This is a genomic window from Streptomyces roseicoloratus (genome assembly GCF_004117935.1).
GTDB classification, from domain to species: Bacteria; Actinomycetota; Actinomycetes; order Streptomycetales; family Streptomycetaceae; genus Streptomyces; species Streptomyces roseicoloratus.
The window spans coordinates 1-56,365 of record NZ_SDOY01000111.1 but is presented as its reverse complement, the minus strand read 5'-3'; the positions used below and the strand labels follow the sequence as shown (position 1 = coordinate 56,365).

Sequence of the window (56,365 nt, the reverse complement as noted above, 5' to 3'; positions counted from 1 at the left end):
CGCTCCCGCGCTGCGCCGGTCCCGCGTACCCCGCCCGCCCGGGCCTCACCGGCATGGACCCGGGCGAGCCGGACGCACGCTAGGGGTGCCTCGGCGCAGCGGCAGCACCTCGGCCAGGCGGGCGCCGACGTCGGCGCGGGGTACCGGTGCACAGCCTCGCCGACGGACCCGTGGACGGCCTCGGGGGTGGAACCCGGCGTGCCTCACGCTCGGGTCACCAGATGGCCTCGACCCACTCCGGGTGGTCGATGAACGGATTGCGGTTGCCCTGGTACGTGTGGAAGATGACGTCGTTGCGCCGCTGTTCGAAGGCGCTCGGCGGGTCCTGCTCGTTCCACTGCTTCAGGATCGAGAGCCTGCCGTGGAAGGGCACGCTGCCGTTGGACGACGAGTCGTTGGGCTCCAGGTCCGCGAAGGCGTCGTCGCCCTCGTAGCGCACGGCCATGTAGAGGATCATGCGGGCCACGTCGCCCTTGTCCGCGTCGCGCGGCTCGAAGGAGTTGCTGTCCGTGTAGCTGCCGGCGGCGCCGCTGACCGCGCTGCCGCCGAGGTCCCAGTCCTTGTTGCCGCGGATGCTGTTCACCTTGACGTCGCAGGCGCGCAGGTGGTGCAGGTCGGTGCCGGGACCGGCCGAGGTGCCGAAGTCGCCGTGCGACTGCGCCCAGACGTGCTCGCGGTTCCAGTCGCCGACGTCCCCGCCGTTGAGGTTCTTGCTGCGCGAGACGCCGCTGTAGAGGAGGAGCACGTTGGCGGTGTTCACCGGGTCCTGGTCGGTGACCTTCAGCGCGTCCCAGACGGCGCTGTAGGAGATCTTCCGCTGGTCGCTGATGATGGTGTGCAGCGAGGCCTTGAGGCTCGTGCCCGTCTTGCCGACCGCGTCCTCGTAGTACGTGCTGTCGTAGGCGGTGGTCGTGGCGCCGGCCGGTGTCGCGGCGACCGTGGGCAGGGCGAGGCCTGCGAGGACGGCGGATATCGCGGCCCAGGTCTTCCAGCCGGTCCGCTTCGCGAGGGACGGAGACAAGGACATGGGGGGTCCTTTCTGACGTGGGGGACTGCCCCGCGCCGCACGGTGGGTGCGGTGTGGAGGAGGGAGTTCGGGGATGTGTGGCAGCAACTCTGCGCGCGTAGAACGTCGGGAAACAGTCGTCCTGCGCACGCGCGGTTGAACCGTACATGACCAAATAGCGTCGACGGAACGCCTTCCTCCGTGTGAAAGTTCCGGGGTGACGGGGGCTCAGCGGTCGACCGGGAGGCCGCGCGGCTCCTTCACGCGCTTCATGATGATCTGCGAGTTGACCTCCGTGACCCCGGTGAGGGTCGTGAGCCGCTCGATCCACAGCCGCTCGTACGCCGAGAGGTCGGCGACCGCGATGCGCAGCAGGCACCCGGGGCTGCCGAAGAGGCGGTACGCCTCGATCACGTCCGGGATGTCCTGAAGGGCCTCCTCGAACGCCTCCACCGTCTCCCGGTCCCGCTTCACCTCGACCGACACCAGCACCTCGAAGCCGCGCCCCACCGCCTCCGGGTCGATGATCGCGCGGTAGCCCCGGATCACCCCGTCCTGCTCCAGCTGCCGGACCCGCCGCAGGCACGGTGACGGGCTCAGGCCCACCCGCTGGGCGAGCTCCTGGTTGCTCAGCCGGCCGTCGGCCTGCAGCTCACGCAAGATATGAAGATCGATACGGTCCATGGCGCAATTATTCACCACGCCAACGCGATACGTCGGGCTGGATTCGCAATCGCATTGCGTGACGATTGGCCTATCGTTGCGGCGCACCCCAGGGAAGGACGGCATCATCATGAAGTGGACGCGCGACGCCCGGCCGCGCCGCATCGTGGTCATCAGCACCGGCGGCACCATCGCCAGCCGCTGGACCGGCAGCGGATACGCCGCCGACGCCTCGGGCGACGACGTCGTGGCCACCGCCGCCGTCCCCGACCACGTCGACGTCGAGGTCCTCGACCTCTTCAACGTCAACAGCTCCCGGATGACCACCGACCGCCAGCTCCGACTGCTGGCCGCCGTCCACGAGACCCTCGCCGACCCGGGCGTCGACGGCATCGTCGTCACCCACGGCACCGACACCCTCGAGGAGTCGGCCTTCTTCCTGGACCTGCACCACTCCGACCCCCGCCCGGTCGTCTTCACCGGCGCGCAGCGGCCCTTCGGCACCGGGGACGGCGACGGGCCCGGCAACCTCTACGACGCCCTCCAGGTCGCCGCCACCGTGCACGGCCTCGGCGTCCTCGTCGTCTTCGACGGCCTCGTCCACGCCGCCCGCGGCACCGTCAAGACCAGGACGCTCGACTCCGATCCGTTCGCCGATCCGTCCGGCCGGCGCGTCGGCCGGCTCGGCTTCGGACAGGTCGACGTCGAGCGCGAGCCGGAGCGGCCGGCGCCGCTCCCGCTGCCGGAGGCGGCCATCGCCGCGATCACCTCCACGGCCGGTGCGGCCGACGCGAGGCGGGTCCTGCCGCGCGTCGACATCGTCATGCACCACTCCGACAACGACCCGGTCCTGTTCGAGGCGGCCGTCGCGGCCGGCGCCCGTGGCATCGTCCTCGTCGGCACCGGCGCCGGCAACGCCACCCCGGAGATAGCCGACGCCGTCGCCCGGGCCGTCCGGGACGGCGTCCACGTCGTCCTCTCCACCCGGGTGGCCTCCGGGCCCGTGGCCGAGGTCTACACGGGCGGCGGAGCCGTCGACCTGGCGGCGGCCGGTGCGGTGCTGGCCGGGACGCTGCGGCCGGGGCAGGCACGGATGGCGCTGCTGGCCGGCCTGCTCGCCGAAAGCACCTCGCCGGAGCGCCGCAACCAGCTGCTGCGCACCCTGCTCGAGGGCCCGGTGCGCGCCGAGTCCGTGCTCGCCGTCGCACACTAGGCGTGTGCCGGAGGTCCCGTCCGCCCGGCGGCGTCCGGCACGCACGCTCGCCGCGTTGCCCGGGTCGCCCCGGTGCATCCGGTATCGGGGCGACCCTCCGCCTTGCGATCGCACGCACCGGACACCGCCGGGCCTGCCCTCCGGGCAGACGACGCTCCTTTCGGCACACGCCCGAGGTCTTCTGTCCCGGAGCGTGGCCGGACAGGCCCTGAGGCCGTTCCGGACGCCGTCGGTGTTCCGGCGGGTCCTCGGCTTCCCCTGAGACCGGTCCGCCCCTTTCCTTCGTGTCCTCTCCCTCCCCTCCCCACGCCTAAGGCACCGTCACCGTGATCCCCGCACAGCAGAACCACGTCCGTCGCGAGCACGACCTGCTCGGCGACCGCGACGTTCCCGCCGAGGCCTACTGGGGTGTCCACACCCTGCGCGCCACGGAGAACTTCGCCATCACCGGCACCCCCATCTCCGTCTACCCGAAGCTCGTCGAGGCGCTCGCGGCCGTCAAGGAGGCCGCCGCACTCGCCAACGAGGAGCTCGGCCTGCTGCCCGCCGCGAAGGCCGGAGCGATCGTCGCCGCCTGCCGCGAGATCCGCGGCGGCGCGCTGCACGGCGAGTTCGTCGTGGACGTCGTCCAGGGCGGTGCCGGCACGTCCACGAACATGAACGCCAACGAGGTCGTCGCCAACCGGGCCCTCGAACTCCTCGGCCACGCCAAGGGCGAGTACCACCTGCTGCACCCCAACGAGGACGTCAACCTCGGGCAGTCCACCAACGACGTCTACCCGACGGCCATCCGCATCGCCGCCATCGGCGCCGCCCGCGAGCTGCTGCGTGCCATGGCCGTGCTCCAGGACGCCTTCGCGGAGAAGGCCGTCGAGTTCGGCGGTGTGGTCAAGATGGGCCGCACCCAGCTGCAGGACGCCGTGCCCATGACGCTGGGCCAGGAGTTCTCCACGTACGCCGTGATGCTGGAGGAGGACCGCGGCCGCCTCGCCGAGGCGATCGAGCTGATCCACGAGATCAACCTCGGCGCCACCGCCATCGGCACCGGCCTCAACGCCGCGCCCGGCTACGCCGAGACCGCGCGCCGGCACCTCGCCGGCATCACCGGGCTGCCGCTGGTCACCTCCGCCAACCTGGTCGAGGCCACCCAGGACTGCGGCGCGTTCGTCCAGCTGTCCGGCGTTCTCAAGCGGATCGCCGTCAAGCTCTCCAAGACCTGTAACGACCTGCGGCTGCTGTCCTCCGGGCCGCGGGCCGGTTTCGGCGAGATCAACCTGCCGCCCGTGCAGGCCGGTTCGAGCATCATGCCCGGCAAGGTCAACCCGGTCATCCCCGAGGTCGTCAACCAGGTGGCCTTCGAGGTCATCGGCAACGACATGACCATCACCATGGCCGCCGAGGGCGGTCAGCTCCAGCTCAACGCCTTCGAACCGGTCATCTTCCACGCCCTGTCGAAGAGCATCACCTCGCTCCGGGCGGCCTGCGTCACGCTCGCCGAGCGCTGCGTCACCGGCATCACCGCGAACACCGAGACCCTGCGCGCGAGCGTGGAGAACTCCATCGGGCTCGCCACCGCCCTCAACCCGCACCTCGGGTACACGGCCGCCACCGCCATCGCGCAGGAGGCGCTCGCCACCGGCCGCTCGGTCGCCGAGCTCACCCTGGAGAAGGGCCTCCTGCCTCCCGAGCAGCTCGCCGAGCTGCTCACTCCCGCCCGCCTGACGGGCACGGCGGGAGGGCCGCTGAGCGCCGTCTGACGGCGGCGGCGGCTCAAGCCGGGGCGCGACAAAGCCGACATTCCTACCGAAGTGGGAATCTCTTTGCCGTGGAGCCGCCCGTATGACCACCGCCGCCACCACCCCCGACGACCTCGACCGCGAGGCCGCCGCTCTGCTCGACACCGCCGCCTGGCAGGAGATCGTCGCCCGGTGGAGCGAGGCGCCGCCGGCACGGGAGGAGGCGGCCGACTGGCGGCTGCTGCTGTCCGTGCCGGTGGAGCGGCTCGTCGCGGACGCCCTCGACGCCGTCGACCGGGCGGCGGCCGCCCGTCCCGCCGAGCGGCCGCTGCCCGGACGCCTCGGCGCGGTCCTGCCCGACCGGCTGCACGTCTGGCGCCGACTCGGCCGCCCCGACGTCCGCCCCTCCGTCCACCTGGCCCACGCCCGGCGCGTCCTCACCGAGTGGGGCTGGCAGAACACCCCGTACCGCCTGCGCGACGCCCGCGGCGCCCGCTGCGTGTGCGGCGCGATGCTCGCCGCGCACCGGCTCGGTCACGGCAGCGCCGCCACCATGAACGAGGCCGGAGCCTGGATGCTCGAAGAGCTCCGCTCCCGCGGCTGGCACGACCTCATCGGCCCCTGGAACCGCGCCCCGGGCCGCACCGCCGCCGACGCCCTCGCCCTTGTGGACGCCACCATCCACCGCGCCGCCCGCGCCGGACGCTAGCACCGGTCCGGCGGTCACGGCCGGGGCCGCGACGCCTGGCGGCCGCTCGCCGCGTCGCGTCTCCCACGGATCATGGCCGGTCCGAGGAGAACGGCCCCGGCCACCACCACGGGACTACCCTGGGTGTGGGGGCCGCGGCCCGACCGGACGACCACGTCCGGGGCCGTCCCCGCCCCGTCGCTCCCGAGCGCCCCTCGTACGGGCAGGAAGGCGAGCGGGCATGTACTTCACCGACCGTGCCGACGCGGGCAGACAGCTCGCCGCGCTGCTGGGGGACCTCGACGCCCAGGACCCGGTGGTGCTCGGGCTGCCGCGCGGCGGGGTGCCCGTCGCCGCCCAGGTCGCCGACACGCTCGGCGCGCCCCTCGACATCTGCCTGGTCCGGAAGCTGGGCGTGCCGTACCAGCCCGAGCTCGCCATGGGCGCGATCGGCGAGGACGGCGTACGGGTCCTCAACGAGGAGGTCATCGCCCGCAGCGGGGTCACGCAGCACGACCTCGCCGAGGTCGAGCGGCGCGAGCGGGTCGTCCTGGAGGAGCGGGCCCGCCGCTACCGGGGCGCCCGCGAGCCGGCCGACACCGCGGGCCGCACCGCGGTCGTCGTCGACGACGGCTTCGCGACCGGGGCGACCGCGTTGGCCGCGTGCCAGGTGGTACGGGCCCGGGGCGCCGGCCGGATCGTGCTCGCGGTGCCGGTCGCGCCGCGCGGCTGGCGGACCCGCGTCGGCGACGCGGCCGAGCAGACGTACTGCGTGCGCGAACCCCTCGGCTTCTCCGCGATCGGGCAGTTCTACCAGGACTTCGCCCAGACCCCGGACGAGGAGGTCGTCGCCGCCCTGCGGCTGCGGCGCGGAGAGGCCGGCGTGGACACCGATGTCCGCGTCCCGCTCGGCGGGACCGAGGCCGGCGGGCGGCTGACCGTGCCCGACGGCGCCACCGGCGTGGTGCTCTTCGCCCACGGCAGCGGCAGCAGCCGGCACAGCCCGCGCAACCGCGCGGTCGCCGAGACCCTCAACCGCGCCGGGCTCGGCACGCTCCTCTTCGACCTGCTGACCGAAGCCGAGGCCGCCGACCGCGCCAACGTCTTCGACACGCCGCTGCTCGCCGAGCGCCTGGCCCGGGCCACCGACTGGCTCGCCGGCCGGCCCGGCACCAGGGAACTGCGCCCCGGCTACTTCGGCGCCTCCACGGGTGCGGCGGCAGCACTGTGGGCCGCGGCCGGGCCCGGCAGTCCCGCCGGCGCCGTCGTCTCCCGGGGCGGCCGCCCCGACCTCGCGGAGGAGCGGCTGCCCGACGTCACCGCGCCCACCCTGCTGATCGTCGGCGGCGCCGACTCCCTGGTCCTCGACCTCAACCACCGCGCGGAACGCCTGCTGCGGTGCGAGCACCAGCTCGTCACCATCCCCGGCGCGGGCCATCTCTTCGAGGAACCCGGCGCCCTGGCCGGAGTGGGCACCCTGGCGGCGGCCTGGTTCGCCGACCGGCTGTGACCGACCTCCTCGGGGCGCCCCGGTACGGCTACGCCGCGGAGCCGCCGACGATCCGGTCCACCGCGGCCGCGATCAGCGCGTCGCGCTCCTCCTCCGAGAAGACCTCGGGCAGGGTGAGCTGTTCGACGATCAGCCAGTTGAAGGCCAGGATCAGGAGCTTCACGGCGGTCGCGTCGCCCGGCAGGCCGGACCCCTCGTGGTACGTGACGTTCGCCTCGACGTCGGCGCGGACCCGGGCCGTGAGGACCGAGCGGAGCTCCGGACGGCGGGTGGCCTCCAGACGGAGCTCCAGGAGGGCGAGGTAGCCGGTGCGGAAGGAGCTGACACGGCCCACGAGCTCCCGCATCAGCTCCGTGTACGTCTCCAGGTCGGGGCTCGCCGCCCGCTGGCGGGCGATCGTCTCCTCGTCCGGCTGGAGCCGCTCGTAGACCCGGGCGCCCGCCTGGGTGAGCAGGTCGTCGCGGTTGGCGAAGTAGTTGGACGCGGTGCCGGGCGGCACCGCCGCCTCGGTGTCCACGGCGCGGAAGGTGAGGCCCCGCGCGCCGTCGCGGGCGAGCACCTCGATCGCGGCGTCGACCAGCGCCGCCCGCCGCTCGGGGTTCCTGCGCGCCACCGTCATCACTCCCGTCTCGCGGCCGTTCCTCGTCACGCCGGCGTCATTCCGGCCTCACGTCGACATCACTCCGAGGACAGTACTACGGGTGGAGTGGCTGATTACCAGGCGAGGTCCTCCAAGGCGTCCAGATCGGGCACCGGCCCCGAGCCGTTGCCGCTCGGCCGGTCCGGCGCGACCGGGAGCTCCGCCCAGATGGTCTTGCCGCGCCGGGCGTAGCGGGTGCCCCAGCGCTGGGCGAACTGCGCCACGAGGAACAGGCCGCGGCCGCCCTCGTCGGTGTCCGTCGCGTGCCGCAGGTGTGGCGAGGTGCTGCTGCCGTCGGACACCTCGCAGATCAGCACCCGGTCGTACACCAGCCGTACCCGCACCGGCGGGCGGCCGTACCGGATCGCGTTGGTGATCAGCTCGCTGAGCACGAGCTCCGCCGTGAACCCCACGTCCTCCAGACCCCACTCGGCGATCCGCGCCGCCGCGGCCGTCCGCACCGGCGCCACCGCCGACGGGTCCGGGGACACCTCCCACTCGGCGATCCGGTCCGCCGGGACCCGGTGGGCGCTCGCCACCAGCAGCGCGACGTCGTCCGACGGCACCGGGAGCAGCAGCGCCGCCAGCACGTCCGCGCAGGTCTGCTCCGCGGACCGGCCGGGCCGCGCCAGCGCCTGGCGCAGCAGCGCGATGCCGGAGTCGAAGTCCCGCTCCCGGCTCTCCAGCAGACCGTCCGTGAACAGCACCAGCTTGCTGCCCGGCTCCAGCTTCAGCCGCGCCGACTCGAACGGCCGGTCGCCCAGGCCCAGACCCAGCGGCAGCCCGGCGGGCACCGCGGGGAACTCCACGGTCCCGTCCGGCCGCACCAGCGCGGGACCCGGATGCCCGGCGCTCGCCATCGTGCACGAGCCCGTCGTCGGGTCGTAGATGACGTACAGACACGTCGCGCCCGCCGAGCCCTCGGCACCGCCCTGTTCCCCCTCGCCGGATCCGCCCTCGCGCCGCAGACCCGGTTCGATCTCCTGGCCGAGCCGGTCGATCAGCTCGTCGAGATGGCTCAGCAGCTCGTCCGGCGGCACGTCGAGCGTGGAGAAGTTCGCCACCGCCGTCCGCAGCCGGCCCATCGTCGCCGCCGCGTGCAGACCGTGCCCCACGACGTCGCCGACGACCAGCGCCACCCGGGCCCCCGGCAGCGGGATCACGTCGAACCAGTCGCCGCCCACGCCCGCCTTCGCCGGCAGGTAGCGGGACGCGACCTGCATCGCACTCTGGTCCGGCAGCGCCCGCGGCAGCAGACTCCGCTGCAGCGCCACCGCCATCGAGTGCTCACGGGTGAACCGGCGGGCGTTGTCGATCGCCAGCGCCGCACGCGCCGCCAGCTCCTCCGCGAACGACAGGTCGTCCTCGCCGAACGGCTCCGGCGTGTCCTTGCCGCGCCAGAAGTTCGCCATCCCCAGCACCACGCCCCGGGCCAGCAGCGGCACCGTGAGCAGCGAGTGCAGACCGTACCCGAGCGCCTGCGCCGCACCCTCGGGGTCCTGCGCCCGCCAGCCCTGCGCGGCGGCCAGGTCCGCCTGGATCACCGCCCTGCCCTGCTCCAGGGCCGAGGCCATCGGCGTCGTCGGCACCACGAACCGGATCAGGTCGCCGACCGGCTGCAGCGGAGTCTCCGGGGTCACCCCGCTCAGCGCCGTCCGCCGCATCTCCGTGAACGCCCCCGAGGGCTCCTCGCCCCGCACCACCGGGTCGAGCAGCTCCACCGTCACGAAGTCGGCGAACCGCGGCACCGCCACCTCCGACAGCTCCTCCGCCGTCCGTACGACGTCCAGCGTCGTGCCGATCCGCGTCCCCGCCTCGTACAGCAGCCGCAGCCGACCCCGCGCCACCTCCGCCCGGCCGGTCAGCGCGGCCAGCTCGGTCGTGTCGCGCATGGTCATCACACAGCCGCCGTCGGCAGCTCCGTCGGCCGTCGGCCGGACGTTCACCGCGAGCAGCCGGTCCCCGGCCAGGTGCACCTCGTCCGTCGCCGCCCGTCCCGACAGCAGCAGCGCGGCGGTACGGGGCTCCAGACCCAGTTCGCGGACGTGGCGCCGCTCGGCGTCCTCCGGCAGCTTCAGCAGCCGGCGCGCCTCGTCGTTCGCGAGCAGCAGCCGCCCGTCACCCGCGACGATCACCACGCCCTCCTTCACGGAGTGCAGCACGGCCTCGTGGTGCTCCTTGAGACGCGTCATCTCGGCCGGACCGAGACCGTGGGTCTGCCGCCGCAGGCGCACGCTCACCAGCGCCGCCCCGCCCAGCGCCAGGACCAGCGCGACCCCGGCGGCGCCGAACAGCAGCGGCAGCCGGGACTCCACCGTCTCGCCGACCGTCGCCACCTCGATGCCGCTGGTCACCATGCCGACCACGGCCCCGGCGTCGTCCCGCACCGGGACGACCGCGCGCACCGCGTCGTTCGGAGCGCCGTGGAAGATCTCGGTGAACGACTCACCGGCCCGCGCCCGGGCTATGTCGCCGCTGGCCCGCTCGCCGATGAGGGACGGGTCGGAGTCGGTGTAGCGCGCGCCGTCCGGTGCCAGGACGGCGATGAAGTCGACGCCCGAGGCGATCCGGGCCGCCTCGGCACGCGGCTGCAGCACCGCCGTCGGATCGTCGGCCTTCAGGGCCTCGGCGATCCCGGGTGCGTGGGCGAAGGTCTCCGCCACGGCCAGGGAACGGTTCCGGGCGTTGCGCTCGCTGTCGTGGCGGTCCTGGAGCACGATCGCGATCGCCGCAGCGGCGATGAGCAGCAGCGCGATGATCGCCTGCAGGCTGAAGACCTGCCCGGACACGCTCCGCAGCCGGGAGGACCGACCCCGCGGCTCACCACGGGACCGGTCCGCGCGTCGCGTCACGGTGCGCTCCTTCCCGCCCTGCTCGCCGGGGCCTCCTTACCATGCTGCCCCCGGCGCCGCCTCCAGGGAAAACGGGGGCGCCGCGGATACGCCCGCACGGGCCGCCGCCGGGCTGAACGGTGACGGAGCGCAGCCGGACGGCGGCCACGAAGAGCGACCGGACGGGGGTGGGGAGAGGGCAGAGGAGGAGAGAGGAAGGGAGGGGAGAGGAAGGGAGGGGAAGGAAATGGGTCGGGGCGGGGCGGGGCGGGACCGACGCGGGCCGTCAGCCCGCGCTGCGGACCGTCGCCGCCTGCGCCGCCAGCCGGGCGAGGGTGGTGCGCATGCCCTCCCGGTTCACCGCGATCCGGCGCTCCGGGTTCGTCCCCGCGAACACCGTGCCCAGCAGGCTCGCCAGTCCGCCGCCCCGGCCGGTGCGCAGGTCCCGCCAGGTCTCGGTGACCCGCGTGCCGCCCTCCTCGGCGTCGAAGCGGTAGCCCCAGCGCGCGATCGGCAGCCCGAGGACGCCCACGTCGAAGACGAACTCCTCGCCCGGGCGGGCCGTCGTCACCCGGCCCGTGGTGAACCACAGGAACGGTCCGCGCCGGTTGAACCCGACGAACCGCGTGCCGGTGCGCACCGGCGGCCGTCGCACCCACACCCCGCGGCACTCAGGGCTCCACCGGCCCATGTTCCGCAGGTCGGACACCAGCCCGTACAGGGTCGTGCGGTCCGCGTCGACCAGCACCGACTCCTCGAGACTCCACCGTCGCTCCGCGTCCGTCATGTGCCCGCTCCCCTCGGTCGACCGGAAACTGCGTGTTACCCGCGGGTACGCTAGCGGACGGAAGGCCCTGTGCGGGAGCGGCCCGGGACGTTACGGTGGACGGAAGATCGTTTCGGCCCGCCGGAAGGACACACACGCATGTCGGTACCCGCCGGCCTCACCGAACCCGAGGTCCTCGTCCACACCGAGGGCCGCGCGGGCTTCGTCACCCTCAACCGGCCGCGCGCCATCAACGCGCTCACGCACGCCATGGTGCGGCGGATCGACGAGGCGCTCACGGCCTGGGAGGACGACCCGGCCGTGACGACCGTGGTCATCCGCGGCGCGGGGGAACGGGGACTCTGCGCGGGCGGCGACATCCGGGCCATCCACGCGGACGCCCTCGCGGGCGGCACCGCGACCGCCGGGTTCTGGCGCGACGAGTACCGGCTCAACGCCCGCATCGCCCGCTTCCCCAAGCCCTACGTGGCGTTCATGGACGGCATCGTCATGGGCGGCGGCGTCGGCGTCTCCGGCCACGGCTCGGTCCGCGTCGTCACCGAGCGCTCCCGGATCGCCATGCCCGAGACCGGCATCGGCTTCGTCCCCGACGTCGGCGGCACCTGGCTGCTCGGCCGCGCCCCCGGCGAACTCGGCACCCACCTCGCCCTCACCGGCACCCAGGCCCGGGCCGCCGACGCGCTCCTGACCGGTCTCGCCGACCACTACGTGCCCGCGGCCGACCTGCCCGCGCTCGCCGACGAGCTCACCCGCCTCCCGGCGGCCGAGGCCGTCGCCCTGTTCACCCGGCCGGCACCGGCCGGCGAGCTCGCGGACCGGCGCGACTGGATCGACGACTGCTACCGGGCCGACACCGTCGAGGAGATCGTCCGGCGGCTCACTGACTCCGGGATCCCCGAGGCCAAGGAGACCGCCGACGTCCTGCTCACCCGCTCGCCCACGGCCCTCAAGGCCACTCTCGCCGCCCTCCGCCGCGCCCGGACGCTGGACTCCCTCGAATCGGCCCTCGGCACCGAGTTCCGGCTGTCCTGCGCGGCCCTGCGCTCGCCCGACCTGGTCGAGGGCATCCGCGCCCAGGTCGTCGACAAGGACCGCAACCCGCGCTGGACCCCGCCGACCCTCGCCGAGGTGACCGAGACCGCCACCGAGTCCTGGTTCGCCCCGCTCCCCGAAGGCGAGGAACTGGGCCTCACGCCGCCCGGCCACCGGAACCGCTGACGCGCACCCGGGCACTCACGTCCGGGTCGAACATCAGCCGATGCAAGGGCTCTGTCCTACGGAGCGCCCCGGTGTTCCGCGCCCGGGCGACCCTGCGCCCGGCACCCCGCGACCGGCGCCCACCACGCGCCCGGACGCCGCGCCCGGGCATCCCCACGCCCCAGTGCCCCGCCCGCCGGTGCCCCTCGCCCTCAGCCCTCCGCCTCCCCGTCCAGCGTGAACAGCCCGCCCTGCGGGTCACGGACGGTCGCGCAGCGCGCGCCCGCGTGAGGCCAGCCGTCGTCGGCCTCCGGGATCACGGCGCCGCCGTGGTCGAGCACGGCCGCGGTCGCCCGCTCCAGATCGGGCACCCGGAAGTGGACCAGCCAGCGCGGGCGCCGCTGCGGCTGGTCCGACGCCGCCTCCACCGGACCGCTGTTCAGCCGGGCCACCGCCTCGCCGTGGGTGCGCAGCACCACCTGCTCGTCCTCGTACGCCACCTCGAAGCGGTCCGCGTCGCCGTCGACCCACTGCAGCACCCCGCCGTAGAACAGCGCGGCGTCGAACGCGTTGCGCGTGTGCAGCTCCAGCCAGGCCGGCGCGTGGTGCTCGCCGAGCCGCCAGCGGGAGGAGATCCGCCCCTCCCACACCCCGAACGCCGCGCCCTCCAGATCGGTGGCGAGCGCCGCCCGGCCGCGCGGCGGGAAGGCCACCGGACCCACGCCGACCGTGCCGCCGCGCTCCCGGATGCGCGCCACCGCCGCGTCCGCGTCGGCGACCGCGAAGAACACCGTCCAGGACACCGGGAGGCCCATGCCGGCGGCGTCCTCGCCGATCCCTCCCACCGGCATCCCGTCCCGCTCGCCGACGGAGAATCCCCGGCCCAGCGGCCCGCGCCGGAACGTCCAGCCGAGCACCGCCCCGTAGAACGCCTCGGCGGCGTCGAGATCGCGCGCCGCCAGACTCAGCCAGCAGGGCGCTCCCGGCTCATCCGCGGTCAACGGCACCCGGCTCACCTCACTCCTGTTCGTCCCCCAGGCCACCCTCACCCGGACGCACCGGCTCCGCCACTCGTCCGGCCGCCGACCGGCCCCCTCCGCCGCACACCGGCGGCCCGGCGCCGGGAGGGGGGGGTGCCGACGGCGCCGGGTGACCGCCCGGCGCATGATGTGCGCATGCTGTTGACGTTCGAACCCGTCCTCGACCGGATCGCCGAGGAGATCGCCGACCTCACGGAACGCGGACGACCCGCCGACTACATCCCCGCACTCGCCTCCGGCGACCCCCAGGACTTCGGCATGGCCGTCGCCGAGCTCGACGGCACGGTGTACGGCGTGGGGGACTGGCAGCGGCCCTTCTCCACCCAGTCCGTCACCAAGGTCTTCACGCTCGCCCTGGCCCTGGCCCGCAAGGGCGAACCGCTGTGGGACCACGTGGGCCGCGAGCCGTCCGGCAACCCGTTCAACTCGCTCGTCCAGCTGGAGTACGAGAACGGCATCCCCCGCAACCCCTTCATCAACGCCGGCGCCCTCGTCGTCACCGACCAGCTCCACCGCATGACCGGCGACGCCTCCGGCGTCCTGCTCGACTTCCTGCGCGCCGAGAGTGGCAACCAGGACCTCGACTTCGACCGCGACGTCGCCGCGTCCGAGACCGCGCACGGCGACCGCAACGCCGCCCTCGCCCACTTCATGGCCTCGTACGACAACATCGCCAACCCCGTGCCGACACTGCTGCGCGAGTACTTCCGCCAGTGCTCCGTCGAGGCCTCCTGCGCCGATCTCGCCCGCGCCACCGGCTTCCTCGCCCGCCACGGCATCCGCGCCGACGGCTCCCGGCTGCTCACCCGCAGCCAGGCCAAACAGGTCAACGCGGTGATGCTCACCTGCGGCACCTACGACGCCGCCGGCGACTTCGCGTACCGGGTCGGGCTGCCCGGCAAGAGCGGAGTCGGCGGCGCCATCATCGCCGTCGTCCCGGGCCGCTGCACGCTGTGCGTGTGGAGCCCCGGCCTCGACGAGCGCGGCAACTCGGTCGCGGGCGTCACCGCCCTCGACCGGTTCACCACGATCACCGGCCTGTCCGTGTTCTGACGGGACCCGCACGAGATCCGGCCGCCCGGCGGGCCGCCCGGCGGCCGGACCGCGCCCGCCTCCTCGCCGACGCGGCGGGCGGGACGCCCCCGCCGGCCCCTCGCCTCAGGCCGCGTCGAACACCAGGACGTACGCCCCGCGCCGCTCCTCGCCGTCCGGGAGGCGCCAGCCGGTGATCACGTGGCCGCGCGAGCCCGTGGCCTTCGGGTCGAGCACCCGCGCCAGCCTCAGCAGGACCGGCGCGTCCGCGCCCAGCCGCAGGTCCGTGCCGTAGGCGCCGTCCTCCACGATCGGCGCGGCGGACGTGTCGAACGCGCCCGTCCCGTCGTAGGACGCCTCGACGGTCGGGTCCGGCGTGTCCGACACGCTCTGCGCCTGCGGCACCGCCCCGCCCTGCAGCAGGGCCGTCAACTCCGCCACCAGCACCGGGTCGTGAGCGCCGTCGTAGACCCACCGGGTTCCGAGCACGCCGTGCTCCGACGTGCCGATGAGCGCGTCCTCGGCGCCCTCCAGCGGCGCGGCCCGGTAGGTCATCGGCACCAGGTAGGCGTGGACCTCCTCGCCCGACGTGTCGGCGACCACCGCGAACTCGATGCCCACCTCGCCCGCCGGGTCGTCGAGCCGGAATCCACCCGCCTTCTCCAGCGCCGGCACCGCGCCCTCGCCGCCCCGGTACCAGGGGCGGCCCGGCAGCCAGTCCGCGAGGAGCTCCAGTTTGGTCGGCGTCATCGTGGTCCTGTGGATAACTGACATTGCCTCGCACTTCCGTCGTCGCGGTACGGCTCCCGGGCGCGCGGACCCGCCCAGGAACCGTACCTCCACGGACGGACGCTCAGCCCTCGGACCCCGGCGCGTGCAGCTCACCCGACCTGGCGACCCGCGCGTACCACCGGGCACTCGACTTCGGTGTGCGCCGCAGCGTCGCGTAGTCCACGTGGACCGCGCCGAACCGCTTCGCATAGCCGTACGCCCACTCGAAGTTGTCGAGCAGCGACCACAGGAAATAGCCCCGCACCACCGCGCCCGCCTCCACCGCCCGGTGCAGCGCCTCCAGATGGGCGTGGACGTACGCGGCCCGCTCCGGGTCGTGCACCGCACCGTCCGCGCCGACCACGTCCTCGTACGCCGCGCCGTTCTCGCTCACCACCAGCGGCAGTTCCGGGTACCGGGCCGAGATCCGGGTCAGCAACTCCTCGAGGCCCGACGGGTCGACCGGCCATCCCATCGCCGTCCGCGCCCCGTCCGCCTGGTGGAAGGCGACGTCGTCCGCGCCCGGCCACGGCGAGAACGCGCTGTTGCCGTGCCCGTCGTCCTGCGGCTTCGGCTCGCCGTCCGCGACCCGCGACACCACCGTCGGCGTGTAGTAGTTGATGCCCAGCCAGTCCAGCGGCTGCCCGGCCGTCGCCTCGTCGCCGGCCCGTACGAAACCCCAGTCCGTCAGGTGCGCCGTGTCCGCGAACAGCTCCCGCGGATAGCGGCCGTCCAGCATCGGCCCCAGCCAGACCTCGTTGCCGACGGTGTCGATCCGCCGCGCCGCCTCCCGGTCCTCCGCCGACGGCGTCAGCGGACGCACCTCGTGGAGGTTGAGCGACACCGCCAGCTGCGCCCCCGCCGGAAGCGTCGACCGCAGCGCCTGCACCGCGAGCCCGTGTCCCAGGTTCAGGTGGTGCGCGGCGCGCAGGGCCGCCACCGGATCGGTACGGCCCGGGGCGTGCACCCCCGAGCCGTAGCCGAGGAACGCGCTGCACCAGGGCTCGTTGAGCGTCGTCCAGCGGCTCACCCGGTCGCCCAGCGCGTCGGCCATCAGCCCGGCGTACGCGGCGAACCGCTCCGCCGTCGCCCGCTCCGGCCAGCCTCCCGCGTCCTCCAGCTCCTGAGGCAGGTCCCAGTGGTAGAGCGTGAGCGCCGGCTCGATCCCGGCCGCCAGCAGCTCGTCGACGAGCCGCCGGTAGAAGTCGAGCCCCTTCTGCACCACCGGGCCCCGCCCGGTCGGCTGGACCCGCGACCAGGACACCGAGAACCGGTAGGCGTTGAGCCCCAGCTCCGACATCAGCCGGACGTCCTCGCGGAACCGGTGGTAGTGGTCGACGGCGACGTCGCCCGTGTGCCCTTCGAAGACCTTTCCCGGCGTGTGCGAGAAGGTGTCCCAGATGGACGGGGTACGGCCGTCCTCGGCCGCCGCCCCCTCGATCTGGTACGCGGCGGTGGCGGCGCCCCACAGGAAGCCGGACGGGAATCGGCGGACGGCGGTCAGCGGCCGGGTTTCGGACGCGGTCATAGAGAGAGCTCCCCACGCAGAGACGGGTGGTGACCGACGCACCCCGGAGCGCCGGAAGGCACGGCGGCGGTACGACGTCGGTACGGCGGTGGAACGGCGGTCGTGCGACCGTGGGTACGGCGGTGGAACGGCGGTCGTACGACCGTGGGTACGGCGGTGGTACGGAGTAAGGAATCGGCGTCCGGTCGTCAGCTCTTGACCGCACCGGCGGTGATCCCGCCGACGATGTGCTTGCCGAGCAGCGCGAAGACCAGCAGCAACGGCACCGTGGAGATCAGCGCGCCGGTCAGCACCACGGCCTGGTCCACGCTGTGGTTGCCCGCGCCGAGCCCGGCGAGCGCCACCTGGAGGGTCGGGTTGCCGTCCGGGGTGAGCGCGATGAACGGCCAGAAGAAGTCGTTCCACGCCTGGACGAAGACCAGCATCCCGAGGACGGCCATCGCCGGGCGCGCGACCGGGAAGACGACGTGCCAGACGATGCGCAGCGAGTGGGCGCCGTCCATCCGGGCCGCCTCGATCAGCTCCACGGGCAGCGCCTCGATCAGGTACTGGCGCATGAAGAACACGCCGAAGGCGGCCACCAGGGACGGCAGCACCACGGACTGGAGCTGGTCGACCCAGCCCAGGTCGGTGATGATCCGGTACAGCGGGATCACGCTCAGCTGCGGAGGGATGGTCATCGTCGCCACCACGAGGGTCAGCAGGGCGCCGCGCCCCTTGAACGGCAGCTTGGCGAAGGCGAAGCCGGCGAGCGTCGAGAACAGCACCGTGGACAGGGCGACGAGAGAGGCCACCACGGTCGTGTTGACCAGCGCCTCGCCCATGTCGACCTGGTTCCAGGCGAAGGACAGGTTGTCGAGGAGGCGCGGCCCCGGCAGCAGCGGCGCGGGCGCCGTGACGACCCGCTCGCCGGTGTGCGAGGCGGCCACGAGGTTCCAGTACAGCGGGAAGAGCGAGACCAGCGCGGCGAGGCCGAGCAGGACGTAGGTCAGCGGCCCGGCATGGTGCTGCCGGCCGGCGGTCTGCCGGAAACGGGTGCGCACGGGATCAGCCCTCCTGCTTCTTGCGGTTCGCGCGGGAGACCAGCGTCTGCGCGCCGCCGACGAGCAGCAGGAGCAGCATCACCCAGGCGATGGCGGAGGCCTGGCCGAGGGCACCGGTGACCCAGCCCTTCTCGTACATCAGCAGGCTGAGCGTCTGGAACTGGTTGCCGCTGCCGCCGGAGATGCCGACGCTGCCGCCGTAGAGCATCGGCTCGCCGAACAGCTGGGTCGCGCCGATGGTCGAGACGATGATCGTGAACAGGATCGTCGGACGGATGGAGGGGATGGTCACGCTGAGGAACTGGCGCCAGCGGGACGCCCCGTCGAGGGCTGCCGCCTCGTACAGGTCCTGCGGCACCGCCTGCATCGCGGCCAGGTAGATGAGTGCGTTGTAGCCGGTCCACCGCCAGGTCACGATCACCGAAATCGCGATCTGCGCGGGCCACTTGGACGACTCCCAGTCGACCGGGTCGAAACCGACCAGGCCGAGCGCCGAGTTGATCAGTCCGTAGTCCGTGTTGAACAGCTGGGCGAAGACCAGGGTCGCCGCCGCGATCGAGGTCGCGTACGGGGCGAGGACGGCGACCCGGAAGAAACCCCGGCCGCGCAGTCTGTAGTTGAGGAGATGGGCGAGGCCGAGCGCCATGAGCAGCTGCGGCACGGTGGAGATCACGCCGATGGTGAAGGTGTTGACGAGCGCGTTCCGGAAGAACTCGCTGTCGGCGAGGCCGGTGTAGTTCTCCAGGCCCCGCCACTCGGGCTCGCCGCCGAGCTCCACGCGGTGGAGCGAGAGCCAGCCGGTGTAGAGCAGCGGGAAGAGACCGAAGGCCGCGAAGGTGAGGAAGAAGGGGGCGATGAACGCGTACGGCGTCGCCTTCAGGTCCCAGCGGTAGAGCCGGCGGCGCAGGGCGGACGCGCCGCTGTCCGGGCGGCGGTCGCCGGGACGGCGGGAACGGGCGGACGGCGCGTCGGGCGGCGGATCGGGCGACGGCGAGCCGCCGTTCCTCGCCCGTACGGAGGTGGCCACGGGGGCGTCCTTCCGGGTCGGTGCGTACGGGGTTCGGGCGTACGGGGTTCGGGCGTACGGGAGGGGCGTACGGAGGGATGGGGGAACGGTGGTGAGGCGGGAAGCGCTGGGGCGGGGCCGGCCCGGGACCGGCGGGCGGGCCGAGGCCCTGCGGGCGGTCCGGGACCGGCGGGCGGCCGGGTCCCGTGGCCGGCCCGGGACCGGCGGGCGGGTCGGGTCCCGCGGGTGGGCCGGGGTCCTGCGGGCGGCCGGGCCCCGGCGCCTCCCGCTACTGGTCGATCTTGTCGTCGACCAGCTTCCTGACGTTCTCCCAGGCCTTCGCCGGGTCGGTGCCGCGCTGCTCGATGTCGAGGATGCCGTTGTCGGTGAGGAAGGTCTTCACCTGACCGTCCCAGCGGCTGATGGGCGCGGGCCTGATCTGGGCAGCCGCGGCCGCGTAGATCTCGCCGACCGGGGTGTCGCCGAAGTACGGCAGCTTCGCGCCGACCACCGCCGCGGAGGAGAGGGTGTCCTTGGTGGACGGGATGTTGCCGTTGACCGCGAACACCTTGGCGTGCTGGGCCGGGGCGGTCAGCCAGGCGGCCAGCTCCGCGGCCTCCTTGGCGTGCTTGCCGGACTTGGGCACGGCGAGGAAGGAGCCGCCCCAGTTGCCGGCGACGGGCGGCGCGGCGATGTCCCACTTGCCCTGGTTGGCGCTGCCGGCCTGGTCCTTGATGATGCCGGTCATCCAGCTGGGGCAGGCGACGGTGGCGAACTTCGCGTTCTTGAAGGCGGCGTTCCAGGTGCCCTTCTCGTCGAACTGGCGCAGCTTGGCGGTGATGCCGCTCCGTGCCGCCGCGACGGCGGTGTCCCAGGCCTTCTTCACGCCCGGGCTGGTTTCCCAGGCCAGCTCGCCCTGGGAGTTCGCGTACTGCTGGGGGTCGCTGTTGACGACGGCGTTGAAGAGGCCGCTCGCGGAGTCGTGGAAGAAGGTGCCGGAGGGCGCGTTCTTCTGGTAGTTCCGGCCGGTCTCCAGGAACTTGTCCCAGTCGCCGGCCCACAGCCGGCCGACCTCGGTGCGGTCGGTGGGCAGCTTGGCCTTGGCGAAGAGCTCCTTGTTGTAGCAGATGGCCATCGGGCCGATGTCGGTGCCGAGGCCGATCACCTTGCCGGAGGCCGTGGTGGCCTGCTTGACCTTCCAGTCGAGGAAGGCGCCGACGTCCGCGCCCCCGGTCTTGGACAGGTCCACCCACTTGTCGGCCATGGCGGGGCCGGTCGCCTCGGCGATGTAGCCCACCTCGATGGCCTGGATGTCGGCGAGGCCGCTGTTGCGGGAGAGGCGGAGCTTGAGGGTGTCCCAGTACTTCTGGCCGTCGGCGACGTTCGACTCGACGATCTTGATGTTCGGATGGGTCTTCTCGTACTCGGCGTAGAGCTTGGCGCCGGTCTTGTCGTCGTAGCCGAAGGAACCGAAGGTTCCGACCCGCAGCGTGATCGTGCCGCCGTCGGCGGAGTCCCCGCCGTCCCCGCCGTCGCCGCAGCCGGTGAGCAGGGCCGTGCCGGCGGTCAGGGCCGCGACCGCCGCGAGCGCGGTTCGGCGGGCCCGGCCGGGGGCCGGTCTGCTGCTGGTAGTGCGCATGCCACTCTCCTCGTCCAAAAGGTGGTGCCTGCCCGTACGGATCATGGGAGCGCTCCCACGCCGTTCGTTGCCGGAAGGTTCCTGCCTTGCGGGGGGAAGTGTCAAGACGTGGGCGCGAATTGGCCCGGAGTCGGTGTGCCGCTAGAGTGGGAGCGCTCCCATGATCGGGCGGACTCACCACGCGAGTGGCGTTCGGTGCCGTCGGCCGCGAGGGCGGGAGCGGTGGCCTATCTTGACGTGATCGCCGCACGGCAGGGGGCGACGCCGCACGAGGGGAGTACGAGCGCGTGAGCGGACGGCACAGTGGCAGGCCCACGCTGGAACAGGTCGCGGCCCGGGCCGGGGTCGGCCGGGGCACCGTGTCCCGGGTCATCAACGGCTCGCCCCGGGTGAGCGAACAGGCCCGCGAGGCCGTGGAACGGGCCATCGAGGAGCTCGGCTACGTGCCCAACCAGGCCGCCCGCACCCTGGCGGGCAGCCGCACCGACGCCGTGGCCCTCGTCATCCCCGAGACCGAGGCGCGGCTCTTCGCCGAGCCGTACTTCCTCGACATCATCCGCGGGATCAGCGCCGAACTCGGCGAGTCCGACAAGCAGCTGCTGCTCACCCTGGTCCGCAGCGAGCGCGAGCGCGCCCGCTTCGAGCAGTACCTCGCCGCGCAGCGGGTGGACGGCGTGCTGCTCGCCTCCGTGCACGCCGACGACCCGCTGCCCGAACGGGTCCGCGAACTCGGCCTGCCCGTCGTCCTCAACGGCCGGCGCACCGCCGACGAGCCGGCCGCCTACGTCGACTCCGACAACGCGGGCGCCGGGCGCGCCGCCGTCGCCCACCTCGCCGGGCGCGGGCGCCGCCGCATCGCGACCATCACCGGCCCGCTCGACATGTACGTGGCCCGGGCCCGCCTCGACGGCTACCGGGAGGGCGTCGCCGCGGCGGGGCTCGGCGTCGACGAACTCCTCGTCGGCACCGGTGACTTCACCGAGGAGGGCGGCCGGCGTGCCATGCGCGAGCTGCTCGACCGCGCCCCGGACCTGGACGCCGTCTTCGCCGCCTCCGACGTCATGGCCGCCGGCGCCCGCGGCGTGCTGCGGGAGGCCGGCCGCCGTGTGCCGGAGGACGTCGCCCTGGTCGGCGTCGACGACTCCGCCGTGGCCCGCCTGATGGATCCGCCGCTGACCAGCGTCCGCCAGCCCATCGAGGAGATGGGCCGCACGATGGCCCGGATGCTGCTCCGGGAGCTGGCCGGGGCGGGGGAGGCGACGGCGGACGTGCGGGACGCGCACCAGGTGCTGCCGACCGAGCTGGTGGTGCGGGACTCGTCCTGACCGGGGGGCCCGGGGCGGGGCGCTTCTTCCGGATCGGGGCGGACCCGGTCCGGGATCGGGGGGCGGACCCGGTCCGGGATCGGGGGGCGGGCCCGGTTCGGGATCGGGGGCGGACCTGGCCGGGATCCGGGGCGGACCGGTCCGGGATCCGGAAGAGGCAGTCTCGAGACCGGTGTCAGGAGGGGAGGTTGGGGTCGGGGTCGTTGGGCTTCTGGAGGTAGAAGGGGTCCTTGCCCATCTCGTGGTTTACGATCGCCCGGCGGACGTTCTTCACGACGCCGTTCCAGTACAGGTCCGCCTTGGGGCTGTCCGAGCTCGGCACACCGGCCGTGCTGCGGCGCGCGGCGCCGGTCGAGAAGTCGCCGAACATCGCCTCGCGCAGGGGCGTGGATATCTCCAGCTGGGCGCCGGCGCCGGTACGGGTGCGGTTGACGATGTTGCGGGCGTCGTCACCGTTGATGGGGTCGCCAGGGGCCGCGACGACCACGTCGACGACCAGGGAGTACGCGAAACCGGAGGCGGTGAAGGCCTCGTACAGGTTGCGCTTGAGCCGCTCGTCGCGTCCGCCGATGATGATCTTCTTCGCCGTGTGGGAGAAGCCGTGGAGCGACACGGCGTACAGGTTGCCGGCGCAGACGGCGACGGCCGCCGGGTCGTTGCAGTGGGTCGACGTGACGTGCTGGGTGGACGAGTTCGCCAGGGCCTCGAACATCCAGAAGTCGCGCTGCGGCTCGCCCGGTTCCGCCGCGGCCGACGGGTCGGTGTCGTAGTCGAAGGGCCGGTAGCCGGCGACGGCCATGCACAGCTCGCTGGTGCCCGCCTCGATGCCGCCGCCGTGCGGCGCGAGGATCGCGGTGCTGTTGAGGGGCACGCTCGTGTGGCGGCCGTTGTCCGTGACCGCGCCGCCGCCGATGCGGAAGCGGCGCATCCAGTCGACGCCCTCCTTGTCGGCCTTCAGGGTGTACAGCTCCATGGTGGAGCTGTAGGTGTCGGTCGCGGCGGCGGCGGGCGTCGCGCCGTTGCCGACGACGGCGTCGAGGGTGGGCAGACCGGCGGCCACGGCTGCCATGGAAGCGAGGACGGTGCGTCTGCTGGTGTGGGTCATGAGGGTGATCCTGCATCATGCGAACCCGCCCTGACCAGGGCGGACAGGGGTGGTCGACCGGCCCGCGGCCGACGGGGTCTCCGCTCGGCCCGCGGGCCGGCGAGGGGAAGTCGTTACCCGGCGAGGGGGAGTCGTTATACGGATGCCCCACCCCCTCCGTCTCTCCTACGCTGCCGCCATGGACAGCGGACCCGCCCTTGTGAACGTCGTCGACGTGGAGGCCACCTGCTGGGACGGGCAGCCCCCGGCCGGCGCGGTGAGCGAGATCATCGAGATCGGCCTCACCGTCGTCGACCTCGCCGCCCGCCGCCGGGTCTCGCGTCACGGGATCCTGGTGCGGCCGGCCCGCTCGGAGGTGAGCGCCTTCTGCACCGAGCTGACCGGACTGACGCCCGCCCAGGTCGCGGGCGGCGTCACCTTCGCCGAGGCGTGCCGGATCCTCACCGACGAGCACGACGCCCGCACCCGCCCCTGGGCGAGCTGGGGCGACTACGACCGCAAGCAGTTCGACCGGCAGTGCCGGGCCACCGGGACGCCCTACCCGTTCGGGCGCCCCGCCGAGCACGGCCACACCAACGCGAAGGCGGTCTTCACCGAGGCGTACGGGCTGCGCAAGCGCCCGGGCATGGCGGGCGCCCTGGAGAGCGCGGGCCTCCCGCTGGAGGGCCGCCATCACCGCGGCGAGGACGACGCCTGGAACATCGCCGCCCTCGTCCTCGACCTCGCGTAGCGGAAGACCTGGCCGACGGCGGACGAGAGTCACCACGACCGCTGACCGGCACGTCGGACGTGCTCGTGCGGGCCGCGCGAGCGGGAGTGCCGGCCGGCACTCCCGCGCTGCGTCAGCGCCGTACGCCGAGCAGGTGTTCCAGGGCCAGCTGGTCGAGCCGCTCGAAGGCCATCGAGCGCTCCGCCGCCGCCGTCGCGTCGAAGTCCTCGTACGCGCCACGGTCGGCCAGCAGGCCCGCGAGACGGTCCGGCGCCGTCGGCCGGGCGAGCTCGTCGAGGCGGGAGGCGGTGAGGGCCGCCGTCACCTCGGGGTCGGCGCGGAAGGCCGCGGCGCGCTCCTTGAGGATCAGATAGTTGCGCATGCAGTTCTTCGCCGACTCCCACACCCCGTCGGCGCCGTCCGTGCGCACGGGCTTGAAGTCGAAGTGCCGCGGGCCCTCGTAACCGGCCGTCTCCAGCAGGTCGACCAGCCAGAACGCCTGGCGCAGATCGCCGGCGCCGAACCGGAAGTCCTGGTCGTACTTGATCCCGGACTGGCCGTTGAGGTCGATGTGGAACAGCTTGCCCGCCCACAGCGCCTGCGCGATGCCGTGCGGGAAGTTGAGCCCGGCCATCTGCTCGTGCCCGGTCTCCGGGTTGACGCCCACGAGCTCCGGCCGCTCCAGGCGCTCGATGAACGCGAGGGCGTGCCCGATCGTGGGCAGCAGGATGTCGCCGCGCGGCTCGTTCGGCTTCGGCTCGATCGCGAAGCGCAGGTCGTAGCCCTGCTCGGTGACGTACTGGCCGAGCAGGTCGAAGGCCTCCTTCATCCGGTCGAGCGCGAGCCGCACGTCCTTCGCCGCACCCGACTCCGCGCCCTCGCGCCCGCCCCAGGCGACGTACACGGAGGCGCCGAGCTCGACCGCGAGGTCGATGTTGCGGATCGTCTTGCGCAGGGCGAAGCGGCGCACGTCGCGGTCGTTGGCCGTGAACGCGCCGTCCTTGAAGACGGGATGCGTGAAGAGGTTGGTGGTGGCCATCGGCACCGTCAGACCGGTGCGGTCGAGCGCGGCGCGGAAGCGCTTGACCGCCGCCTCGCGCTCGGTTTCCTCCGCTCCGAACGGAATCAGGTCGTCGTCGTGGAAGGTCACGCCGTACGCGCCGAGGGCGGCGAGCCGCTCCACGGACTCGACCGGGTCGAGCGGCGGCCGGGTGGCGTCACCGAAGGGGTCGCGGCCCTGCCAGCCGACGGTCCACAGGCCGAAGGTGAAGCGGTCGTCGGGGGTGGGGAGGAGGTGGTGCGGCATGTCCGGCTCCTTCGCGAGGCTGGCCGCCAGATTTGTTTTCTGAGATAACTAATACCCTCAGGGCAGTCCGGGCGCCAGTGCCCGCCCACGGAAAGCGAGGTCCGCCCATGCCGGAGCGCCCGGTGGTCATCGGCGTCGACAGCTCCACCCAGTCCACCAAGGCCGCCGTCGTGGACGCGGAGCGAGGCACCCTGCTCGCCCTCGGCCGCGCGCCCCACACCGTCACCGGCGAAGGCGGCGCGCGCGAGACCGACCCCGAGCAGTGGTGGTCCGCGCTCGTCGCGGCCGTCGCCGACGGCCTCGGCCGGGCCGCCGTGCCGGCCGCCGCCGTCACCGGCATCGCCGTGGCCGGCCAGCAGCACGGCCTGGTCACGCTCGACACCGCAGGCCGGCCGCTGCGACCCGCGCTGCTCTGGAACGACACGCGCTCCGCGCCCCAGGCCGCCGCCCTCACCGAGGCGCTCGACGGCCCCGCCGCCTGGCTCGCCCGCACCGGCTCCGCGCCCGTCGCCGCCGTGACCGCCGCCAAGTGGCAGTGGCTCCGCGAGTCCGAACCGGCCGTCGCCGACCGCACCGCCGCCGTCCGCCTCCCGCACGACTTCCTCACCGAACGGCTCTGCGCCGCCGCCGTCACCGACCCCGGCGACGCCTCCGGCACCTGCTGGTACGACACCGGGCGCGCCGCGTACGACCCCGCGCTGCTCGATCTCCTCGGCCTCGACCCCGCCCTGCTCCCGGCCGTCGCCCCCACGGCCGCCACCCGTGCCGGCGGCCTCACCCGCGCGGCCGCCGAGGCCCTCGGCCTGCCGCCCGGCATCGCCGTCGCCGCGGGAACCGGTGACAACATGGCCGCCGCGGTCGGCCTCGGACTCGGCGGCACCGGAGGAGGGGCCGGTGGTCGCACCGGAGGAGGGGCCGGTGGCGGCACGGGGGGAGGCGGCGGCCTCCTCGACCACCCGGTCGTCAGCCTCGGCACCTCGGGCACCGTCTTCGCCGCCACCCGCACCCGTCCCGCCAGCCCCGGGATCGCCGGCTTCGCCGCCGCCGCCGACGGCGGCTACCTGCCGCTCGCCTGCACCCTCAACTGCACGCTCGCCGTCGACCGGATCGCCGCGCTCCTCGGGCTCGACCGCGAGGCCGCCGAACCCGGCGACGGCCTCGTCCTCCTCCCGTACCTGGACGGCGAACGGACGCCCGACCTGCCGCTCGCCGCGGGTCTCCTCACCGGCCTGCGGCACAGCACGACACCCGGCGCACTGCTCGGCGCAGCCTATGACGGTGCCGTCTTCACCGTGCTCCGCGCGCTCGACGAACTCCTCGCCGCCTGCGGACTCGACCCGGCCGACCCCGCCGTACGCGGCCGTCCGCTGCGTCTCGTCGGCGGCGGTGCCCGCGGCCGCACGTGGACCGAGACCGTGCGGCGGCTCTCGGGCCGGCCGCTCGTGATCCCGGCCGCGACCGAACTCGTCGCCCTCGGCGCCGATCCGGTCGCGCTCGCCACCGCCTGGGGCACGGGCGCGGGCCGGGAACTCGCGCCGGTCGAGCGCGACGAGGAGACCTGGCAGCGCATCGCCGACGTCCTCGCCCGCGCGACCCCGGCCCTCCTCACCTGACCGAGGGGCCGGTCTGCCGGCCCGGCCGCAGTGCCGAGCCTCCCCGGGCCGGGCGCCCCCGGTCCTTCGGTCGGCTCGCCCGGGCTCCCTCGCCGGACCGAGCCGGGCCCTCCCGGCCCGGCTCGCCCCGCCGCCCCCTCGCTTGCCTGCTCCAGGCCCGCCCGCCGGGGCGGGAATCGTCAGTGCATCAACGGTTTTCGTCGGCGTGCGGCAGGGGCTCCGCCGGGTGGCGGAGCTGCTCCGCCGCGTCCGACACCCGCCGGAGCAGAGTCAGGAAGACGGCCTGCTCCTCCGCGGAGAGCGGGGCCAGGAAGACCTGGTTCATCCGCGCCGTGCGCACCGTCAGCTTCCGGTGCACGCGCACGCCTTCCGGAGTGAGGTGCAGCAGGAAGCGGCGCCCGTCCGCGGGATCGCGCACCTTGTCCAGGAGTCCTCGGCGGATCAGCCGGCCCACCACCTCGGCGATCGTCGAGCGGTCCAGGGCGACCCGATCGCCGACGGTCCGCTGGTCGAGACCGGGCTCGGAGGTCAGCGCGTTGAGGACGCCGAACTGGGGGGAGGTGATCTCCTCCGAGACCATCGTCGTCCACAGCAGGTGGTGCGCCTGCTGCAGCCGCCGGGCCAGATGCCCGGGATGCGTGGCCAGATCGACCGCGGCCATGAGCGCCTCCTCCTGCGAGTCCGCGAACGTCGTCGCTTCTCCATGTCGCCGGTCCACGAACGATACCCGTTGACGCCGGGGTGAGGTCCTGCCAGCATGACACAGATAGTCAGTGCACTGATTAATTTCTGGAACGCATGGGCCGGTCCCGAGCCGACCCGTGCGCTGACCCATGCCGACGGAAACGAAGGGCTATCCCATGGACAAGGTGGTCGCCACCGCCGCGCAGGCGGTGGCGGACGTCCCGGACGGAGCGTCGCTCGCGGTGGGCGGCTTCGGCCTGAGCGGCGTGCCGAACGCCCTCATCCGGGCCGTCCACGAACGCGGTGCCGGCGGTCTGAGCGTCGTCTCCAACAACTGCGGCGCCATGGACACCGGACTCGCCGTGCTCCTCGCCGCCGGCCGCATCGCCCGCGTCACCGGCTCGTACATCGGCGCGAACAAGGAGTTCGCCCGCCAGTACCTCGCCGGCGAACTGGAGGTCGAGCTGATCCCGCAGGGCACCCTCGCCGAACGCCTGCGCGCCGGCGGCTGCGGCATCCCCGCCTTCTACACCCCCGCCGGAGTCGGCACCCTCGTCGCCGACGGCGGCATGCCCTGGCGCTACGACGGACAGGGCGGCGTCGCCCTCGCCTCCCCGCCCAAGGAGGTACGCGACTTCGGCGGCGTCCCGCACGTCCTGGAGCACGCCATCCGCACCGACTACGCCCTCGTCCGCGCCGCCAGGGGCGATCGCCACGGCAACCTCGTCTTCCACGCCTCCGCCCGCAACTTCAACCCCCTGGCCGCCATGGCCGGCCGGATCACCGTCGCGGAGGTCGAGGAACTCGTCGAACCCGGCGCCCTCGACCCCGACCACGTCCACCTGCCCGGCGTCTTCGTCCAGCGCGTCGTCGCCCTCAGCCCCGATCAGGCCGCCGACAAGGCCATAGAGAAGAGGACCACACGATGAGCCGGACCCGCGAGGAGACGGCCGCCCGCGCCGCCCTCGAACTCCGCGACGGGCAGTACGTCAACCTCGGCATCGGCCTGCCCACGCTCATCCCCAACCACCTCCCCGAGGGCGTCGAGGTCGTCCTCGAATCCGAGAACGGCATCCTCGGCACCGGCCCCTACCCGACCGAGGCCGAGGTCGACCCCGACCTCATCAACGCCGGCAAGGAGACCGTCACCGTCCTGCCCGGCGCCTCCTACTTCGACTCCGCCCTCTCCTTCGGCATGATCCGCGGCGGCCACATCGACGTCGCCGTCCTCGGCGCCATGCAGGTCTCCGCCCGCGGCGACCTCGCCAACTGGGCCGTCCCCGGCCACCTGGTCACCGGCATCGGCGGCGCCATGGACCTCGTCCACGGCGCCCGCACCGTCATCGTCGTCATGAGCCACACCGCCAAGGACGGGACCCCGAAGATCGTCGAGGAGTGCGACCTGCCGCTCACCGGCCGCGCCTGCGTCGACCGCGTCGTCACCGACCTCGCCGTCCTGGACGTCACACCGGACGGCCTCGTCCTGGTCGAGACGGCACCGGGCGTGACGGCCGAGGAGGTCGTCGCACGGACGGCGGCGCCCCTGCTCGTACCGGAACCCTGAGCCGGCCCCCGCACCGGACCCGGCGACCGGCCGCCACCTGCCCCGGCGCCCTCCGCGTCCCTCCCTCCCCGACCCGCTGGAGCTCTCGTGAACGACCTCACGCAGGACCACATCGACACCGAGATGGCCGCCCTCCAGAGCGCCCACGACTCCGCTCTGGCCGCCGGCGCCCCGCCCCGCCACCACCCCGCACGCGACTACGCCCCCTACCGCAGCTCCCTGCTCCGGCACCCCCGCCGGCCACTCGTCGCCGTCGGCGGAGACCCGGAGACCGTCGAACTCGCCGGGCCGGTCTTCGGCGTCACCGACGTCACCGAGCACGACAACGACCTCACCCGGATGCACACCGGCGACCCCCTCGGCGAACGGATCACCGTCTCCGGCCGGCTCCTCGACCGGGCCGGCCGGCCCGTACGAGGCCAGCTGATCGAGATCTGGCAGGCCAACGCCTCCGGCCGGTACGCCCACCTGAAGGACCGCCACCCGGCCCCGCTCGACCCCCATTTCACCGGCGTCGGACGCACCTTGACGGACGATCAGGGCCGCTACTCCTTCACCACGATCAAGCCCGGCGCCTACCCCTGGCGCAACCACGCCAACGCCTGGCGCCCGGCCCACATCCACTTCTCCGTCTTCGGCACCGCGTTCACGCAGCGGCTCGTCACCCAGATGTACTTCCCCGGCGACCCGCTCCTCGCCCACGACCCCATCATCCGCTCGGTCACCGACGCGGCCGCCCGCGACCGGCTCGTCGCACGCTACGAACACGACCTGTCCCAGGCGGAGTTCTCCCTCGGATACGCCTGGGACATCGTCCTCGACGGACCGTCCGCCACCTGGACCGAGGAAGGACGCTGACCACCATGGAGCCCACACCCCTCCTGCCGCCCACCCCGTCCCACACCGTCGGACCGTTCTACGGCTACGCGCTGCCGTTCCCCGGAGGCGAGCGCATCGCACCCGACGGACACCCCGAGCGCCTCACCCTCCACGGGCACGTCCTCGACGGCGCAGGCGCCCCCGTCCCCGACGCCCTGCTCGAGTTCTGGCAGGCCGCCCCCGACGGATCCCTGGCCGGCGCGCCCGGATCACTGCGCCGGGACCCCGTCACCGGCGGCCATCTCGGCCGCGACGGCACCGTCTTCACCGGCTTCGGCCGGGTGGCCACCGACGCCGACGGTCACTACGCGCTGCACACCCTGCCACCCGGAAACCCCGGCGCACCGCACATCAGCGTCTGCGTGTTCGCCCGCGGGCTGCTCCACCACCTCTACACCCGCGCCTACCTCGCCGACGGCCCGGACCCGCTGCTCGACCGGCTCCCCGCGGACCGGCGCGCCACCCTGATCGCCGCCGAAGAGCCGTACCGCACCCACCGCTTCGACATACGGCTCCAGGGCGCGGGCGAGACGGTGTTCCTGGAGTTCCCGTGACCGACCACCCCACGCCGGCCGCCCCGATGCCGCCCGACCCCCACCCCGGGCCCGGCCCCAGTCCCGACCCCGACGCCGGTCTCCTGGATCCCGTACGGGCGGGCTCGCCCGCCGAGGCCGCCACCGGTGACCCGGCCTTCCTCCAGGCGCTCCTGGACGCCGAGGCCGCGCTCACCCGCGCCCAGGCCGCCGCCGGCACCGCCCCCGAGGCGGCGGCCCGTGCCGTGACCGAGGCGGCCGACGCGGCCCGCTTCGACGTCCGCTCGCTCGCGCTGCGGGCGCGCGCCGGCGGCAACCCGGTCATCCCGCTGGTCGCGGACCTCACCGCGGCCGTGGGGGAGTGGGGCCCCCACGTGCACCAGGGCGCGACCAGCCAGGACCTCCTGGACACCGCCGCCATGCTGGTGGCCGCCCGCACCCTCGGCCCGGTGCTCGACGACCTGACCCGTACGGAACGGGCACTCGGCTCCCTCGCCGCCGCGCACCGGGACACCCCGATGCCCGCCCGCACCCTCACCCAGCACGCCGTTCCCACCACCTTCGGACTGAAGGCGGCCGGCTGGCGCTCGCTCGTCCTGGACGCACGGGACCGGATCACGGTGGTCCGGGACCGTCTGCCCGCCCAACTCGGCGGCGCGGCCGGGACCTTGGCCGCCTTCGCCGGACCCGGCGCCGAGCTGGGCGCGGACGACGGTGCCGTGGTCGGCGCGGGTGCGGGCGCGCCTGCGGGTGCGGGTCCCGAGGGTGCGGCTGCTCTCCCGGCCGCCTTCGCCCGGGAACTCGGGCTCGCCGTCCCGCTCCTGCCCTGGCACGTCCTGCGCACCCCCGTCGCCGACCTCGCGGGCGTCCTCGCCCTCACGGCCGGAGCGCTCGGCAAGATCGCGCTCGACGTCCTGGTCCTCTCCCGCACCGAGATCGCCGAGGTCGCCGAGGGCACGGGCGGCGGGTCCTCCGCCATGCCCCACAAGGCGAACCCGGTGCGCGCCACGCTCGTCGCCTCCGCCGCACGGCGTGCCCCGCACCTCGCCGCGAGCCTCTACGGCTGCCTGGCCGCCGAGGACGAACGGCCCGCCGGAGCCTGGCACGCGGAGTGGGAGCCGCTGCGCGACTTGCTGCGGCTCGTCGGCGGCGCGGCCCACCACACGGCCGCCCTCGCCGAAGGACTCCGCGTCGATCCGGCCGCCATGCGGGCCCACCTGCACGCCACCGGCGGGCTGATCGTCGCCGAGCGGCTCTCCGTGGCGTTCACGCCCCTGCTCGGCCGGTCACGCGCCCGTGCGCTGATCGCCGAACTCGCCGCCCGCAGCAGGGCCGAAGGCCGTCCGCTCGCCGAACTCCTCGCCGACCGGCCGGAACTGGCCGGTACGGATCCCGTCACCCTCGCCTCCCTCACCGACCCGGCCCGTGCCACCGGCTGCGCCGGCATCCTCACCGACCAAGCGCTGGAGCGACGTTGACCCCTCGCGCCCCTCGAACCGCCCACACCCTCCATCACCTCGCCGAGGGCCCCCACACCGCGCCCGCCCTGCTCCTCGGCCCCTCCCTCGGCACGTCGACGGCCCTGTGGGACACCGTGGCCCCCGAGCTGTCGGCCACCCACCGGGTCGTCCGCTGGGACCTGCCCGGGCACGGCGGTTCGCCCGCCGGTCTCATCGGGCCGGGAGCGACCGTGGCCGACCTGGCCCGACTGGTGCTCGACCTCGCCGACGGCCTGGGCCTCGACCGCTTCTCGTACGCCGGGGTCTCGCTCGGCGGCGCCGTCGGGCTCCATCTGGCGGTGCACCACCCGGAGCGGATCGACCGTCTCGCCGTCCTCTGCTCGTCCGCGCACTTCGGCGGCTCCGCGCCCTGGGAGGAGCGGGCGGCGACCGTGCGGCGCGAAGGACTGGCGCGGCTCGCCGAGACGGCCGGCGCCCGCTGGTTCACCCCGGGGTTCAGCATGCCGTGCCTGGTGGCCGACCACCGGGCCGCCGACCCGGGGGCGTACGCCGCCTGCTGCGACGCGCTGGCCGCGTTCGACCTGAGGGACCGGCTCGCCGGCATCACCGCGCCGACGCTGCTCGTCGCCGGCCGCGAGGATCCGGCGACCCCGCCCGTCCACCTGCGGGAGATCGCCGACGCCGTTCCCGGCGCCGCCCTGACCGAACTCCCCGGCGCCTCCCACCTCGCCCCCGCCGAACAGCCGGAGGCCGTCCTCGCCGCCCTGCGCGCCCACTTCACCGGAGCTTCCGCCCGGAGCGGAACGAGGGTGCGCCGCCAGGTCCTCGGCGACGCCCACGTGGACCGGGCGCAGGCCCGGCAGACCCCGCTCACCGCCCGCTTCCAGGACTTCGTCTCCCGCTACGCGTGGGGCGAGATCTGGACCGATCCCACCCTGTCCCGGCGCGAGCGCAGCCTGATCACCCTCACCGCCCTCGTCGCCCACGGCCATCACGACGAACTGGCGATGCACCTGCGCGCCGCCCGCCGGAACGGCCTGTCCGACGACGAGATCGCCGCGGCGCTGCTGCAGACGGCGGTCTACTGCGGAGTCCCGGCGGCCAACGCGGCCTTCGCCGTGGCCCAGCGGGTCCTGGAAGAGGAGCACGTGGAGGAGGACACGGGCCCGGGCCCGTCGGGCGGTCCAGGTCCGCACGTGCCGTAAGGGCGGCGGCGCGGCCCCCTGTTCCGCGCCGCCACCCTGCCCGGTGCCGAGCCCGGTCAGGTCGCCGGCGTCGGCTTCTCCGGCGCCAGTGAGTTGCCCGCGGGGATGCGGCCGCAGTCGGACGGCGCCGGGCGGCCCGCGAACCGGTCGTCGAGCCAGCCCAGCGCGGTGGGCGCCCAGACCAGGGGTGCGCCGAAGTGGCTGAGCAGGTTGTACTGGTCGTAGGCGATGGCGGGGTTGCCGGTGGCGCAGTACTGCCGGGCGAGCGCGCGCACGTCTCCCGCGACCATGACGCCGTCGCCCGTGCCGATGCCCGGTCGGTTGCCGAACGTCCCTTCCAGGAAGCCGGCGTTGCCCTGGGTGATGAGGCCGGGGACGGTCGGGGTGGGGGCGGAGCCGAGGTTCAGCTTGTTGACCGCCTCGACGAACTCGGGCACCGAGTTCGGGTCGGCGTAGGCGGGCTTCGCCATCTTCTTCCAGGTCAGGCCGGGGTAGTGGCCGAGGGCGTCGAGGATGGATCCGCGCTCCAGCCGGCCGTACACCTTCAGACCGTAGTCGCTCATGTACTTCCTGAGGTCGATGTCGTACGACCGCGAGACGCCGATGAGGGCCATCGGGATGACGCCGGACCAGGTGAGGGAGCCGTCCACGTACTTCAGGTTGTGGGCCGGGGCGACGAGCAGGCCGCCCTCGGCGAAGCCGACGAGCCTGCTGTTGACGTCGGGGGCGTACCGCGGCGCGAGTGCGGCGGCCCAGCCGGTTGCGATCGCGCCGCCGGAGTAGCCCATGAGCCCGAAGCGCGTCCCGGAGTCCATGCCCGTCTGCGGGGAGCGCGTCGCGGCGCGGATCGAGTCCAGTGTGTTCGTGCCGTACTCGGGTCCCGCGGCGAAGTCGGCCCGCTGCCCCTCGGTGTCCGGGATGACGACGTCGTACCCCTTGGCGAGGAGCGGGGCGATGAACAGGGCCTCGACGTTCGGGATGAGACCGCCGAGGGTCACGTTCCCGGCGATCGCACGGGAGGGGCCGTCCTCGGGGTCGAGGGAGTCGTAGAACGACTGGTACGACACCGCCCTGGACCCGTCCCCGACGAGGCTGCGCACGACGGTGGTCACGTTGGCGGAGGGCCGGCCCTGGGCGTCGGTGGTGCGGTAGAGCAGCTGGATCGCCGTCACCGGCGTCGGAATGCCGACGACGTGGTACTTCAGCGTCCGGGTCTTCAGCACGCTGCCCGGCGCGTACGCGGACAGCGGAGTGCCGCCGTCGTACGCGTAGAACGGGTCACCGGCCGACGCCGACGCCGACGCCGGTGACGGCGCCGGGGCGGGGGTCGCGGTCTGCGCGGCGACGGCCGCCGGAGCCGCGGTCAGGGACGCCGTGACGACGACGGCCACGGCGATCGACCGGACGGGCTTGGACATGACTGACTCCCTTGATTCCCGGCAGGGGATGGATGCGGACCGCTCGGCGTGTTACCAACCAGTAGCGGGACCCGCAGACCATCATGGACGGCCGGGGAGACCGCGTCTCCGGTGCGCACGACAGAGAATCGCGAGGTGGATTGTGACGCTGTCCAACGGGGGGAACGGCGGCCCGGTGCCGCGGATCGGAGGCATGCCCGTCCATCGGCGGCTGCTGGCCGGCGCCCGGGACCTGGAGTCGGCGGTGCTGCTCCGCCTGCTCGAACAGGTGCCGGCCTACCGGACGCTGCCCTCGGAGCAGTTGCGCGGGGAGATCCTCAAGCAGGTGGCGCGCGGCATCGCGGCCTTCGCCGGGATGCTGCGCACCGGCGAGCCGCTGGGCGAGGACGAGCAGGCCGCCATCCGGGAGTCGGCGGCCCGGCGCGCCGACGAAGGCGTGCCCATAGAGTCCGTCGTCGGCGCCTACCACGTCGGCGCCGAGGAGTGCGCCGCCCGGGTCCTCTCCACCGCCGAACCGATGGACCACGCCGACGTGCTGCTCGTCCAGCACCGTCTGCTCGGCTTCCTGCGGCAGGTGAGCAGCGCGGTCGCCGCCGGATACGTCGAGGAGCGGCAGTCGGCCCTCGGCGACGAACAGGTCGCTCTGCAGTCCCTGCTGTCCCGGCTCCTCGAAGGCGGCAGCCCGCAGGCGGCCGCCGACCGCGCCGGCGTCCAATTGCCGCCCAGCTACCTGGTCCTGAGCGTCGCCATGGGACCCCACCCGGACGAGCTGCTGCCCGGGGTGAACCGGCCGGTCGTGGTGCGCCGCAAACTCCGGCGGCTGCGCAACGAGCTCCAACGGCACACCACCGGCGTGCCGTTGTCCGTGCTCTCCGGCGACGGCGGTCTGGTGCTGATCCCGTACGGGACGCCGGCCGCCGACTTCGGTGAGGCCGACCGCGAGCGACTCGCCTGGCTGGTCGGACAGTTCGGCCGGATGTGCGGCGCCGAGCTGCTCGTGGCGGCGACGGCCGCCCCGCCGGAGGGCGTCACGGAGGCGGCCAGGCTCGCCGGCGAGATACGCGAGGCGGCCGAGTCCTCGGGCCGCCCTCCCGGCCTCTACCTCCTCGACGACGTGCTGCTCGCCTACCAGCTGAGCCGCCCCGGCCCGGCCCGGGACCGGCTCGCCGCGCTGCTCGGACCGCTGGACGACCGCCCCGAACTCCTCGACACCCTGCGGACGTTCCTCGCCTGCGGTCTCGACCGGCGCCTGGCGGCCACCCGTCTCCAGGTCCACCGCAACACGGTGGACTACCGCCTGCGCAAGGCGGCGGACCTCACCGGACTCGACGCGGCCCGGGGCGCGGACCTGCTCACGCTGCAGGCCGCACTCGCGGCCCACGACGCCCGGCGCAGGGACGCGTTCGCCTCCGGACAACCCCTGGCCCGCCCGTCACGCCCGAGCGCGCCCGTCGCACAGTGATCGGCCGGGCGGCTCGGCGTGCCGGGCGGTCCGGTACGCCTGGCGGGTCGGGCACACCGGGCGCTTCGGTACGCCAGGCAGGTCTGGTGTACCCGGCCGGCCGGCCGTGGGACGCGCCGGGGACCCATAGGGGACACGCCGGACCCGCAAGGGACACGCTGGACAGGCAAAGAGCACGCCGGACCCGCAAGGGACACGCCGGCGGTCCGCCGGCCACGCGCGGGGGCGCCGGACGCCTTCAGGACGCCGGCACGCGGGTGAAGCGCTCCGTCACGTGGAGGTCCGCCTCGATGGCGGTGATCGTGGCGGCCAGCTCCGGCAGGACCTCGTGCACGCACTCCTCGGCGGACCTGCGGCTCGCGTGGAGGGCCACGTTGACGGCGGCGACGGCCCGGCCCGCGCGGTCGCGGACCGGCATCGCGATCGACCGCAGGCCCTCCTCCAGCTCCTCGTCGACCAGTGCGTACCCCTCGTGCCCGACGCGCTCGAGCAGCGAGTCGAGCTCGGCGCGGTCCGTCACCGTGCGAGGCGTGAAGGCGTGCGGTGCGGAGGCGTCGAGGCGGGCCGCGCGCTCGCCGGCCGGCAGATCGGCGAGCAGGACGCGGCCCATGGACGTCGCGTACGCGGGGAAACGGGTGCCGATGGTGATGTGGACGTTCATGATGCGGCTGGTCTCGACCCGGCCGGTGTACTGCACCTCGCCGCCGACGAGCACGGCCAGCGAGGTGGACTCGCGCACCCGCTCGGCCAGGTCCGCGAGGTGCGGCTGGGCGATCCGGGTGAGCGTGGTGCGGGACAGCGGCGCGAAGCCCAGGGACAGGACCCGGGGTGTGAGGCGGAAATCCCGGCCGTCCACCGCCACCAGGCCGAGGTGTTCGAGGGTGATCAGCGCCCGCCGTGCGGTGGCCCGGGCGAGGCCCGTGGCCTCGGCGACCGCCGTCAGCGGCAGCGCCGGCCGGCCCTCGCCGAACGCGGTGAGCACCGTGAGCCCGCGCGCCAGCGACTCCACGAACCCGCGGCCCAGCTCCTGCTTCGACGCGCCGGTCCACGCCGCCAGGCCGTCGCTTCCGGATCCTGCCGGGCTCGCGGCGTCCGGCGCCGCGCCGCGCCGCGCTGTCGTCGGTCGCCGATGCTCCGCATCGCCTCCCTCCTCCGCCGAGCGATCCACGGCACCGGACGCCGCTCGCTGATCGGGCCCGATCCGAAAGAAGCGGCCCGGCCCGCTCGGCCCGGCCGCGGGCGCCTCCCGCAGCCCCCGCTCCATCGCGGCGGCGGCCGTGCGCAACCGGGGCAGCAGCGCCTCGCGCAGCGAGGCGGCGTCGTGCCGGCTGGTGTGGCTCACGGCGCTCAGCGCGCACACGATCCGCCCGTCATCGCCGCGCACCGGCACGGCGAGCGCCACGAGTCCGGCCTCGACCAGCTGGTCGTCGGCGGCCCAGCCGCGCGCCCCCGCCTCCGCGGCCCGCTCCTCGAAGTCCACGGCGCCCACCGCACCGACCGTGCTCGCGGCGCCCGCCGCGCCCGGCGGAGCGGCGGGAAAGCGCCGGCCCTGAGGATCGGCGGCCCGCCGCTCGCGCCACGCCGTCCACGCGTCCGCGTCCCACTCGGAGGCGAACAGGGCGCCCGGCGCGGTCCGTTCGGCGGGCAGCAGATCGCCGATGCGGAAGCTCACCGACATCGCCCGGCGCCGGGTCGCCTGGTGGACGAAGCGGATCCCGTCCCCGTCGGGGACGGCGAGCGAGACCGACTCGTCCAGCGCGTCGGCGAGCGCGTCGGCCCGTCCGCCGAGCAGGCCGGGCAGCCGTACGGAGGCCAGGTAGGCGTTGCCGAGTTCGAGCAGGCGCGGCGCGAGCAGCACGTCGCGCCCCTCGATCCGTACGTATCCCATGCGCGCCAGCGTCCCGGTGACGCGGTCCACCGTGGACCGGGCGAGGCCGGTGGCGCGTTCGAGCTCGCCGACCGCCATCCGGCCGCCGGCGTCGGTGAGCCGGCGCAGCACGCCGACCCCGCGCAGCAGGGGCGTCACCGCTTCCGGCGGCGCTCCGGCGTTCGTGTCTTCGGTGGATGGCATGGGCTCTCCGTCATGGATCTCCGGTCCACGGTAGTGAACACGGCGCGGGCGGGGCGCGGCACCCCGTTGACAGGGAAACCCGTCCGCCACCAGACTCCCAGCATAGTGAAGTTCTCTTCACTATGCGAACAACGAGGCGGCCTTCCTGTTCTGCGCCGGCCCCGCACCTGTCCTGACGTTCGACGCGACGAGGAGACCCATGCACACCACCGTCGGCATCATCGGAGCAGGCCCCTCCGGCCTGCTCCTGGCCCGACTCCTGCACCAGGCGGGCATCGACAGCGTCGTCCTGGAGAGCCGCGACCGCTCCTACGTCGAACGGCGCCAACGGGCCGGCATCCTCGAACAGGCCACCGTCGACGCCCTCCGCGCCGCCGGCGCGGGCGCCCGCCTGGACGCCGAGGGACTCCCGCACGACGGCATCGAACTGCGCCACGACGGCCGCGCCACCCGCATCGACTTCCCCGCCCTCACCGGCGGCCGGCGCGTCTGGGTCTACGCCCAGACCGAGGTCGTCAAGGACCTCGTCGCCCTCCAGCTCGCCGAGGGCGGCCCGCTGCACTTCGAGGCCGAGGTCACCGCCGTCGAGGGCGCCGACACCGACCGCCCCCGCGTCCACTACCGCCACGAGGGGCGCGAGAAGACCCTCACCTGCGACTACGTCGTCGGCTGCGACGGCTACCACGGCGTCACCCGGCACGCCGTCCCCGAGAGCGAGCGGCGCACCTTCGAGCGGACCTACCCCTACTCCTGGCTCGGCATCCTCGCCGAGGCCCCGCCGGCGTACGACGAGCTGATCTACGCCCACTCCGAGCGCGGCTTCGCCCTCGCCAGCATGCGCTCGCCGTCCGTCAGCCGCCTCTACCTCCAGGTCCCGAACGGCACCGACCCGGCCGACTGGCCCGACGAGCGCGTCTGGGACGAGCTCGACGCCCGCCTCGCACTGACCGCCGACCCCGGCCGGCGCCTGATCCGCGGCCCCGTCACCCAGAAGTCCGTCCTGCCCATGCGCAGCTCCGTCACCGAGCCCATGCGCCACGGCCGGGTCTTCCTGGCCGGGGACGCGGCGCACATCGTCCCGCCGACCGGCGCGAAGGGCCTCAACCTGGCCGCCGCCGACGTCATCGTCCTCGCCCGGGCCTTCGCCCACCACGCGAAGACCGGCTCGACCGAGCTCCTCGACGGCTACTCCGACACCTGCCTGCGCCGGGTCTGGCGGGCCGAGCACTTCTCGTACGCCATGACCACGACCCTGCACACCGACCCGGCCCAGTCGCCCTTCGACACCCGGCTGCAGCAGTCCCAGCTCGACCGGATAGCCACCTCCCCGCACGCCGCCGCCGAACTCGCCGAGAACTACACCGGTCTCCCGCTCGACGTCTGAGCGGACGTCCGCGCACCCGCCGCCCGCCGTGCCAGGCCGTACGCGGTGAGCAGCCAGGCCGCGGCGGCGATCCCCAGCAGCACCCGCCCCGGCGGTCCCGGCCACCCCGCCTCCGTCGCGGTCGCCACGGCCAGACAGGCGACGGCCGTCATCCCCATCGGGAACACGGTCGCCCAGCGGCGCACGTCGTAGCCGAGGCGGGGCCGGACCGCCTCACCGGCGAGCAGCACCCCGTACCAGACCAGGGACAGGCCGAGCAGCACCAGGGAGACCGTCCGCAGGACGCCACCCGTGCCGAGGACGTCGCCGGACTCCGCGAGCTTCGCGCCCGCGAGCGCCGACAGGGACAGCGCGCCGCCCGCCACCCACTGGTCGCCCGCGCCCGTCACGACCTGCCGGAAGTCGAACCGGGCCAGCGCGTCCCCGTACAGCACGAGCCCGAGCGCGAACAGCACCAGACCCGCCCAGGCGAACCCGCGGCCGTAGCGCGGCGCGAGCGTCCCCGCGACCACCACGAGCGCCTCGGTCGCCACACAGATCAGGAACACCCCGCCCGGCATCCGCCGCCCCAGATGCCGGAGCACCACCGGGAGCAGCGCCACCCACGCGACGGCGGCGATCCCCAGCAGCACGATCCCCGCCGGCCCCCACCCCAGGAGCGCGCACCGCACCCCCAGCACGCACGTCGCCGCCACGGCCGTCAGCGCCGGCGGAGTGTCCGCCTGCGCCTCCCAGCCGCGCCGGTCGGACAGGAACAGGGCCGTGACATCACCGGCGAGCACCAGCCACAGGGCCCAGGCGAGACCGAACGCCACCAGCGACACGACCTCGAGCCCGACGAGATACAGGCCGATGGAGAGGACACCCGTCGCCATGACCGCCGCCCCGGCGACCGGCGGCAGCACCGCCCACCAGGGGGCCACGCCCCGCGAGGGAGCCGCCGTCCAGCGGGGGATCACCGTCCACCGGTGAACCGCCGTCCAGCGGGGGAGCACCGTCCACCGGTGAACCGCTGTCCACGGTTGGAGCACCGTCCGTCGGCGGCCGGCTCGATCGTCCATGCCCTCATCCCAGCGCCGGGCCTGCGCGCCCGCCACCGGACGGCCTCGACCGCGGGCTCGACCCCGGCTTCGGACTGGGTCTCGGGCTGGGCCTCGGGCTGGGCCTCGATCTCGGCCTCGGGCCCGGAACCGGCCTCGGGCCTGGAACCCGGCCTCCGGCCCGGAACCGGCCTCGGGCCTGGGCTCAGCGTCCGCGGCGCGGCTTGCCGGAGCCGCCGGAGCGCGATCCCTTGGGTGCGCCGCCGGACCTGCGCGGGCCGCCACCGGTGGCCTGCCGCTTCTGTCCGGCCGCCTTCTGCCCCTGCTTCTGTCCCTGCCGGGGCTGCTGCTTCTGCTGCCGGCCCTTCGGCTGCGCGGCCCGGTCGGCCTTCGCTTCCTTCGCTTCCTTCGCTTCCTTCGACGTCTTCGACGCCTTCTCGTCGGGCCTCCGCCCGCGCGAACTGTTCACGGTCCGCCCGCGCACGATCCCGATGAAGTCCTCCACCAGATCGGTGGTGGCCTCCTCCGGCCAGGACAGCGCGACCTGCGACTGCGGCGTGTCCGTGATCGTCCGGTAGGTGAGGTCCTTGCGGTGGTGGAGACGCGCCAGCGACTGCGGCACGATCAGCAGGCCGATGCCGGCCGCCACCAGCTCGATCGCGTCCGCCGTCGTCGCCGGACGCTCGAACGCCGGCTGTCCTGGCGGGCGCTCCCAGTCCAGGGTGTCGTCGAGCGGATGCAGCACGATGTCGTCCGCGATGTCGTCGACGGTCACCTCGTTTGCGGCCGCCACCAGATGGTCCTTGGGACACACGACCACGGACGTCTCGGTGTACAGGGGGATGGCGCTGAACGTCGTACGGTCCACCGGCAGGCGCAGCAGGGCGGCGTCGGCGCCGTGCTCCCGCAGTGCCGCCTCCGCGTCCGCCGCGGTGACCTGGGTCAGGACGAGCGGTACGTCGGGGTGGCGCTCGTTCCAGATCCGCACCCACTTGCCGGGCGTCACACCGGGCACGTACGCCAGCCGGAACGACGGCGCTTCCGACGGGGCCGAGGCCGGGTCCTGGGCCGGTGATGCCGCCGCTCCGGACGGGAGGCCGGGGCCGTCAGCGGCACCCGGAACCGCTTCGCCGTCGGCGCCGGGACCGGAGCCGACGCCGGGGTCGAGGCCGAAGCCGGGGGCGGGAGCCGGGGAGGAGGATGCGTCCGAGCCTGTCACCAGGCCAGATTACCGGCCGTGGTCGGGGACCGCGTACCTGCCCGATACTCTTGTCAGCATGACGCAGCATCAGAACGCCCAGACCATGAAGCCCGCCACCGCGGCGAAGAAGCTGGGCGTCTACCTCGACGCCACCCCCGCCGATTTCCGTGAGGGTTCCGTCTCCCGCGCCGAGCTCAGCGCCCTCCAGGCCGATCCGCCGGAGTGGCTGAGCGAGCTCCGCCGCAACGGCCCGCACCCGCGCCCCGTCGTCGCGGCCAAGCTGGGCATCTCCATCTCCGGCCTCGCCCGCGGCGGCGTGACCGACGCCCTCACCACCGAGCAGATCGAGGCCCTGAAGGCCGAGAACCCGGAGTGGCTCCAGAAGGAGCGCGCCACCCAGGCGGAGGTCCGCAAGGAGAACGTCCGCATCAAGGAGATGCGCGCGGAGAAGGCGGCCCGCGCGGCGGACCGCGACTGATCCTGCCGTACGGGGCGGGGCGAGACCCGGCGGGCCGGCCGGGACCGTAGAGCGCCGGGGCCGAGGCGGATCTCAGGCCGCGGTCCGTGGGGACCGAGCCTGCTCGGCCGCCCTGGCGGCGCTCCGGACCGGCCCCTTAATTCGGGTGCGGTCGCCTCGCTCCCGGTGATGCAATCGCCGGATGCGGAGCGAGACCGAAACCGACGCCGAGACCGAAACCGACGCCGGGACCGAAACCGACGCCGGGACCGACCTCGGGCGCGGTGCGCGCCCCGACGCCGGGACGCACGAGCGGTCCGAGCCGCCCACGACCGTCGACCGCGGCCGCTTCGGCGACGCGGTCACGCCCTGGGAGGATCCGGTCTGGCGCCGGGCCGCGCTGGGCTGGGCCGGGCGCGAGCTCGCCCGGTACGGGCTGCGCGAGGCCGGGCCCCGCGAGGCGCGGATCAGGCCCTGGTCGATCCTCGTCCGTTTCCGCACCGGTGCCGGGGACGGCGACGCGGTCTGGTTCAAGGCGAGCGCCCCGGCCGCCGCGTTCGAGGCCGCACTCGGCGGCGCGCTCGCCGCATGGGTTCCCGGACACGTCATGACGCCACTCGCCGTCGACCCGCGGCGCGGCTGGTGCCTCCTGCCCGACGGCGGCCCGCTCTTCCGGGACGTCCTCGACCGCGGCGACGCGGGTCCGGCGGACTGGCTCGTGGCGGTCGGGCAGTACGCGCGGATGCAGCGCGCCCTCACCCCGTACGCCGACCGCATGACGGAGCTCGGCGTGCCCGGCGCGCGGACCCGGCAGCTGCCGGACATCTTCGACGGCCTCGTCGCGACCAACCCCACCCTCGCACCCGAGGCCCGGCAGGCCCTGCGCGCCCGGCGTCCGCTGCTGCTCGACTGGTGCGCCGAACTCGACGCGATCGGCCTTCCCGACTCGCTCGACCACTGCGACCTGCACGACGGCCAGGTCCTCGCACCGGGCGCGGGCCGCTACACTTTCTTCGACTGGGGCGACGCCGCCGTCGGGCATCCCTTCGCCAGCCTCCTCGTGCCGGCGCGGGACGTCCGCGAACGGTACGGCCCCGAGACGGTGACGGCCGTCCGCGACGCGTACCTGGAGCCGTGGACGGACCTCGGCGTGCCGCTCCCGGACCTGCGGCGCGCCGCGACCCTCGCCGTCAGGCTGGCCGCGCTCTCGCGCGCCGTGTCGTGGTTCCGCCTCTTTCCCGGGTCCCCGGCGGCGGACTGCCACGAGGCGAGCGCCTTCTGGGTCGAGGAGCTGTTCGCCGCGCCCGACCTCTTCTGAACTCCTTCTTCCGGCAGGCGCATCGGCCTGCAGGAGGCGTTCGATATTCGATGGCGGAGGCGCGCGGGCCCCGCGAGGATGCGCGCATGGCAGCAACCGAGCAGACCGGCGCAGCAGCGGTGACCCGTTGGACGCCGTCGACCGTCGAACCCGACATGTGGGTCGACCCGGACGACGACCCGCGCGAGACGGAGGAGGAGATCGTCGGCGAACGCGGCACGCTGGCCGACGGCCTGCGCTACTTCCGGCTCACCTTCGAGATGAAGTGCGCGGGCCTGGACGCGGAACAGATGGCCCGGCGCTCGGTGCCGCCCTCCACGATGTCGCTGCTCGGCCTGCTGCGTCACCTCGCTGAGGACGAGCGGCACCTGCGCCGGATGGCAGGCGAGGAGCTGCCCCGGATCTACCGCACGGCCGAGGACCGGGACGCCGACTGGAACGGCGCGGTGGCCGACCCGGAGGTCGTCGCGGAGGCGTGGAGCCGCTGGCGCGCCGAGTGCGAGGTGACGGACCGCTTCCTCGCCGGTTTCCCGGACCCGGGGGTCCGGCCCGCCGGGGACGCGCAGCTCCGCGACATCGTGGTGGCTCAGATCGCCGAGTACGCACGACACTGCGGCCACGCGGACCTGCTGCGGGAACGCATCGACGGCCGCGTGGGCCAGTGAGGACCGGCTCCTGACCGCATCACTCGCGGACGTCCGACGCCGTGGCGGCTCACTTGTCCCACGTGCGGTCGAGGTGAGCGACCAGGTCGGCTTCCTTGCGCAGCAGCGCCTCCCGCCGACCGGCGGGAAGGCCCGCCAGGCGGTCGACGAGCGCCCGCTCGCGCGGGACGTACACGGTGTTCGCGGCGAAGACCCGGCACGCGGAGCACCACGCGAAGCCGATGCACCGCTCGTACGAGCGGGACTCCGGTGGGTGCTGCCGGTACCGGTAGGCGCGGATCGTCGTCCCGCAGTCGGCGCAGGCCCGCCGGGCACCGTCGAGGGTGCTCTGCAAGGGGCCTTTGAGCCAACGGTACGTGTCGTACGGGCGTCGGTTCAGGTGCATGCGGATCATCCTGTACCCGATCCGGGCCCGCGGCCCAGGCCTTCCGGTACGGACTCCCGTAGCGCGCGGGTCAGCGCCGCGATCGCCGGGTGGGGTCCGGCGCCGCCGCGGAAGGCGACGCGGGTCCGGCGGATCAGCGGAAGGGCGGTGAGGCGCACCCCGGGCGGCGGGTCCGAGACACCCGACTGCGGTACCACCGCCACTCCTTGACCGGCCGCGACGAAGGCCGGCACCGTCGTGAACCCGTCCACCTGATGCCGCACCCGCGGCACGAACCCGACGGCCCGGCAGACCTGTTCGGTCACCGCCCGGCAGAGTGTTTCCGGCCCGGGCATGATCCACGGCGCGTCCCGCCGGCGTGCGAGCTCGTCGAGCCCGTCCGGGCGCCTGCCGAACTCATCCGGTCCGTCCGACCGCAGGCCGTACTCGTCGAGCCCGTCCGGCCGTGTGCCGTCCCCGGTGCCGATGGCCCGAGGTGCGCGCCGCGCTGGTCACCGTCCCCGCCTTCGTCCGGCCCTCGCCGGACGGCGTGGTCGCCCACTTCGCGGCGCTCGCCGCCGAGAGCGCCGTTCCGCTGATCGTCCATCACATCCCGTACCGCACCGGCCGGCCCGGCTCTCCGCGCTCCTCTTCGCCGAGCCCAACCCGGCGGTCGTCAGGGGAGTCCTCCACGCCCAGGGACGCATGCCGACCCCTGACGTACGGCCGCCGCTGCTGCCGGCTTCCGCGGAGTCGGTGACGGCGGTGACGGCGGCACTGAAGGAACTCGACGCCCTGACCGGGGCGGTCGGTGCCGCTGACGCCATGGACGCGATCGGTGGACAGCCTCTAGCGTGCGGCGCATGACGGAGAGACGTGCGATCCTCAGCGGGTCGACCTTCGAGGAACAGATCGGCTACGCCCGCGCCGTGGTGGACGGCGACCAGGTTCACGTGTCCGGGACGACCGGCTTCGACTACACCACCATGACGATCTCCGACGACGTGGTGGAGCAGGCCGAGCAGTGCCTGCGCAACATCGAGGCCGCGCTCGGCGAGGCGGGTTGCAGCTTCGCCGACGTCGTGCGGGTGCGCTACATGCTGCCCGACCGCGAGGACTTCCCGCCCTGCTGGCCGGTCCTGCGCCGCTGCTTCGGAGACGTACGGCCGGCCGCCACGATGCTCGTGTGCGGGCTCGCCGACCCCCGCATGAGGATCGAGATCGAGGTGTACGCGCGGCGGCCCGCCGCATAGCCGACCGCATACGGCAGCCCCCGCGCGGCGGCCCGCCGTGTAGCGCGGCCTCATACGACGGCCCGCGGCCCGCGGCCCGCGGCCCGCGGCCCGCGGCCCGCGGCCGCCGCGCCGCGAGCCGGTCGGTATGTCCCGACCGTTCTCGTTGGTCCCGGACGTGGCATGCCGTCAGATCAACAATGGGTAACGGAAAGGGATATGCCGGGCAGAATCCTTTCTTCCGCTACCGGCCTCTGGGATCTTGCGTCCACCCCACACCACACACGGTCCGGCCGGCGCCACCCGCGCCTCCGGGCCATCGGAGGACGCATTGTTTTCCCAGATATCGAGTCGGCTGAGACTCCCGGTCGCGATCGCCGTCGTCGTCGGCGCCACCGTGGCCATCGCCGCCCCCGCCCAGGCCGACGGCCGGGCCGCGAACGGCATCGAGCCCCAGGGCAGCGCGCAGACCGAGGGCCGGGCCGCCACGGGCGCCCGTACCCAGGCCACCACCGGAGCGAAGGCCGCCCAGGCCCCCGCCAAGGCCGCCGCGGCCTGGGCCGCCGGCACCCGCGCGTACCTCGTCATCACGACGCCCGGTGACACCACCGCCGTACGCTCGGCCGTCACCGCCAACGGCGGCACCGTCTTCGCCTCCTACGACGCCATCGGCGTCGTCGTCGCGCACTCCACCTCCGCCTCCTTCGCCGCCACGATGCGCGGCGTCTCCGGCGTCCAGCAGGTCGGCGCGACCCGTACCTCCGACGTGCCCTCCGACGCGTACAACCCGGCGCTGCCCGCCAACCCGTCGCAGTCGACCACGACGCTGAACGAGTCCAACCGCTGGGACATGACCCAGATCAAGGCCGACCAGGCCTGGGCCGTCACCACCGGCTCCGCCACCGTCAAGGTCGGCATCCTGGACACCGGCGTCGACGACCAGCACCAGGACATCGCGCCCAACTTCAACGCCGCCGACTCCGTCTCCTGCGCCTACGGCAAGGCGGACACCCGCGCCGGAGCCTGGCGTGACGTCGGCACCCACGGCACGCACGTCGCCGGCACCGTCGCCGCGGCCAAGAACGGCAAGGGCGTGATCGGCGTCGCCCCCGGCGTCAAGATCTCCTCCGTGCGCATCGCCGAGCCCACCAGCAGCCTGTTTTTCGCGGAGAACACCATCTGCGGCTTCATGTGGGCGGGTGACCACGGCTTCAAGGTCACCAACAACAGCTATTACACCGACCCGTGGCAGTTCAACTGCCCGGACAACGTCGACCAGGCCGCCATCATCGAGGGCGTCCGCCGCGCCCAGGCCTACGCCGAGTCGAAGGGCTCGCTCCAGGTCGCCGCGGCCGGCAACGCGAACTACGACCTGGCCAACAAGACGACCGACAGCGAGAGCCCCAACGACTCCACGCCGGTCACCCGCACCATCACCAACGCCTGCATCGACATCCCGACCGAACTCCCGGGCGTCGTGACGGTCTCCGCCCAGGCCAACGGCGGCGCGAAGGCCTCGTACTCCAACTTCGGCAACGGCGTCATCGACGTCACCGCCCCCGGCGGCGACGGCGCCACGGGCGTCTACTCGACGCTGCCCGGCGGCAAGTACGGCTCCAAGAGCGGTACGTCGATGGCCTCCCCGCACGTGGCCGGCGTCGCCGCGCTCATCGCCAGCACCAACCCGGCGTACACCCCGGCGGACATCCGCAACGCGCTCGCGACCCAGGCCACCGACAAGGCCTGCCCGTCCGACAGCCGTTGCACCGGCACCACGACGAAGAACGGCTTCTTCGGCGAGGGCCAGGTCGACGCCCTGAAGGCGGTCAGCGGCACCACCCAGCCGCCCACCGGCACGTACTTCGAGAACCTCACCGACGTCACCATCAGGGACAAGGCGACCGTCGAGAGCGCCATCACCGTCGCCGGCGTCACCGGCAACGCCCCGGCGACCCTCAAGGTCGGCGTCGACATCAAGCACACCTACCGGGGTGACCTCGTGCTCTCGCTCGTCGCGCCGGACGGCACCGTGTACCTGCTGGAGGACTTCCCCAACAGCGACAGCACGGACAACGTGCTGAAGACCTACACGGTCAACGCCTCCGCCGAGACGGCGAACGGGACGTGGAAGCTGCGCGTCCAGGACCTCGCGAACCAGGACACGGGTCGCGTCGACGCCTGGAACCTCACCTTCTGACACCACGCGCCCACGGCACGGACGAGCCCCCGGGAGACCCCTCCCGGGGGCTCGTCCGTGCCGGCAGGAGCACGCGCTTTCTCCGGTGAGGCCTCGGGCCTGGTCAGGTAGGGTGCGCGCAGATCCAGAGCGACAAGGGGCGGGAACACCGGTGGGGACGACAAGCGGAAGACCGGCGGCGGCCACGGCGGTGAGCGGCGAGACGGCCTCGGGAGGGGGCGGGACGGCGGCCGTCGAACGGTGTGGAGCGGCGGCCACGGAAGGCGGCGCCGCGCCGGCCCCCGCGGCGGTCGGCACGGGCGCGCCGGACGCCGCCGGTGAGCGGGCGACGGAGACGTGCCCCGACTGCGGACGGCCCGTTCCCGTCGATCCGCGCTTCGTCACCTGGTGCGCCGCCTGCGACTGGAACGTCGACCCCGCCGGCGATGACGACGGCGACACCGGTGCCGACCCGCGAACCGACCGCGTCGAGCGGCTGCGGCGGGCCATGGCGCACCGGTACGGTGAGCAGCTCTTCGACGACCTCGTGCGGGAGCCGGTCTCCGCGACCGGCGGCACGCCGCCGCGGCACCGCGCCGCCGGCGGGCCGGCCACCGTTCTAGCCAACGCCCTGGCCCTGGCCGTCCACGCGCTGACCTCCGCCCTGGCGCTGCTGGGCCTCTGGCTCCTCATCGCCCGATGGGGCGAAGGCGCCCAACCCTACGCCGGCGGGCTGCTGCTCGCGCTCGCCTTCCTCCTGCGGCCCCGGTTCGGCCGCCCGGACGGGCCGGAGTCCGAACTGCCCCGGCTCGAACGGACCGACGCTCCCCGGTTCTTCGGCCTCCTCGACGAGATCGCGGGCGCGGTCGGGACCAGGGGCGTGGACGTCGTGGAACTCGACGCCGACGTGAACGCCAGCGTGGTCACGTACGGCATCCGGCAACGCCGGGTGCTGCGCCTCGGCATGCCCCTGTGGGCCGTCCTCACCCCTCAGGAGAAGGTCGCGCTCCTCGGGCACGAGTTCGGCCACTACGCGCACGGCGACACCCGGCACTCCCTCCTGTTCGGGAGCGCGCTGAACTCCCTCACCACCTGGCTGTACATGCTCGTGCCGAGCGCGGGCCGCTCCCTCCTGGACATGTTCACGAACCTGCTCACCGCGATCCCGCGCTGGGGCGTGTACGGCCTGATCCTGCTCCTGGACCAGGCGACGCTGCGGGCCTCGCAGCGCGCCGAGTACCTCGCCGACGCCGCCGCCGCCCGGATCGCCGGCCGGGACGCCGCGGTCGGGCTGATGGAACGGCTCCTCGCGTCGCGCAGCGCCGAGGCGGCGCCGTACCGCGAGATCGTCGCCGCCCGCACGCGCTCCGGCGGTCCCGCCCGCCGCGGTACGCCGGCCGGCCGGCCCGAGGAGGCGGCCGACGGCCTGTGGGAGCGCGTCGCGGCCGGGGTCCGCGGGGTCCCCGCCCACGAGTACGAGCGTCTGCGCCGCGCCGCCGAACGGCGTGGTCACCGCGTCGACGCCACCCATCCGCCCACCCACCTGCGGATCCGTCACCTCGCCCGCACGGGGCGGCAGGAGCCGGTCGTCGAGCTCGGGCCGACACGGGCGACCGCCGTGGAAGCCGAGCTCGCGACGCCGGGCAGGACCGTGGCGCGGGTGCTCCTGCGCGACGGCGCCGCTTGATCGCGACCGCTGCCACCCGGCGGCACCCGCCTCCGATCGCCCGGCCGCTACGCCGTCACCTCCTCCACCGTGATGGCCCGTACGGGACAGGAGCGGGCGGCCTCGCGGACCAGCGGGCCGCCCGCGTCCGACGCACGGCCCGGGACGACCGTGCCGAAACCGTCGTCGTCCTGCGTGAAGACCTCGGGCGAGACCAGGGCGCACTGGCCGGCGCCGATGCAGACGTCCGTGTCGATCGAGATGCGCATCAGCGGTCCCTCACCACGCCACGGGGAGCTCGAGCATCCCCTGGATCGTGTCGCCCGGCTTGAACGGGATCTCCTCGGCGGGTGCCGCGAGCCGCAGTCCGGGCAGCCTGCGCAGCAGCGTCCCGAGCGCGATCTCCATCTCCGCGCGGGCGAGGTTCTGCCCCAGGCACTGGTGGATCCCGTAGCCGAACGCGAGGTGGTGCCGCGCCGAGCGCTTCCAGTCCAGGCTGTCCGGATCGGCGTAGGCCGCGGAGTCACGGTTGATCAGCGAGGTCGAGAACACCACGCCCTCGCCCGCCCGGATCACCACCCCGCCGACCTCGACGTCCTCGCGCGCCACCCGCAGCATCCCGTCCGCGATCGACAGGAACCGCAGCAGCTCCTCGACCGCACCCGGCAGGAGACCGGGATCGGCGCGCAGTTCCGCGAGGCGTTCGGGGTGGCGGAGCAGCGTGTACGTGCCGAGGGAGATCATGTTCGCCGTCGTCTCGTGCCCCGCGATCAGCAGGATGCTCGCCAGCTGCACCAGCTCGTCGCGGCCGGGCGTCCCGTCCCGCTGCTGCCGGGCGACGAGGTCGTCGAGGACGCCCTCGCCCCGTTCGGCGTGCTTGCCGTCGATCAGGTCGCCGAGATAGCCCTCGAGCCGGGCCAGCGCGTCCTCGGTGTCCTCGCTCGTCGGCCCGCGCAGCAGCCGCCGGGACTGCTCCTCGAAGAACTCGTGGTCCTCGTACGGCACGCCGAGCAGGTCGCAGATGACGATCGAGGGCACGGGCAGCGCGAACGCGCTCACCAGCTCCGCCGGCGGTCCCGACGCCTCCATGGCGTCGACCAGCCGGTCCACGGTCGCCTGGATGCGGGGCCTCAGGCCCTCGATGCGCTTGACGGTGAAGCTCGGGATCAGCATCCGCCGCTGGACGTTGTGCTCAGGGTCGTCCCAGCCCAGCAGGGCGGCGCGGCGCCGGGTGCGCACGGCGGCGACCCGCTCCGTCGGGATCGGGAAGGAGGGATGGGTCGAGTCGGTGGAGAGCCGCTGGTCGGCGAGGAGCGCGCGGGCGGCCTGGTGGCCGGAGACGAACCACACCTGCCGTCCGTCCCACAGGGTCACCCGGGACAAGGGGCGTTCGTCGCGGAGCGGGTCGTAGGCGGCGGGCGGGTGGTAGGGGCACGTACGGCTCTGAGGGAAGGCCACGGTTTCGGTCATGGGGGGGCCTCTCGGACGTTCGGTCGTCGATCGTTCCACTACATGCCTCAGGCATCTATCCGGTCTACGGGGAGTTCGGCCAAACCACCGGAACGGGTACATCCCTCCGTGGGGAGGGAAATCCGTTTCGTCCCGGCCGCCGCCGTCCTGCGCTCCGGCCATGTCAGCGTCCCTCCCGCGGCCTCTCGACCGGCCCTGCGCACAGCCCGCCGCGCGGTCCTTCGCCCCGTCGCGACCAGGGCGTGTGCCGAAAGGAGCGTCCCCTGCCGGGAGCCGGGCCCGCCACGGGGGCGTGATCAGTTCGCCGCGGTCTTGAGCAGCGTGGCGATCCGCTCCTCGACGGCCGGTCCGAGGCCGGTGACGGCGAACTCGGTCGCCCACATGACACCGTCGTCCAGGGCGGCCACGTCACTGAACCCCAGGGTGGCGTACCGGGCCTTGAACTTCGACGCCGGCTTGAAGAAGCACAGCACCTTGCCGTCCTTGGCGTAGGCGGGCATGCCGTACCAGAGCCGCGGCGCGAGCTCCGGCGCGACCTCCCCGACCAGCTCGTGCACCTTCTGGGCGAGGACGCGGTCGTCCTCCGGCATCTCCGCGATCTTGGCGACCACCTCGGCCTCTGACGCGGCCGCCTTCTCCGCGGCCGAACCGGCGCGCGAGGCCGCCCGCACCTCCTTGGCGCGCGCCTTCATCGCGCCGCGCTCCTCCTCGGTGAAGCCGTCGGCCGCGGCGTCGGTGGTCCTGGTGTCGCGCGTGGTCTTCCTGGCATCCGTCATGGCTCAACTGCTCCTTGCGTGGTGGGCATTGTGGGGTGCTGCTCGCTGATCTCCATGCTAGGGAGCACGTGCGTCCGAAGGCTTCTCCGAAACTGATCGGATGCGGATGCGGGTTCGGGTTCGGGTTCGGGCCCGAGGCCGGATGGGAGGGCAGGCCGGAGGCCCGGCGCGGATCACGGGCGGGGTGCCGTCAGCCGGGGAGGCGTACGGCCGTGCCGAGGATGTGGGTGGCGGCCGGGGAAGGGACGCGGGTCTCGGGGAACGGGAAGGTGTCGATCGAGGTGAGGGAGAAGCCCGCGGCCGTGATCGCGGCGCGCGTGTCGCGGCCGGTGTGACAGCCGCCCACCAGCAGGGGCCAGACGGTGGCGTCGAGGACGCGCTGGACGCGGCGCATGCCGGCGGACTCGGCACGCACGTGCTCGAAGAACCGGAGCTCGCCGCCGGGCCGCAGGACGCGGTGGAGCTCGGAGAGCGCGGCACCGGGATCGGACACCGAGCACAGGGTGAGACAGACGACGGCGGCGTCGTACGAGGCGGCCGGCACGGCCAGCTCCTCCGCGACGCCCGCGGTGACCTCCACCGGCACCGGTGCCGTACGGGCCGCCTGGCGGGCCAGCGCACGGAGCCGGGGTTCCGGCTCGACGGCGAGCACGTGCCGGACGCCCGGCGGGTAATGGCCGAAATTCAGCCCGTTCCCGGCTCCGACCTCGATGACGTCGCCCGTGAGCCCGGACAGCAGCCGCCGGCGGTGCTCGGCGACCCCGGCCTTGTCGAGGGCGGGCCCGGCAACCTTGGCGTAGAAGCGCGCGAAGACCGGGTGGGCCCGTGACCTGCCGGAATCGCCGTTCGGCCCGCTCGGCCGGCTCGGTCCGGTCATGTCGCCGCCTCCTCTGCCGTCACCTGACGCTCAGGTCCGACGCCTCACGGTAGACGGCGTCCGGGGCGAGATCCCGGCAGTGCCCGACGTACACGCCGACCGGCGTACCACTCGCGCCGAGCCGCGCCGCGCCGAGCCGCGCCGAGCCGAGCCGAGCCGCGCCGCGTTCCACGGGACACCGGCGGTGCGATGGCGAGGGGAGCGCAGTGCCCTGAACGGCCGCGTGCGGCACGGGTGTTGACGCTTGGTCTGGACCAATCTACGGTCGAAGGGGCCGCACGTGACGCCCCGCACTCGCCATGCTCAGGACCGATCATCCCCCCACGTCCCAAGGAGCACGCATGCCAGGTCACCGGATCGTCCACGCCCTCGGAGCGGGGCTCGCCACCCTGCTCGCCGCCGTCACCGCCCTCTCGGCCCCCGCCACCGCGGCCGGCGCCGGCCATGAACCCGCCACCACGGCCCGGGCCGCGGCCGGACCCGCCGCGGACACCTGTGCCCTCAAGCCCAGGCCCGCCGGCAAGGTGCTCCAGGGCTACTGGGAGAACTGGGACGGCGCCGCCAACGGCGTCCACCCACCCTTCGGCTGGGCGCCCATCGACGACCCGCGCTTCGCCGCCCACGGCTACAACGTCATCAACACCGCCTTCCCCGTCATCCGCTCCGACGGCACGGTGCTCTGGGAGGACGGCATGGACAGCACCGTCCGCGTCCCCACCCCCGCCGAGATGTGCCGCGCCAAGGCCGCGGGAGCCACCGTCCTCATGTCCATCGGCGGCGCCGCCGCCGGAATCGACCTCGGCTCCCGGGCCGTCGCCGACCGCTTCGTCGAGACGATCGTGCCGATCCTGAAGACGTACAACTTCGACGGCATCGACATCGACATCGAGACCGGCCTCGTCGGCAGCGGCAGCATCGGCACCCTGTCCGCCTCGCAGGCCAACCTCGTCCGCATCATCGACGGCGTCCTCGCCCGCATGCCCGCCGGCTTCGGCCTCACGATGGCTCCGGAGACGGCGTACGTCACGGGCGGCAGCATCGCCTACGGCTCGATCTGGGGCGCCTACCTCCCGATCATCAAGAAGTACGCGGACAACGGCCGCCTGTGGTGGCTCAACATGCAGTACTACAACGGCAGCATGTACGGCTGCTCCGGCGACTCCTATTCCGCCGGCACCGTCGCCGGCTTCGTCGCCCAGACCGACTGCCTGAACCGCGGCCTGGTCGTCCAGGGCACCACCATCCGCGTGCCGTACGACAAGCAGGTCCCCGGCCTCCCCGCGCAGCCCGGCGCGGGCGGCGGCCACCTGACCCCGTCCGCCGTCGCCCAGGCCTGGAACCACTACGGCGGCGCCCTCAAGGGCCTGATGACCTGGTCGGCCAACTGGGACGGCTCGAGGAACTGGACCTTCGGCGACAACGTCAAGGCGCTCCAGGGACGCTGAGCCGGCAGCGCCCGGCGCGCCCCGGCGCAAGCCCTCCGCGCGTCAGACGCCGACCACCGAGCCCTTCGCGGTGATCTCGTACACCAGCGTGATCGTGCGCCGGCCGCCGGGAGCGAGCGGCACGTCCCAGCGGACGATGCCGTCCGCGTCCAGGGCGTCCGGCGCGGGGGAGGAGGCCTCCTTGCGGAGCCGTACCTGGACCGCCGACACCTCCGAGACGGGTATCCGCTCGCGGACGGCGACCACGCGCTCGCTCCGCTCGCCGGGCGCGGAGAAGCGCGACAGATGGAGCCGCACGGTACGGGTGACCACGGTCCGCTGGGCGAGCGCCGTCGTGTCGCGGGTCTCCTCGGTCCTGCGGACCACCCGGAGGTCGTCCCGGCTGCCGAAGGCCAGCTCGACGGGCGCACCCGGCGCCGTGAAGTCCAGCGTGCCCCGTCCGACGAAGCCGCCACCCCGGATCAGGTCCACCGGTCCGGCCAGCAGCGCGTGCCCGGACCGGTTGTCGAACCCCACCACCTGCGTGACCAGCGGCGACAGCTCGGGCGCGCACGCGTACTCGCTGCGCGTCGGGGCGGTGAACACCGACAGTGGCACCCGGTGCGCGCGCCCGTCGCCGGGGACGCGTACCGGCGCCGGGGCGGTCAGCACACGGGCCTCGCCGCCGTCGTCGACGCCCGGCAGCCCGAGCACGGGCAGCGGGCCCAGCGCGGAGGTCTCCTCCTCGCGCAGCTCGACGGCGATCGTCCGGCGCTCCTCCGCCGAACGGTCCTTGAGCGTCAGCCGGTCCTCGGTCAGCCGGGGCGGCTCGGTGGCCAGCGAGGACCTGGCGGTGGACAGCGTCAGCCGTACGTCCGACCAGTCCTCGCCGGTGCGCTGCCACACCACGGCCTCGGTCTCCAGCGTCAGGGCGTCCCCGTCGAGCACGGCACGGTAGGCGGGCCGCCACAGGGCGCACGGGGTGAGATGCCCGAGACGCAGCCGCGCCGGACCGGCGACGGCGGACTCCACCGTCAGCTCGACGTGACCGACCAGCTCGGCGGGCTCCTCCTCCGAGTCGCCCAGGCCGTGCTCGACCTGGGCGAGTTCCGTGGCGACGGCCGACAACCGGGCCTCCACGGCGCGGAGTTCCTCACCGTGGGTCTCGCGCTCGGCGTCCACCCGGTCGAGCTCGCGGGCCCAGCGCCGCCGGTCGGTCTCCCCGGCTCCGGCGCCCTCGCCGATCTCCCGCAGCAGGTCGGCGGCGAGCCGGGCGAGCAGATCGAGCCGGGTCTTCAGCCGGTCCCGGCGCCGCTCCCCGTCCGCGAGCTCCTCCTCGAGCGCATGGGCGCGCCGGCGCAGCGCGGAGTCGTCCGCGGAGGGACCCGGCGCGGACGGCCGCCGACCGCGGACCAGCCGTACGTCGAGCACGCTCGCGGGATGATCGGCCGTCAGCTCGGCGTGCAGCGTGCGGTCGACGGCCAGCGCGCTGACCGGCCCGAGCCGCAGCCGCCGGACGCCCGCCTCCAGCTGGAGCACGGCGGTGCGCTCCACGTGGGCACGGTCCTCCAGACAGGTGACGGCGGTGACGGGGAGCGGGAGCGGCGGGGCCGCCGACGGCCCGGCGGCGGGCGTGTCCGGGATTCCGGTGTTCTTCGGGACCGTGGTCATGGGTGTGTCAGCTCCTGCGGTTGCCGTCGACCAGGGCCTTGCCGGCCGGGATGCGGATCTCGTAGCCGCCGTCGAGGACGACGGTGCCGCCGGCGGGCAGGGCGACCCGCCAGACGCGGGTGCCGGCGGCATGCTGCTCCGCCCCCTCCGGTCCCCCGACACCTTCCGGACCGTGCGGCCCGGAGGCGTCCGTCCCGCCACCGTCCCCGGGCGTCGTCCAGTCGGCCCGCTCCTCGATCCTGACGTCCGACTCGGAGGTGACCGGCACCCGCTCGCGCACCTCGACGGTGACGGGGCGGGCCAGCGTGTTGGCCAGCTCGACGTGGACGCGGTGGTCGAGCACGGTGGTGCCGCCGCGCAGACCCGCCGTCGATTCGTGGAGGTTGGTGCGCCGGGTGACCCGGATGCCCTCGGCCGGTCCGAGACCCACGCGCCGCACCGCACCGGGGGCGAGCGTCGGCAGCCCGGTGGTCAGCAGGAACTCGTCGTCGACGACGACCTCCACGGGGCCTGCGAGCAGCGCCCGGTCGGAGGCGTTGGACAGCACCAGCGTCGCGTAGACGGTCTGCTCCACGGACGGCACGGTCAGGTACTCGGTGCGCAGACCGACCGCGACCTCCCCGACGGTGATGGTGTGCCAGGTGCCGTCCGAGGGGATGTCGGCGCGCGCCCCCGCGTCGAAGCGGTGGTCGAAGGAACCGGCCGACTCCCGCGGCCGTACGGCATGCCGGGGCAGCGGCAGCGCGGCGACCGTCTCGGCGAGACGCCGGTGCCGGGCGGCCCCGGCGTCGGACGGCGCGCCCGGGAACAGCCGGCCACGCCGCTCGCTCCGCTCGTCCGCACCGCACAGCACGAGGCCGGCGTAGTCGAGTTCGTCGCCGCTCGGCCGGGGCGGACCCGCCACCGGTTCCGGAGGCGCGGGCGGCGGGACGGCCCCGCCGGGCGGAGGCGGCGGGGGCGGGGCCGCGCCGGGTGCGGCG

At 74.1% G+C, this 56,365-nt stretch carries 52 protein-coding genes (1 of these 52 cut by a window edge); 26 read left to right on the top strand and 26 right to left on the bottom strand.

From position 1 onward, the window contains the following. Positions 1–83, top strand: partial view of a serine/threonine-protein kinase gene (locus ESG85_RS13350; RefSeq protein WP_128978862.1) — the final stretch only. The gene continues 1,345 nt to the left of window position 1, outside the view; 83 of the gene's 1,428 nt are visible here — the last part of the coding sequence; the start codon falls outside the window, past its left edge; it ends in the stop codon at positions 81–83. A gap of 131 nt (positions 84–214) precedes the next feature. Here the strand turns inward: ESG85_RS13350 and ESG85_RS13345 are convergent, their stop codons facing one another. Continuing rightward, positions 215–1,027, bottom strand: a complete 813-nt coding sequence (locus ESG85_RS13345) for an endonuclease I family protein (RefSeq protein ID WP_128978835.1) — start codon at positions 1,025–1,027, stop codon at positions 215–217. 207 nt (positions 1,028–1,234) lie between these two features. Next, on the bottom strand, positions 1,235–1,690 hold the full coding sequence (locus ESG85_RS13340; protein WP_128978833.1) for an Lrp/AsnC family transcriptional regulator: 456 nt from the start codon (positions 1,688–1,690) through the stop codon (positions 1,235–1,237). Positions 1,691–1,799: 109 nt separating this feature from the next. Here ESG85_RS13340 and ESG85_RS13335 point away from each other — a divergent pair, with 109 nt between their 5' ends. The 4 genes from ESG85_RS13335 to ESG85_RS13320 all read left to right on the top strand — a co-directional run bounded on the left by ESG85_RS13335 (position 1,800) and on the right by ESG85_RS13320 (position 6,816). Then, positions 1,800–2,882, top strand: a complete 1,083-nt coding sequence (locus ESG85_RS13335) for an asparaginase (RefSeq protein WP_128978831.1) — start codon at positions 1,800–1,802, stop codon at positions 2,880–2,882. A gap of 326 nt (positions 2,883–3,208) precedes the next feature. Further along, positions 3,209–4,639 (top strand): aspartate ammonia-lyase, encoded by a 1,431-nt coding sequence (locus tag ESG85_RS13330; RefSeq protein WP_246094988.1) that lies wholly within the window; start codon positions 3,209–3,211, stop codon positions 4,637–4,639. A gap of 82 nt (positions 4,640–4,721) precedes the next feature. Continuing rightward, positions 4,722–5,327 (top strand): DUF6197 family protein, encoded by a 606-nt coding sequence (locus tag ESG85_RS13325; protein ID WP_128978829.1) that lies wholly within the window; start codon positions 4,722–4,724, stop codon positions 5,325–5,327. A 220-nt stretch (positions 5,328–5,547) separates the two neighbouring features. Then, positions 5,548–6,816, top strand: coding sequence for a phosphoribosyltransferase family protein (locus ESG85_RS13320; RefSeq protein WP_128978827.1), 1,269 nt, complete (start codon positions 5,548–5,550; stop codon positions 6,814–6,816). 28 nt (positions 6,817–6,844) lie between these two features. Here the strand turns inward: ESG85_RS13320 and ESG85_RS13315 are convergent, their stop codons facing one another. The 3 genes from ESG85_RS13315 to ESG85_RS13305 form a co-directional block, all read right to left on the bottom strand. Beyond that, positions 6,845–7,429, bottom strand: a complete 585-nt coding sequence (locus ESG85_RS13315; protein WP_128978858.1) for a TetR/AcrR family transcriptional regulator — start codon at positions 7,427–7,429, stop codon at positions 6,845–6,847. A gap of 101 nt (positions 7,430–7,530) precedes the next feature. Continuing rightward, positions 7,531–10,308 (bottom strand): SpoIIE family protein phosphatase, encoded by a 2,778-nt coding sequence (locus tag ESG85_RS13310; RefSeq protein ID WP_246094986.1) that lies wholly within the window; start codon positions 10,306–10,308, stop codon positions 7,531–7,533. Between the two features lie 265 nt (positions 10,309–10,573). Further along, the gene (locus tag ESG85_RS13305) at positions 10,574–11,074 is read right to left on the bottom strand and encodes an SRPBCC family protein (protein WP_128978825.1); all 501 of its coding nucleotides are present in this window, start codon (positions 11,072–11,074) and stop codon (positions 10,574–10,576) included. A gap of 138 nt (positions 11,075–11,212) precedes the next feature. Here ESG85_RS13305 and ESG85_RS13300 point away from each other — a divergent pair, with 138 nt between their 5' ends. Next, the gene (locus ESG85_RS13300) at positions 11,213–12,292 is read left to right on the top strand and encodes an enoyl-CoA hydratase/isomerase family protein (RefSeq protein WP_128978823.1); all 1,080 of its coding nucleotides are present in this window, start codon (positions 11,213–11,215) and stop codon (positions 12,290–12,292) included. 191 nt (positions 12,293–12,483) lie between these two features. Here the strand turns inward: ESG85_RS13300 and ESG85_RS13295 are convergent, their stop codons facing one another. Continuing rightward, on the bottom strand, positions 12,484–13,278 hold the full coding sequence (locus ESG85_RS13295; RefSeq protein ID WP_128978821.1) for a VOC family protein: 795 nt from the start codon (positions 13,276–13,278) through the stop codon (positions 12,484–12,486). A 168-nt stretch (positions 13,279–13,446) separates the two neighbouring features. Here ESG85_RS13295 and ESG85_RS13290 point away from each other — a divergent pair, with 168 nt between their 5' ends. Further along, a complete protein-coding gene (locus ESG85_RS13290; RefSeq protein WP_128978819.1) occupies positions 13,447–14,364 on the top strand; it encodes a glutaminase in 918 nt (305 codons plus the stop codon). Positions 14,365–14,469: 105 nt separating this feature from the next. Here ESG85_RS13290 and ESG85_RS13285 read toward each other — a convergent pair whose 3' ends face one another. The 5 genes from ESG85_RS13285 to ESG85_RS13265 all read right to left on the bottom strand — a co-directional run bounded on the left by ESG85_RS13285 (position 14,470) and on the right by ESG85_RS13265 (position 20,330). After that, positions 14,470–15,117, bottom strand: coding sequence for a maltokinase N-terminal cap-like domain-containing protein (locus ESG85_RS13285; protein WP_128978817.1), 648 nt, complete (start codon positions 15,115–15,117; stop codon positions 14,470–14,472). Between the two features lie 79 nt (positions 15,118–15,196). Then, on the bottom strand, positions 15,197–16,642 hold the full coding sequence (locus ESG85_RS13280) for a GH1 family beta-glucosidase (protein WP_128978815.1): 1,446 nt from the start codon (positions 16,640–16,642) through the stop codon (positions 15,197–15,199). Between the two features lie 188 nt (positions 16,643–16,830). Beyond that, the gene (locus tag ESG85_RS13275) at positions 16,831–17,685 is read right to left on the bottom strand and encodes a carbohydrate ABC transporter permease (protein WP_128978813.1); all 855 of its coding nucleotides are present in this window, start codon (positions 17,683–17,685) and stop codon (positions 16,831–16,833) included. A 4-nt stretch (positions 17,686–17,689) separates the two neighbouring features. After that, positions 17,690–18,712 (bottom strand): carbohydrate ABC transporter permease, encoded by a 1,023-nt coding sequence (locus ESG85_RS13270; RefSeq protein ID WP_128978811.1) that lies wholly within the window; start codon positions 18,710–18,712, stop codon positions 17,690–17,692. Positions 18,713–18,980: 268 nt separating this feature from the next. Next, positions 18,981–20,330, bottom strand: a complete 1,350-nt coding sequence (locus ESG85_RS13265) for an ABC transporter substrate-binding protein (protein ID WP_128978809.1) — start codon at positions 20,328–20,330, stop codon at positions 18,981–18,983. A gap of 287 nt (positions 20,331–20,617) precedes the next feature. Here ESG85_RS13265 and ESG85_RS13260 point away from each other — a divergent pair, with 287 nt between their 5' ends. After that, positions 20,618–21,655 carry a LacI family DNA-binding transcriptional regulator gene (locus ESG85_RS13260; protein ID WP_128978807.1) on the top strand — a complete coding sequence of 346 codons (1,038 nt, stop codon included), beginning with the start codon at positions 20,618–20,620 and terminating at the stop codon, positions 21,653–21,655. Between the two features lie 175 nt (positions 21,656–21,830). Here ESG85_RS13260 and ESG85_RS13255 read toward each other — a convergent pair whose 3' ends face one another. Next, positions 21,831–22,760, bottom strand: a complete 930-nt coding sequence (locus ESG85_RS13255; RefSeq protein WP_128978805.1) for a poly-gamma-glutamate hydrolase family protein — start codon at positions 22,758–22,760, stop codon at positions 21,831–21,833. Between the two features lie 178 nt (positions 22,761–22,938). On the opposite strand from ESG85_RS13255, the gene ESG85_RS13250 reads away from it, so the two are divergent. Continuing rightward, positions 22,939–23,490 carry a 3'-5' exonuclease gene (locus ESG85_RS13250; protein WP_128978803.1) on the top strand — a complete coding sequence of 184 codons (552 nt, stop codon included), beginning with the start codon at positions 22,939–22,941 and terminating at the stop codon, positions 23,488–23,490. 112 nt (positions 23,491–23,602) lie between these two features. Here ESG85_RS13250 and xylA read toward each other — a convergent pair whose 3' ends face one another. Next, positions 23,603–24,775, bottom strand: coding sequence for a xylose isomerase (xylA, locus tag ESG85_RS13245; RefSeq protein ID WP_128978801.1), 1,173 nt, complete (start codon positions 24,773–24,775; stop codon positions 23,603–23,605). A gap of 107 nt (positions 24,776–24,882) precedes the next feature. Between xylA and ESG85_RS13240 the strand changes: the two genes are divergently transcribed. After that, positions 24,883–26,388 carry an FGGY family carbohydrate kinase gene (locus ESG85_RS13240; protein WP_128978799.1) on the top strand — a complete coding sequence of 502 codons (1,506 nt, stop codon included), beginning with the start codon at positions 24,883–24,885 and terminating at the stop codon, positions 26,386–26,388. Between the two features lie 187 nt (positions 26,389–26,575). Here the strand turns inward: ESG85_RS13240 and ESG85_RS13235 are convergent, their stop codons facing one another. After that, positions 26,576–27,049 (bottom strand): MarR family winged helix-turn-helix transcriptional regulator, encoded by a 474-nt coding sequence (locus ESG85_RS13235; RefSeq protein ID WP_128978797.1) that lies wholly within the window; start codon positions 27,047–27,049, stop codon positions 26,576–26,578. 199 nt (positions 27,050–27,248) lie between these two features. Between ESG85_RS13235 and ESG85_RS13230 the strand changes: the two genes are divergently transcribed. The 6 genes from ESG85_RS13230 (at position 27,249) to pcaDC (ending at position 32,713) form a co-directional block, all read left to right on the top strand. Next, positions 27,249–28,001, top strand: coding sequence for a CoA transferase subunit A (locus ESG85_RS13230; RefSeq protein WP_128978853.1), 753 nt, complete (start codon positions 27,249–27,251; stop codon positions 27,999–28,001). Next, complete coding sequence (locus ESG85_RS13225; protein ID WP_128978795.1) at positions 27,998–28,636, top strand: CoA transferase subunit B; 639 nt, start codon at positions 27,998–28,000, stop codon at positions 28,634–28,636. The genes ESG85_RS13230 and ESG85_RS13225 overlap by 4 nt, the downstream gene beginning before the upstream one ends. A gap of 123 nt (positions 28,637–28,759) precedes the next feature. Then, positions 28,760–29,494, top strand: coding sequence for a protocatechuate 3,4-dioxygenase subunit beta (gene pcaH, locus ESG85_RS13220; RefSeq protein ID WP_128978851.1), 735 nt, complete (start codon positions 28,760–28,762; stop codon positions 29,492–29,494). Between the two features lie 5 nt (positions 29,495–29,499). Next, complete coding sequence (gene pcaG / locus ESG85_RS13215; RefSeq protein ID WP_128978793.1) at positions 29,500–30,069, top strand: protocatechuate 3,4-dioxygenase subunit alpha; 570 nt, start codon at positions 29,500–29,502, stop codon at positions 30,067–30,069. 26 nt (positions 30,070–30,095) lie between these two features. Beyond that, positions 30,096–31,526: a 3-carboxy-cis,cis-muconate cycloisomerase gene (pcaB, locus tag ESG85_RS13210; RefSeq protein WP_128978849.1), complete on the top strand. Its 1,431-nt coding sequence runs from the start codon at positions 30,096–30,098 to the stop codon at positions 31,524–31,526. After that, positions 31,523–32,713: a bifunctional 3-oxoadipate enol-lactonase/4-carboxymuconolactone decarboxylase PcaDC gene (gene pcaDC / locus ESG85_RS13205; RefSeq protein WP_128978790.1), complete on the top strand. Its 1,191-nt coding sequence runs from the start codon at positions 31,523–31,525 to the stop codon at positions 32,711–32,713. Before pcaB ends, pcaDC begins: the two co-directional genes overlap by 4 nt. Positions 32,714–32,769: 56 nt before the next feature. Here the strand turns inward: pcaDC and ESG85_RS13200 are convergent, their stop codons facing one another. Further along, positions 32,770–34,131, bottom strand: a complete 1,362-nt coding sequence (locus ESG85_RS13200; RefSeq protein WP_128978788.1) for a lipase family protein — start codon at positions 34,129–34,131, stop codon at positions 32,770–32,772. 193 nt (positions 34,132–34,324) lie between these two features. Here ESG85_RS13200 and ESG85_RS13195 point away from each other — a divergent pair, with 193 nt between their 5' ends. Next, entirely contained in the window at positions 34,325–35,593 is a 1,269-nt protein-coding gene (locus tag ESG85_RS13195; protein ID WP_246094984.1) for a PucR family transcriptional regulator, read from the top strand. Between the two features lie 238 nt (positions 35,594–35,831). Here ESG85_RS13195 and ESG85_RS13190 read toward each other — a convergent pair whose 3' ends face one another. Beyond that, positions 35,832–37,664: an IclR family transcriptional regulator domain-containing protein gene (locus ESG85_RS13190; protein ID WP_128978786.1), complete on the bottom strand. Its 1,833-nt coding sequence runs from the start codon at positions 37,662–37,664 to the stop codon at positions 35,832–35,834. Between the two features lie 199 nt (positions 37,665–37,863). Between ESG85_RS13190 and ESG85_RS13185 the strand changes: the two genes are divergently transcribed. After that, complete coding sequence (locus ESG85_RS13185) at positions 37,864–39,048, top strand: 4-hydroxybenzoate 3-monooxygenase (protein WP_128978784.1); 1,185 nt, start codon at positions 37,864–37,866, stop codon at positions 39,046–39,048. Here the strand turns inward: ESG85_RS13185 and ESG85_RS13180 are convergent. Next, positions 39,021–39,971: a tellurite resistance/C4-dicarboxylate transporter family protein gene (locus ESG85_RS13180; protein ID WP_246094982.1), complete on the bottom strand. Its 951-nt coding sequence runs from the start codon at positions 39,969–39,971 to the stop codon at positions 39,021–39,023. The two genes, ESG85_RS13185 and ESG85_RS13180, sit on opposite strands and share 28 nt — an antisense overlap. A gap of 322 nt (positions 39,972–40,293) precedes the next feature. After that, positions 40,294–41,112 carry a LysR family transcriptional regulator substrate-binding protein gene (locus ESG85_RS13175; protein WP_128978845.1) on the bottom strand — a complete coding sequence of 273 codons (819 nt, stop codon included), beginning with the start codon at positions 41,110–41,112 and terminating at the stop codon, positions 40,294–40,296. Positions 41,113–41,365: 253 nt separating this feature from the next. Here ESG85_RS13175 and ESG85_RS13170 point away from each other — a divergent pair, with 253 nt between their 5' ends. From ESG85_RS13170 to ESG85_RS13160, 3 genes are all read left to right on the top strand, one after another. Beyond that, entirely contained in the window at positions 41,366–41,767 is a 402-nt protein-coding gene (locus ESG85_RS13170) for a DUF5997 family protein (RefSeq protein ID WP_128978780.1), read from the top strand. A gap of 181 nt (positions 41,768–41,948) precedes the next feature. Further along, entirely contained in the window at positions 41,949–43,064 is a 1,116-nt protein-coding gene (locus ESG85_RS13165; RefSeq protein ID WP_128978778.1) for a phosphotransferase, read from the top strand. An 86-nt stretch (positions 43,065–43,150) separates the two neighbouring features. Continuing rightward, positions 43,151–43,729, top strand: a complete 579-nt coding sequence (locus ESG85_RS13160) for a DinB family protein (RefSeq protein ID WP_128978776.1) — start codon at positions 43,151–43,153, stop codon at positions 43,727–43,729. Positions 43,730–43,778: 49 nt separating this feature from the next. Here ESG85_RS13160 and ESG85_RS13155 read toward each other — a convergent pair whose 3' ends face one another. Together ESG85_RS13155 and ESG85_RS13150 are read right to left on the bottom strand one after the other, a co-directional pair. Next, a complete protein-coding gene (locus tag ESG85_RS13155) occupies positions 43,779–44,114 on the bottom strand; it encodes a hypothetical protein (protein WP_128978774.1) in 336 nt (111 codons plus the stop codon). A 5-nt stretch (positions 44,115–44,119) separates the two neighbouring features. Further along, positions 44,120–44,419: a LysR substrate-binding domain-containing protein gene (locus ESG85_RS13150; RefSeq protein WP_246094981.1), complete on the bottom strand. Its 300-nt coding sequence runs from the start codon at positions 44,417–44,419 to the stop codon at positions 44,120–44,122. Positions 44,420–44,798: 379 nt separating this feature from the next. Between ESG85_RS13150 and ESG85_RS36915 the strand changes: the two genes are divergently transcribed. The 4 genes from ESG85_RS36915 (at position 44,799) to ESG85_RS13130 (ending at position 49,188) form a co-directional block, all read left to right on the top strand. Next, positions 44,799–44,960, top strand: coding sequence for a hypothetical protein (locus ESG85_RS36915; protein WP_374050372.1), 162 nt, complete (start codon positions 44,799–44,801; stop codon positions 44,958–44,960). Beyond that, positions 44,957–45,346, top strand: coding sequence for a RidA family protein (locus ESG85_RS13140; RefSeq protein ID WP_128978770.1), 390 nt, complete (start codon positions 44,957–44,959; stop codon positions 45,344–45,346). The genes ESG85_RS36915 and ESG85_RS13140 overlap by 4 nt, the downstream gene beginning before the upstream one ends. 424 nt (positions 45,347–45,770) lie before the next feature. After that, positions 45,771–47,522 carry a S8 family peptidase gene (locus tag ESG85_RS13135; RefSeq protein WP_128978843.1) on the top strand — a complete coding sequence of 584 codons (1,752 nt, stop codon included), beginning with the start codon at positions 45,771–45,773 and terminating at the stop codon, positions 47,520–47,522. 190 nt (positions 47,523–47,712) lie between these two features. Next, positions 47,713–49,188 carry a M48 family metallopeptidase gene (locus ESG85_RS13130; protein ID WP_128978768.1) on the top strand — a complete coding sequence of 492 codons (1,476 nt, stop codon included), beginning with the start codon at positions 47,713–47,715 and terminating at the stop codon, positions 49,186–49,188. Positions 49,189–49,235: 47 nt separating this feature from the next. On the opposite strand, the gene ESG85_RS13125 is transcribed toward ESG85_RS13130, so the two are convergent. The 4 genes from ESG85_RS13125 to ESG85_RS13110 form a co-directional block, all read right to left on the bottom strand. Beyond that, positions 49,236–49,436: a ferredoxin gene (locus tag ESG85_RS13125; RefSeq protein ID WP_128978766.1), complete on the bottom strand. Its 201-nt coding sequence runs from the start codon at positions 49,434–49,436 to the stop codon at positions 49,236–49,238. A 10-nt stretch (positions 49,437–49,446) separates the two neighbouring features. Beyond that, positions 49,447–50,637: a cytochrome P450 gene (locus ESG85_RS13120; protein WP_128978764.1), complete on the bottom strand. Its 1,191-nt coding sequence runs from the start codon at positions 50,635–50,637 to the stop codon at positions 49,447–49,449. Between the two features lie 296 nt (positions 50,638–50,933). After that, positions 50,934–51,413, bottom strand: a complete 480-nt coding sequence (locus tag ESG85_RS13115; protein ID WP_128978762.1) for an iron chaperone — start codon at positions 51,411–51,413, stop codon at positions 50,934–50,936. A 190-nt stretch (positions 51,414–51,603) separates the two neighbouring features. Then, a complete protein-coding gene (locus ESG85_RS13110; protein ID WP_128978760.1) occupies positions 51,604–52,290 on the bottom strand; it encodes a class I SAM-dependent methyltransferase in 687 nt (228 codons plus the stop codon). A 341-nt stretch (positions 52,291–52,631) separates the two neighbouring features. Between ESG85_RS13110 and ESG85_RS13105 the strand changes: the two genes are divergently transcribed. Further along, positions 52,632–53,735 carry a chitinase gene (locus ESG85_RS13105; RefSeq protein WP_128978758.1) on the top strand — a complete coding sequence of 368 codons (1,104 nt, stop codon included), beginning with the start codon at positions 52,632–52,634 and terminating at the stop codon, positions 53,733–53,735. 42 nt (positions 53,736–53,777) lie between these two features. Here ESG85_RS13105 and ESG85_RS13100 read toward each other — a convergent pair whose 3' ends face one another. Both ESG85_RS13100 and ESG85_RS13095 read right to left on the bottom strand, forming a co-directional pair. Beyond that, positions 53,778–55,385, bottom strand: coding sequence for a mucoidy inhibitor MuiA family protein (locus ESG85_RS13100; RefSeq protein WP_128978756.1), 1,608 nt, complete (start codon positions 55,383–55,385; stop codon positions 53,778–53,780). Positions 55,386–55,392: 7 nt separating this feature from the next. Continuing rightward, a partial coding sequence (locus ESG85_RS13095) for a DUF4139 domain-containing protein (RefSeq protein WP_128978754.1) occupies positions 55,393–56,365 on the bottom strand: 973 nt, incomplete at its 5' end.

Coding starts and splice junctions, on each gene's coding strand:
- ESG85_RS13305 (WP_128978825.1), bottom strand. CDS start 11,074: ATGACGGACGCGGAGCGACGGTGGAGTCTCGAGGAGTCGGTGCTGGTC.
- ESG85_RS13280 (WP_128978815.1), bottom strand. CDS start 16,642: ATGACCGCGTCCGAAACCCGGCCGCTGACCGCCGTCCGCCGATTCCCG.
- ESG85_RS13340 (WP_128978833.1), bottom strand. CDS start 1,690: ATGGACCGTATCGATCTTCATATCTTGCGTGAGCTGCAGGCCGACGGC.
- ESG85_RS13105 (WP_128978758.1), top strand. CDS start 52,632: ATGCCAGGTCACCGGATCGTCCACGCCCTCGGAGCGGGGCTCGCCACC.
- ESG85_RS13320 (WP_128978827.1), top strand. CDS start 5,548: ATGTACTTCACCGACCGTGCCGACGCGGGCAGACAGCTCGCCGCGCTG.
- ESG85_RS13235 (WP_128978797.1), bottom strand. CDS start 27,049: ATGGCCGCGGTCGATCTGGCCACGCATCCCGGGCATCTGGCCCGGCGG.
- ESG85_RS13250 (WP_128978803.1), top strand. CDS start 22,939: ATGGACAGCGGACCCGCCCTTGTGAACGTCGTCGACGTGGAGGCCACC.
- ESG85_RS13185 (WP_128978784.1), top strand. CDS start 37,864: ATGCACACCACCGTCGGCATCATCGGAGCAGGCCCCTCCGGCCTGCTC.
- ESG85_RS13115 (WP_128978762.1), bottom strand. CDS start 51,413: ATGACGGATGCCAGGAAGACCACGCGCGACACCAGGACCACCGACGCC.
- pcaB (WP_128978849.1), top strand. CDS start 30,096: ATGCCGCCCGACCCCCACCCCGGGCCCGGCCCCAGTCCCGACCCCGAC.
- ESG85_RS13335 (WP_128978831.1), top strand. CDS start 1,800: ATGAAGTGGACGCGCGACGCCCGGCCGCGCCGCATCGTGGTCATCAGC.
- ESG85_RS13290 (WP_128978819.1), top strand. CDS start 13,447: ATGCTGTTGACGTTCGAACCCGTCCTCGACCGGATCGCCGAGGAGATC.
- ESG85_RS13265 (WP_128978809.1), bottom strand. CDS start 20,330: ATGCGCACTACCAGCAGCAGACCGGCCCCCGGCCGGGCCCGCCGAACC.
- ESG85_RS13125 (WP_128978766.1), bottom strand. CDS start 49,436: ATGCGCATCTCGATCGACACGGACGTCTGCATCGGCGCCGGCCAGTGC.
- ESG85_RS13170 (WP_128978780.1), top strand. CDS start 41,366: ATGACGCAGCATCAGAACGCCCAGACCATGAAGCCCGCCACCGCGGCG.
- ESG85_RS36915 (WP_374050372.1), top strand. CDS start 44,799: ATGCCGACCCCTGACGTACGGCCGCCGCTGCTGCCGGCTTCCGCGGAG.
- ESG85_RS13100 (WP_128978756.1), bottom strand. CDS start 55,385: ATGACCACGGTCCCGAAGAACACCGGAATCCCGGACACGCCCGCCGCC.
- ESG85_RS13230 (WP_128978853.1), top strand. CDS start 27,249: ATGGACAAGGTGGTCGCCACCGCCGCGCAGGCGGTGGCGGACGTCCCG.
- ESG85_RS13345 (WP_128978835.1), bottom strand. CDS start 1,027: ATGTCCTTGTCTCCGTCCCTCGCGAAGCGGACCGGCTGGAAGACCTGG.
- ESG85_RS13285 (WP_128978817.1), bottom strand. CDS start 15,117: ATGTCAGTTATCCACAGGACCACGATGACGCCGACCAAACTGGAGCTC.
- ESG85_RS13195 (WP_246094984.1), top strand. CDS start 34,325: ATGCCCGTCCATCGGCGGCTGCTGGCCGGCGCCCGGGACCTGGAGTCG.
- ESG85_RS13325 (WP_128978829.1), top strand. CDS start 4,722: ATGACCACCGCCGCCACCACCCCCGACGACCTCGACCGCGAGGCCGCC.
- pcaG (WP_128978793.1), top strand. CDS start 29,500: ATGGAGCCCACACCCCTCCTGCCGCCCACCCCGTCCCACACCGTCGGA.
- ESG85_RS13240 (WP_128978799.1), top strand. CDS start 24,883: ATGCCGGAGCGCCCGGTGGTCATCGGCGTCGACAGCTCCACCCAGTCC.
- ESG85_RS13160 (WP_128978776.1), top strand. CDS start 43,151: ATGGCAGCAACCGAGCAGACCGGCGCAGCAGCGGTGACCCGTTGGACG.
- ESG85_RS13155 (WP_128978774.1), bottom strand. CDS start 44,114: ATGCACCTGAACCGACGCCCGTACGACACGTACCGTTGGCTCAAAGGC.
- pcaH (WP_128978851.1), top strand. CDS start 28,760: ATGGCCGCCCTCCAGAGCGCCCACGACTCCGCTCTGGCCGCCGGCGCC.
- ESG85_RS13300 (WP_128978823.1), top strand. CDS start 11,213: ATGTCGGTACCCGCCGGCCTCACCGAACCCGAGGTCCTCGTCCACACC.
- ESG85_RS13120 (WP_128978764.1), bottom strand. CDS start 50,637: ATGACCGAAACCGTGGCCTTCCCTCAGAGCCGTACGTGCCCCTACCAC.
- ESG85_RS13165 (WP_128978778.1), top strand. CDS start 41,949: ATGCGGAGCGAGACCGAAACCGACGCCGAGACCGAAACCGACGCCGGG.
- ESG85_RS13110 (WP_128978760.1), bottom strand. CDS start 52,290: ATGACCGGACCGAGCCGGCCGAGCGGGCCGAACGGCGATTCCGGCAGG.
- ESG85_RS13140 (WP_128978770.1), top strand. CDS start 44,957: ATGACGGAGAGACGTGCGATCCTCAGCGGGTCGACCTTCGAGGAACAG.
- ESG85_RS13200 (WP_128978788.1), bottom strand. CDS start 34,131: ATGTCCAAGCCCGTCCGGTCGATCGCCGTGGCCGTCGTCGTCACGGCG.
- xylA (WP_128978801.1), bottom strand. CDS start 24,775: ATGCCGCACCACCTCCTCCCCACCCCCGACGACCGCTTCACCTTCGGC.
- ESG85_RS13255 (WP_128978805.1), bottom strand. CDS start 22,760: ATGACCCACACCAGCAGACGCACCGTCCTCGCTTCCATGGCAGCCGTG.
- ESG85_RS13190 (WP_128978786.1), bottom strand. CDS start 37,664: ATGCCATCCACCGAAGACACGAACGCCGGAGCGCCGCCGGAAGCGGTG.
- ESG85_RS13225 (WP_128978795.1), top strand. CDS start 27,998: ATGAGCCGGACCCGCGAGGAGACGGCCGCCCGCGCCGCCCTCGAACTC.